The 57,671-nt window shown below is 40.7% G+C and carries 51 protein-coding genes (1 of these 51 running past the window's edge); 4 read left to right on the top strand and 47 right to left on the bottom strand.

Annotated elements, in window-relative coordinates; translation table 11 throughout:
- The 29 genes from HOD97_07730 to HOD97_07590 form a co-directional block, all read right to left on the bottom strand.
- On the bottom strand, positions 1–1,597 hold the 5' portion of the coding sequence (locus HOD97_07730) for a tandem-95 repeat protein (GenBank protein ID MBT4281485.1). The gene continues 4,304 nt to the left of window position 1, outside the view; the window shows 1,597 of its 5,901 coding nt (coding positions 1–1,597); the start codon lies at positions 1,595–1,597; its stop codon lies beyond the left edge, outside the window.
- Positions 1,598–2,106: 509 nt separating this feature from the next.
- The gene (gene smc / locus HOD97_07725; GenBank protein MBT4281484.1) at positions 2,107–5,631 is read right to left on the bottom strand and encodes a chromosome segregation protein SMC; all 3,525 of its coding nucleotides are present in this window, start codon (positions 5,629–5,631) and stop codon (positions 2,107–2,109) included.
- Positions 5,632–5,822: 191 nt separating this feature from the next.
- Positions 5,823–6,167 (bottom strand): histidine triad nucleotide-binding protein, encoded by a 345-nt coding sequence (locus tag HOD97_07720; protein ID MBT4281483.1) that lies wholly within the window; start codon positions 6,165–6,167, stop codon positions 5,823–5,825.
- Positions 6,168–6,180: 13 nt separating this feature from the next.
- Positions 6,181–6,894, bottom strand: coding sequence for a 16S rRNA (uracil(1498)-N(3))-methyltransferase (locus tag HOD97_07715; protein MBT4281482.1), 714 nt, complete (start codon positions 6,892–6,894; stop codon positions 6,181–6,183).
- Positions 6,894–7,484: a hypothetical protein gene (locus HOD97_07710; GenBank protein ID MBT4281481.1), complete on the bottom strand. Its 591-nt coding sequence runs from the start codon at positions 7,482–7,484 to the stop codon at positions 6,894–6,896. The genes HOD97_07715 and HOD97_07710 overlap by 1 nt, the downstream gene beginning before the upstream one ends.
- Positions 7,485–7,495: 11 nt before the next feature.
- Positions 7,496–8,518, bottom strand: a complete 1,023-nt coding sequence (locus HOD97_07705; GenBank protein MBT4281480.1) for a zinc-binding dehydrogenase — start codon at positions 8,516–8,518, stop codon at positions 7,496–7,498.
- A complete protein-coding gene (locus HOD97_07700) occupies positions 8,515–8,955 on the bottom strand; it encodes a DoxX family protein (GenBank protein ID MBT4281479.1) in 441 nt (146 codons plus the stop codon). The genes HOD97_07705 and HOD97_07700 overlap by 4 nt, the downstream gene beginning before the upstream one ends.
- A complete protein-coding gene (locus HOD97_07695; GenBank protein MBT4281478.1) occupies positions 8,948–9,130 on the bottom strand; it encodes a hypothetical protein in 183 nt (60 codons plus the stop codon). The genes HOD97_07700 and HOD97_07695 overlap by 8 nt, the downstream gene beginning before the upstream one ends.
- Positions 9,130–9,771, bottom strand: a complete 642-nt coding sequence (locus HOD97_07690; protein ID MBT4281477.1) for a deoxynucleoside kinase — start codon at positions 9,769–9,771, stop codon at positions 9,130–9,132. Before HOD97_07690 ends, HOD97_07695 begins: the two co-directional genes overlap by 1 nt.
- Complete coding sequence (gene folK / locus HOD97_07685) at positions 9,768–10,274, bottom strand: 2-amino-4-hydroxy-6-hydroxymethyldihydropteridine diphosphokinase (GenBank protein ID MBT4281476.1); 507 nt, start codon at positions 10,272–10,274, stop codon at positions 9,768–9,770. Before folK ends, HOD97_07690 begins: the two co-directional genes overlap by 4 nt.
- Entirely contained in the window at positions 10,274–10,621 is a 348-nt protein-coding gene (gene folB / locus HOD97_07680) for a dihydroneopterin aldolase (GenBank protein ID MBT4281475.1), read from the bottom strand. The genes folK and folB overlap by 1 nt, the downstream gene beginning before the upstream one ends.
- 112 nt (positions 10,622–10,733) lie before the next feature.
- Complete coding sequence (gene groL, locus HOD97_07675; protein ID MBT4281474.1) at positions 10,734–12,377, bottom strand: chaperonin GroEL; 1,644 nt, start codon at positions 12,375–12,377, stop codon at positions 10,734–10,736.
- Positions 12,378–12,389: 12 nt separating this feature from the next.
- Positions 12,390–12,680 carry a co-chaperone GroES gene (gene groES, locus HOD97_07670; protein MBT4281473.1) on the bottom strand — a complete coding sequence of 97 codons (291 nt, stop codon included), beginning with the start codon at positions 12,678–12,680 and terminating at the stop codon, positions 12,390–12,392.
- 202 nt (positions 12,681–12,882) lie between these two features.
- Entirely contained in the window at positions 12,883–13,056 is a 174-nt protein-coding gene (locus HOD97_07665; protein MBT4281472.1) for a hypothetical protein, read from the bottom strand.
- A gap of 202 nt (positions 13,057–13,258) precedes the next feature.
- Positions 13,259–17,776, bottom strand: coding sequence for a T9SS type A sorting domain-containing protein (locus tag HOD97_07660; GenBank protein ID MBT4281471.1), 4,518 nt, complete (start codon positions 17,774–17,776; stop codon positions 13,259–13,261).
- A complete protein-coding gene (locus HOD97_07655) occupies positions 17,776–18,522 on the bottom strand; it encodes a hypothetical protein (GenBank protein MBT4281470.1) in 747 nt (248 codons plus the stop codon). The genes HOD97_07660 and HOD97_07655 overlap by 1 nt, the downstream gene beginning before the upstream one ends.
- 253 nt (positions 18,523–18,775) lie before the next feature.
- Positions 18,776–19,213 (bottom strand): dUTP diphosphatase, encoded by a 438-nt coding sequence (locus tag HOD97_07650; protein MBT4281469.1) that lies wholly within the window; start codon positions 19,211–19,213, stop codon positions 18,776–18,778.
- A gap of 29 nt (positions 19,214–19,242) precedes the next feature.
- Entirely contained in the window at positions 19,243–20,052 is an 810-nt protein-coding gene (locus HOD97_07645; protein MBT4281468.1) for a homocysteine S-methyltransferase family protein, read from the bottom strand.
- Positions 20,053–20,125: 73 nt separating this feature from the next.
- A complete protein-coding gene (locus tag HOD97_07640) occupies positions 20,126–20,494 on the bottom strand; it encodes a DUF423 domain-containing protein (protein ID MBT4281467.1) in 369 nt (122 codons plus the stop codon).
- Positions 20,491–21,552 (bottom strand): mechanosensitive ion channel family protein, encoded by a 1,062-nt coding sequence (locus HOD97_07635; GenBank protein MBT4281466.1) that lies wholly within the window; start codon positions 21,550–21,552, stop codon positions 20,491–20,493. Before HOD97_07635 ends, HOD97_07640 begins: the two co-directional genes overlap by 4 nt.
- Before the next feature lie 33 nt (positions 21,553–21,585).
- The gene (locus tag HOD97_07630) at positions 21,586–23,448 is read right to left on the bottom strand and encodes a hypothetical protein (protein ID MBT4281465.1); all 1,863 of its coding nucleotides are present in this window, start codon (positions 23,446–23,448) and stop codon (positions 21,586–21,588) included.
- 115 nt (positions 23,449–23,563) lie between these two features.
- Positions 23,564–24,937, bottom strand: coding sequence for an NAD(P)(+) transhydrogenase (Re/Si-specific) subunit beta (locus tag HOD97_07625; GenBank protein MBT4281464.1), 1,374 nt, complete (start codon positions 24,935–24,937; stop codon positions 23,564–23,566).
- Between the two features lies 1 nt (position 24,938).
- On the bottom strand, positions 24,939–25,217 hold the full coding sequence (locus HOD97_07620; GenBank protein MBT4281463.1) for an NAD(P) transhydrogenase subunit alpha: 279 nt from the start codon (positions 25,215–25,217) through the stop codon (positions 24,939–24,941).
- Complete coding sequence (locus HOD97_07615) at positions 25,214–26,374, bottom strand: Re/Si-specific NAD(P)(+) transhydrogenase subunit alpha (protein ID MBT4281462.1); 1,161 nt, start codon at positions 26,372–26,374, stop codon at positions 25,214–25,216. Before HOD97_07615 ends, HOD97_07620 begins: the two co-directional genes overlap by 4 nt.
- Before the next feature lie 46 nt (positions 26,375–26,420).
- A complete protein-coding gene (locus HOD97_07610) occupies positions 26,421–27,491 on the bottom strand; it encodes an alanine--glyoxylate aminotransferase family protein (protein ID MBT4281461.1) in 1,071 nt (356 codons plus the stop codon).
- Between the two features lie 118 nt (positions 27,492–27,609).
- A complete protein-coding gene (locus HOD97_07605; GenBank protein ID MBT4281460.1) occupies positions 27,610–28,647 on the bottom strand; it encodes a hypothetical protein in 1,038 nt (345 codons plus the stop codon).
- A 19-nt stretch (positions 28,648–28,666) separates the two neighbouring features.
- Positions 28,667–29,164 (bottom strand): hypothetical protein, encoded by a 498-nt coding sequence (locus tag HOD97_07600; protein ID MBT4281459.1) that lies wholly within the window; start codon positions 29,162–29,164, stop codon positions 28,667–28,669.
- Positions 29,164–29,538 (bottom strand): hypothetical protein, encoded by a 375-nt coding sequence (locus HOD97_07595; GenBank protein ID MBT4281458.1) that lies wholly within the window; start codon positions 29,536–29,538, stop codon positions 29,164–29,166. The genes HOD97_07600 and HOD97_07595 overlap by 1 nt, the downstream gene beginning before the upstream one ends.
- A complete protein-coding gene (locus HOD97_07590; protein ID MBT4281457.1) occupies positions 29,531–30,064 on the bottom strand; it encodes a sigma-70 family RNA polymerase sigma factor in 534 nt (177 codons plus the stop codon). The genes HOD97_07595 and HOD97_07590 overlap by 8 nt, the downstream gene beginning before the upstream one ends.
- Positions 30,065–30,271: 207 nt before the next feature.
- On the opposite strand from HOD97_07590, the gene HOD97_07585 reads away from it, so the two are divergent.
- Positions 30,272–33,280 (top strand): ATP-dependent helicase, encoded by a 3,009-nt coding sequence (locus HOD97_07585; GenBank protein MBT4281456.1) that lies wholly within the window; start codon positions 30,272–30,274, stop codon positions 33,278–33,280.
- A gap of 1 nt (position 33,281) precedes the next feature.
- Here the strand turns inward: HOD97_07585 and HOD97_07580 are convergent, their stop codons facing one another.
- The 12 genes from HOD97_07580 to HOD97_07525 all read right to left on the bottom strand — a co-directional run bounded on the left by HOD97_07580 (position 33,282) and on the right by HOD97_07525 (position 47,301).
- Positions 33,282–35,468 carry a Na-K-Cl cotransporter gene (locus HOD97_07580; protein ID MBT4281455.1) on the bottom strand — a complete coding sequence of 729 codons (2,187 nt, stop codon included), beginning with the start codon at positions 35,466–35,468 and terminating at the stop codon, positions 33,282–33,284.
- 91 nt (positions 35,469–35,559) lie between these two features.
- Positions 35,560–36,009: a hypothetical protein gene (locus HOD97_07575; GenBank protein ID MBT4281454.1), complete on the bottom strand. Its 450-nt coding sequence runs from the start codon at positions 36,007–36,009 to the stop codon at positions 35,560–35,562.
- 75 nt (positions 36,010–36,084) lie between these two features.
- Complete coding sequence (locus HOD97_07570) at positions 36,085–37,188, bottom strand: DNA recombination protein RmuC (protein ID MBT4281453.1); 1,104 nt, start codon at positions 37,186–37,188, stop codon at positions 36,085–36,087.
- A 12-nt stretch (positions 37,189–37,200) separates the two neighbouring features.
- Positions 37,201–39,138 (bottom strand): acetate--CoA ligase, encoded by a 1,938-nt coding sequence (gene acs / locus HOD97_07565; protein MBT4281452.1) that lies wholly within the window; start codon positions 39,136–39,138, stop codon positions 37,201–37,203.
- 3 nt (positions 39,139–39,141) lie between these two features.
- Positions 39,142–40,611: a leucyl aminopeptidase gene (locus tag HOD97_07560; GenBank protein MBT4281451.1), complete on the bottom strand. Its 1,470-nt coding sequence runs from the start codon at positions 40,609–40,611 to the stop codon at positions 39,142–39,144.
- Positions 40,612–40,698: 87 nt separating this feature from the next.
- The gene (locus tag HOD97_07555; protein ID MBT4281450.1) at positions 40,699–41,178 is read right to left on the bottom strand and encodes a PEGA domain-containing protein; all 480 of its coding nucleotides are present in this window, start codon (positions 41,176–41,178) and stop codon (positions 40,699–40,701) included.
- Positions 41,175–41,528, bottom strand: a complete 354-nt coding sequence (locus HOD97_07550) for a hypothetical protein (protein ID MBT4281449.1) — start codon at positions 41,526–41,528, stop codon at positions 41,175–41,177. Before HOD97_07550 ends, HOD97_07555 begins: the two co-directional genes overlap by 4 nt.
- 64 nt (positions 41,529–41,592) lie before the next feature.
- Positions 41,593–41,988 carry an acyl-CoA thioesterase gene (locus HOD97_07545; protein MBT4281448.1) on the bottom strand — a complete coding sequence of 132 codons (396 nt, stop codon included), beginning with the start codon at positions 41,986–41,988 and terminating at the stop codon, positions 41,593–41,595.
- A 176-nt stretch (positions 41,989–42,164) separates the two neighbouring features.
- Positions 42,165–43,448: an MFS transporter gene (locus tag HOD97_07540; GenBank protein MBT4281447.1), complete on the bottom strand. Its 1,284-nt coding sequence runs from the start codon at positions 43,446–43,448 to the stop codon at positions 42,165–42,167.
- Between the two features lie 13 nt (positions 43,449–43,461).
- Positions 43,462–44,610, bottom strand: coding sequence for a hypothetical protein (locus tag HOD97_07535; protein MBT4281446.1), 1,149 nt, complete (start codon positions 44,608–44,610; stop codon positions 43,462–43,464).
- Positions 44,607–45,893, bottom strand: coding sequence for a DUF1343 domain-containing protein (locus HOD97_07530; protein MBT4281445.1), 1,287 nt, complete (start codon positions 45,891–45,893; stop codon positions 44,607–44,609). The genes HOD97_07535 and HOD97_07530 overlap by 4 nt, the downstream gene beginning before the upstream one ends.
- Positions 45,886–47,301 carry a sodium:solute symporter gene (locus HOD97_07525; GenBank protein MBT4281444.1) on the bottom strand — a complete coding sequence of 472 codons (1,416 nt, stop codon included), beginning with the start codon at positions 47,299–47,301 and terminating at the stop codon, positions 45,886–45,888. The genes HOD97_07530 and HOD97_07525 overlap by 8 nt, the downstream gene beginning before the upstream one ends.
- Positions 47,302–47,416: 115 nt before the next feature.
- On the opposite strand from HOD97_07525, the gene HOD97_07520 reads away from it, so the two are divergent.
- The 3 genes from HOD97_07520 (at position 47,417) to HOD97_07510 (ending at position 49,904) form a co-directional block, all read left to right on the top strand.
- A complete protein-coding gene (locus tag HOD97_07520) occupies positions 47,417–48,973 on the top strand; it encodes a DASS family sodium-coupled anion symporter (GenBank protein ID MBT4281443.1) in 1,557 nt (518 codons plus the stop codon).
- Positions 48,974–48,976: 3 nt separating this feature from the next.
- Positions 48,977–49,303, top strand: a complete 327-nt coding sequence (locus HOD97_07515; protein ID MBT4281442.1) for a hypothetical protein — start codon at positions 48,977–48,979, stop codon at positions 49,301–49,303.
- A 193-nt stretch (positions 49,304–49,496) separates the two neighbouring features.
- Positions 49,497–49,904: a GFA family protein gene (locus HOD97_07510; protein MBT4281441.1), complete on the top strand. Its 408-nt coding sequence runs from the start codon at positions 49,497–49,499 to the stop codon at positions 49,902–49,904.
- Between the two features lie 124 nt (positions 49,905–50,028).
- On the opposite strand, the gene HOD97_07505 is transcribed toward HOD97_07510, so the two are convergent.
- The 6 genes from HOD97_07505 to polA form a co-directional block, all read right to left on the bottom strand.
- On the bottom strand, positions 50,029–51,642 hold the full coding sequence (locus HOD97_07505; GenBank protein ID MBT4281440.1) for a DEAD/DEAH box helicase: 1,614 nt from the start codon (positions 51,640–51,642) through the stop codon (positions 50,029–50,031).
- Between the two features lie 19 nt (positions 51,643–51,661).
- The gene (gene alr, locus HOD97_07500) at positions 51,662–52,777 is read right to left on the bottom strand and encodes an alanine racemase (GenBank protein ID MBT4281439.1); all 1,116 of its coding nucleotides are present in this window, start codon (positions 52,775–52,777) and stop codon (positions 51,662–51,664) included.
- A 4-nt stretch (positions 52,778–52,781) separates the two neighbouring features.
- Positions 52,782–53,243 (bottom strand): hypothetical protein, encoded by a 462-nt coding sequence (locus HOD97_07495; protein MBT4281438.1) that lies wholly within the window; start codon positions 53,241–53,243, stop codon positions 52,782–52,784.
- Positions 53,240–53,989 carry a hypothetical protein gene (locus HOD97_07490; protein MBT4281437.1) on the bottom strand — a complete coding sequence of 250 codons (750 nt, stop codon included), beginning with the start codon at positions 53,987–53,989 and terminating at the stop codon, positions 53,240–53,242. The genes HOD97_07495 and HOD97_07490 overlap by 4 nt, the downstream gene beginning before the upstream one ends.
- Positions 53,986–54,912, bottom strand: a complete 927-nt coding sequence (locus HOD97_07485) for an ABC transporter ATP-binding protein (protein ID MBT4281436.1) — start codon at positions 54,910–54,912, stop codon at positions 53,986–53,988. The genes HOD97_07490 and HOD97_07485 overlap by 4 nt, the downstream gene beginning before the upstream one ends.
- 128 nt (positions 54,913–55,040) lie before the next feature.
- A partial coding sequence (gene polA, locus HOD97_07480; GenBank protein MBT4281435.1) for a DNA polymerase I occupies positions 55,041–57,671 on the bottom strand: 2,631 nt, incomplete at its 5' end.

Raw genomic sequence — 57,671 nt, 5'->3', positions numbered from 1 at the left:
TAGAAAAACTAAGATCCGATGCAACCGGTGCATCATTGGTATTTCGATTTCCGGAAACCAGAAAATCATCGGCAAACATATAATAATCATTCAAGGATACATTTTGAACGGCAAGAAAAATGGATTGGCCAATATAACTGCTCAAATCATAAGAATACTTCGTCCATGAAGATGATAAATTTGTAATGGATTCAAGCGTGACGGTGAAGCTGGAAGCAAGGCTGTCGGATGTGGAAAGCAGCACATTAAAATCTTCCAAATAACTGGCACTATGGGATCGAGCCCAAAAAGAAAAAGTCGCAGCCGAAAAATCGCTTGGGATACTTATTTGAGGTGTTACAAGATAATCATCATTCGCGCTTGAGTAATAAATATAGGCACCTTTATCTCCATAGTATGAGATGTCTAATGTGGAACTTGATCCTACTCCCCAAGTCGCTCCATTGCTGTTATTATCGATTGTTGTCCAATCATTCGGCATGCCGTCTTCAAAGCTGGTACTGAGCAAGGTTTTATCAGAAGAATCAGCAATGAGCCCCATATATTTATCTGAAATCCATCCGTGCATTCTTCCGGACTGCTGTGATGAAAATCCATCATTAGAAAGATCGTAGCAATCGTCATCGGCATAGCCCATAAAATTGTGAAAATCCGTTCCCGTAAAGGTGTTGCTTTGGCAGTCGGTCGTGCCTGGATCTCCGCAGGAATAATTAGTGGGAGTGGATTTTGTATCTGAACACATGTCTCCCACTACATCAGCGCTGTCTCCGGTAGCATAGGTATAACCATCTGCGCCTTCGTAACAGTCACCGCAATCGGTCACTTCACTTACGCCGTGATGTGTGTGCCAAAGTCCCATTCCGTGGCCAAGCTCGTGCGTGATGGTATGCTGAGGAATATTAGCAGAACCGCTAAACGTGCGCGGCCCGCCAAACCAATCTTTATCTAAGATTGTACCGCCGTAAGTGGTGAGCGCATCGCTGCCCCACGGAAACGTCGAAACACCAAGGATGCTCCAGCTGGCATCCGTATCGCACACATAGAGATTGTGATACTGCAGCGGATCGGCACCGTAGAGTTCTTTGAGGGCTCCGGTGGACCAATCTGAACTGGTAATAGTCTGATAAGTTGCATCATTGTGAATCTGGAATGTGGCGTCAAATTTGAGTGTATAGTCGGAAAACGCTTCATTGAGAGTGACCAATTGCGCTTCTGCGTCTGCAAGTGTTGCCGTTGGATTATTCCCGCTGTTATCCGCAAAGGCGTGGATGTATAGCCTGATAATAAGAGTGTCGGAACTTGTTCCGGGAATATAGGAATCTCTTACACCTGGATCATCAGTGGATCCGAAAAATGAACAAGATCTTTGTGTACCATTATTTTCAATCCATGCCGGCATGGTGCCACACCATTCGTCCACAGATTCACGTGTATCCAACATCGGTGGCGGACTGTAACCGGGTCGAATTCGCGGAATAACTTTGATAGGTGTAGAACTGTTGCTGAACAGTTTTTCCGTGGTGATTTCAGTTCGCTTTTCTTTTACCTGTGCGAACAATGTAGCAATGATGAAGAGACTCAGTAATCCTTTTTTCATGCTTCCTCCCACAATTGGTTCTGAATTATTCAGAATGAATATGAATAGAAATATACAAAATTTCCCGACAAAGTAAATGATAAAATGTCTTCGGTAACAGATTGTGTGAGGCGAATCACATAGACAGAAATATTACTCACCCCTGGGGTGAGTTAATTCATAAAAAGATTCAGCCTGATAAATATTTCCGTATAAAAACAAGAACGGTTTTTTAATTGCAGAAGAAACACTGTCTGAATTCCCGCGCCACACGGGAATGAGTTTGTTTCTTCTAAAAAACCGAACGCAGTTTTAGGGAATATTTATCCAGCTGTGATTTTTTGGTTCTTTTGTATCAGACAAAAGAACAGGAATAAACCACTGCTATCATTTGTATTCTAGATTCCGAATCAAGTTCGGAATGACATTTTTGCCTTGTGCACCCTGTTTGCCCCCAATAACACTCCGTCCACCAGCTGGCGAGCAACCCTCTCAAGAGGGAAATACAAATATATATGGGAAAATTTGAGTTACGCTTCGAACTGCACTGAAACCAGTTTAGAGACTCCTCTGTTTTCCATGGTGACTCCGTAAAGCTGGGTCGCAGCTTCCATAGTTAGTTTATTATGCGTGACTACTATAAACTGAGTTTCGTCGGAAAATTGTTGCAAAACACGTGTGAATTTTTTGATATTTACATCATCCAAAGGTGCATCCACTTCATCCAAAATACAATACGGACTTGGTTTTACCTGATAAATCGAAAACAACAGCGCAATTGCGGTAAGCGCCTTTTCACCGGCAGAAAGCATGCGAAGATTTTGGTTCCGTTTACCCGGTGGCTGAGCGTGGATAGAAATGTTGGCTTCCAAGGGATCTGGATCGCCTGTTAGAGACAATTCACCTTTTCCACCTTCAAAAAACATGGTAAACAGTTTTTCGAAATTAGTCTTTATCTCATCAAACGTTTCTTTAAACATTTTCCGAGCGATTTCATCAATTTTTTGAATGGTTTCCCGAAGATTCTCCTCCGCCTTCATCAAATCCAATTTCTGATGAGTCAGCATTTCAAGACGTTTGGATTCTTCATCGTGTTCATCTTTTACCGCCATATTAATAGGGCCTATATTTATGATAGAACTTTGAAACCGCGCAATCCTATCCCGAACATCCTCCAATGAATTAGGTGTTTCAACCTTATCCGGTATTTTCATATTATATTTTTCCATAATACGATCTTTTTGGGATAGAATTTTTTGCTCAAATTCGGCGATATCCACCTCGGCTTGTTTCAGTTCTTCTAAAATCATTTCACGTGATTGCTGCTCAGATTTTATCTTTGCTCGGATATCTTCAATATGCTTGTACGATTCTTCTGCTGCTGCCCGCTTAAGATCAAGAACGGATCGTTGTTTTTGAATCTTACCCATTGCGGTTTGAAGTTCCGCTTCACTCGATTCTGATTTTGCAGTTAATGATTCAATTTTAGTTTTTAATTCTGATATTTCGGTTTCAATTATTTTACCACGATCCGTCAATTCATTGATAAGATCTGAAGTTGTTTTTTTCTGAAACGTCAGATTATCTCGTGAATTTTCGAGATTCAATAGCTCAATTCTCATATCTTGGACCCGTTGGTGAAACCCATCGCGTTTCGTTTGCGATTCAGATACTTTCCCCTCTGCTGTGCTAACTCGTTTTTCATAATTCGTGAGTTTCGATTTAAGTGTCTGGATTTCAGGGTACATATTTTCAACTGCTTTTTCCATATCATTGACAGCAGTTTTGATTTCCTCAGTTCGTGAAGATATTTCAGATAATAAATCGACCGATTGGGCTTGACGAAAACTGCTACGCATTATGTCTGCGTCAATCTTTGCCTGTTCATCAATCAACTCCCGGATTTCGCCAGAAAGTGCTTCAAATTTCACATCATTTTTTGCCTTCAATTCTTCAAGTTCCGTAACGTCTTCCTGTTGTTGCTTTCCCTTGATCGAAAGAGAATCAATTTGTTTGAGGATTGATTCAATTTGTTTTTTTCGTCCCAAAAGGTTTGCTTCAGTTGACCGAGATCTATTTTTAAGGATAAAATGTCTCCCGGATAATGATCCTGAAAGATCTACGCAATTCCAACCAGACATGTCGGCATCATTAACCACTTTATGCAAATCGGACACAACCAATAGATTTCCCAAAAGCCTTTCAACAAGCGGTTGAAATTCTTTTTTACAAGAAACAAAATCGCTTGCTCTTCCCAGCACCTCTTTTGATTTTGGAATCGCTAAAAGTGATGATTTCATAGATGAAATTTCTTTGAGCGGAATAATGGAAGTTTCGCCTAAATCGTCTGTTTCCAACCGTTCAAGGATGGCAAATGCAGAGGATCGGTCTTTTGCGACCAAACATGACGCAAGATCGCCAAGCGCGGTTTCAATGGCAGATTCTTTTTCTGAATCAGCCGTAATAAGGTCAGCTAATGGTCCTAATATTCCCTTGAATTCGCCTTCATGATCCAACGCATATTTTGTCCCTTCCGGATACCCTTCGCCCTTGCTGACAAGTTCATTGTAAAATGCTTGTTGGTTCTGCAGACCTTCCTTTTGGGTTAGAGTGCTTTGATATTCCAAGGTTAGCGCGTGATGTTTTTCATGAAGAGAAAGAGATTGACCTTCGAGTTCCTTCAATTGGGTTTTAAAATCTTGAATTGCGGTTTCCGTTTTTCCTTTTTCTTTCTCTAAGGATCGGTGCAATTGTTCATCGGCATTTTTGGTTGCTATCAATTCCGTTTGTTTCGCACCTAAAACATCAGCTTGTTTTCCTTTTTCTAAGATTAAATCCCGTGTACGGTTTAATAGATGTTCTTTGTCTTTAATCGTTCGTTCAGATTCCCAACGCTTGGACAAAATTTCATTTAAATCGTTGCGAGAATTTTGATATCCTTTTTCGACCACATCAAATGCATCTTTTTCTTTTTTATAGAGAGATAATTTTTTATTTACAGTAGGTTCAATAGATTCGATTTCTTTGTCATAATCTGAAATTTGAAGGGTTAGTTTTTCGATCCGTGTAAATGCAGAATCTTTTTCAGTAGCCAACCTTTGGATTGTCGAAACGGATGCGTGATGTTGTTCCTTGGCTACTATAATTGTATTTGCTATTTCCTCTCTGAAAGCATTCAGTTCATTTAGGGTTACTCTCAACATTTCGACTTCCTTTTGTTGGTCTCGATAACCAGATTCATGCGATGTTAATTCAGTATCATAAATGGATTTTTCAGTAGCCTTTGAATCCTTTATATGTTTGAATTCTCTGATTTTTTTGCGAATTGGATTGGCTTCTTTCTCAGCAGATTTGATGGTTAAATACGCCAGCTCAATGTCAGAATCCTTAATCTGTTCGGTCAATTTTTCATGCCGTTTATACCGCTTTAGCTGAAGATCTAGGTTTCGGACTTTGGTTTCGACCTCTAAAACAATATCTTCTACTCGATCCAAATCGACATGCGTTTGTTCAAATTTTCGAAGCGCTTCTTTTCGTTGGCCTTTATATTTATTGACACCTGCTGCTTCCTCAAACATCCGCTTCCTGTCTTCCGCTGTATCAGATAATATCTGCTCAATCATTTTGAGTTCAATAACTGAATACGCATCCGATCCCATACCGGTATCGACAAATAAATCATAAATATCTTTTCGTCTGCATTTATTTCGGTTAATATAATATTCGCTGTCGCCGTTACGAAAAACACGTCGGCTGATTTCTACATCATTGTACTCAATCGGAAGTCTTCCTTTATTATTATGGACTGTCAGGGAAACTTCACATACGCCTAGAGGTTTTTGCTTTTCGGTGCCGTTAAATATAATGTCCTGCATTGATGTTCCTCGAAGAACACTGGTTTTTTGCTCGCCAAGTACCCAGCGAATTGCATCTACAATATTGGTTTTGCCACAACCATTAGGGCCAACGATGGCAGTAATGCCTTCGCCGAATTTGAGTTTATCCTTTTTTGCAAAAGATTTAAACCCATGTAATGTGAGGTCCGAGATATACACTTAATATTGGTTTGGGTCAAATTCTATCTGAGAAAGTTAGTGAATTTTAGAGGATAAAACACGACTCTTTTGCTCATGGCGGCATCCTGAATGAACCCGCATTCTGCGGAGGAATGAAGAATCTCAGACAAACGATTGTAGGTAAACTTATGTTTGAGATCTTTCGTCGTTCCTCCTCAGGATGACACACTTTACCCAGGCGGCCAGTTAAACTTCCGCCCACCCATTAAATGTAAATGCACATGCCAAACAGTTTGCCCCGCATCGGCATTGCAATTAAACCCTGTACGGTAACCTGATTCTGCAATTCCCTCCTGTTCGGCTAGATCTTTTGCCGCGAGAACCATTTCACCCATCAGTTCTGCATCATTTTCTTCTAAATCATTAAGTGTGGCAATATGTTTTCGCGGAATAATTAGAATATGCGTTGGTGCTTGGGGATTAATATCTCGAAAGGCTACCACATTCTCTCGATCGAGGATCAATTCGGAAGGAATAAAACCTGCAGCTATTTTACAAAAAAGACAATCATCCATTTTACTCTCCTAATCATGGTTTATTGAAATTAATCAAAAATGATGCAGCAGTTATGGCTGCGGTTTCAGATCTGAGTCTGCGTTCACCTAACGAAATAAAATCAATATCAGTTTTCTTTATTTTGGAAATTTCAACTTCATTGAAATCCCCTTCGGGTCCCACAATAAAATGAGCAGTTCCATTCTTTATACCAGCGGAAAATTCACGTATTGATCGTTTTCCATCCCAATGCAATACGGCCCTGTCGGATCCTGGATAAGCAGCTAACCACTCATTCAGTGGTACGGGTTGCAGTATTTTTGGGAATACACTTCGTCCACATTGTTTGGCGGCAGATTGAACAATATTTTCACATCGTTCCAAATTGATAGACTTTTTTATACAACGATCCAGAATGAGCGGCGAAATAGATTTCACACCAACTTCGGTTCCTTTTTCCAGCAATAGTTCAAATCGGTCTCGCTTAATAATTCCTACTGCAATGTGAACATCAACGTTAGGTTCTCCATATTTTTTGTGTGTTTCCTGAATGATTCCGGTCACAGATTCTCCAACCTGTTCAACACGTCCTTCATACGCCATTCCCGAACCATCCAGTAACCAAATCATTTCGCCGGAATTGATTCTTAGTACATGCGATAGATGATGAGATTCGGTCTCGTCCAATGTGAATTTGTCACCATCTACCTTGGAAGGATTCACATAAAAAAACCGTTTATCAGGCATTACTTCCGCCAGTTTAAAGTAAAACCGAGGACAAGACCACTGTAATTGGCTCTTTTGCCGGCGTTATTTTTCATCGGAAATATATCAAACCCCGCACTGGCAGTAAAAACTATCCTATTTATATAGCCAATATCCATCCCACCTCCAAAGTAACCGCCCGGAAGTGTTGCAATATCCGGGTGAGACCACCTTTTGAAAAATGATTCTTCATCTGTGGCTTCCATGACGAAAACTGGTCCTGCTTTTGTAGAGATAAATGGACGGATATTGTTCGCTATCTGACCTTCAAAGGGATAATACCGTGCCGTCAATAATACCGGAAGAATCACGAGGTGTGTAATATCTGATGGCTGCACAGGTTGCCCGTAATAATTATAGGTAACGATTGGAATTTCGTCTTCATCCTTGATATCATAAATTCGTGATTCAAGTCCAAATGCCCAGTCAAGAGACGGATTCCATGTATAATTAAAATTAATTCCGCTACCATACACGCCCATAGCTAAGCCAAACCCTCGCTGGTTTGGGTATGTACCGGCAAGAGCGAATCCGCACAGCAAACATAACATTATTGTATTGCGAAATCTCATCGGAAGGAAGTTTACGGAATTAGAACAATTTTTCCGAATGCTTCGCCATTCTCAAGCTTGCGATGTGCATCCGCGCTATTTCCCATTTCAAAAACTGAATCAATAACCGGTTTTATAACACCTGATTCTGCAAATTTGAGAACCTCATCCATACTGGAAACATTGCCCATCGTAGAACCAAGTATAGACTGCTGTTTGAAAAATAGATGTCTCAGATTTATTGAAACATCCGTTCCGGTCGTGGAACCGCAGGTGACCAATCTTCCGCCTTTTGCTAGACTCTTTAGGCTCGTTTTCCAAGTTGCCTCTCCAACATGTTCAACAATCACATCAGCACCGGTACCGTTTGTTAATTCTTTAACAACTGAGGCAACATCCTCATTCTTATAATGAATGACATGATCTGCGCCAAGTTTTTTTGCAAAAGCAACTTTTGCATCAGTTCCTGCAGTTGTAATCACGGTACAACCAAAATGTTTCGCAATTTGAATTGCGGTCATTCCAACACCTGAACTGGCACCCCAAACCAAAACCGTTTCGCCGGAATTTATTTTTGCTCGGCGCACCAACATTGCGTATGCAGTTTGACCTACTAGAGAAAATGCCGCTGCTTCTTTGAAATTCAAATTGGCAGGTTTTTTTTGAACATTTTTTTCCGGAACTGAAATCAATTCTGCCATCGTTCCATTTTCTGTTTCACCAAGGATTCCCATAGAAGTACAATAATTTTCTCGTCCTGTTTTACATAAACTGCATTTCCCACACCAGACGAGTGGCTGAATCACAACTTCATCACCTGGTGCGAATTGGGAAACAGATTCGCCAATACCATGCACTATTCCGGATCCATCACTTCCCATTATTATTGGAAGTGGTACGCCCGGAATTCCGGTTCGAACCCAAATATCCAAATGATTCATCGCTGCTGCTTTTATTTGGACAAGGACATCACCATTCTTTGGCTCAGGCACAGGAATAGCGTCCCACTGTAACACATCGGGGCCACCATGTTTATGAATGCGAATAGCGTTCATTTTTTAGATGCAAATAGGATCGAGTCTAAACTGAATTTGCCGGGACCAGTGAATGCGATCGCTATGAAAACAGAAAAATAGACCAATGCGCTTTCCGGGTTTCCTGTTGTCGTAATGTGGTGAAAAGCTGCAATCAACATGGTTGCCGCAACAAGCAAAGCAGCCGGACGTGTGAATAACCCAAGCAACACAAGAATAGCACAAATAGATTCTGAAAATGCAGCTATAAAACCAAAGGCCGGAGTTGCAAAATCAAGAATACCAAAAAAATATTTTGCAAACGTCGTTCCAAGCCAATTCCATTTCTCAGGATTGGTTATTTTACTCCATCCATGGTTCGAAACCAGAAAATATGCAGGAAGAGTTCGAAGCGCGAGCAATCCGAAATTCGACGAATTTTCACAACCAAATGAACACGTTTCCCGGAACTTATTCATCTTCATCCTTCACATCTGTGAATTCAGCATCACGAATTTCTGTTTCTTTGAAATATCCGTCTTTTTTGTCAGATACGGCATTTTTATTTTTTTTGCCAAAGAGCGCCTGTACAAATCGCCCAATTCGAATGGTTAAATAAATAACTATCGCATAAGCCAGTAGCTTGCCCAGCATTATATTGTTGCGGCAGGATTAAAAAATTTAGTTCCGGTGACCGGTTCACGGATATATTGAATGACTTCTTTGAGGTCTTCCTCGTTTTCAACAAAATCAATGTCGTTTGTATTGATAATAACAAGAGGAGTTTCTTGATAATTGAAGAAATATTCACTATACACTTGGTTGACCGCATCAAGATAATCGGCAGATAAATTCTTTTCAAAATCACGTCCTCGTTTAGCAACGTTTTTCATTAAAGTATCTGTATCAGCTTGAAGATAAATCACCAAGTCCGGATTTATGATATTTCTTTCAAGATGAGTAGCAACATTTTCATACAAACCAAAATCACGTTCACCCAAATTCAAGGATGCAAATAACCTATCCTTTATAAACATGTAATCAGAAATCAGTAAATTATGAAACATGTCCACTTGGCGAATGTTTTGCTGCTGTTGATATCGTTGAAGAAGGAAAAATAGTTGTACTTGAAAGGCAAAACGATCAGGATCTTTATAAAAATCCTTTAGAAAAGGGTTTTCTTCAAATTGCTCAAGGACCAGGCGTGCGCCAAGTTTTTCTGACATCAAATTGGCAAGACTTGTTTTACCTACCCCGATCGGTCCTTCTATTGCGAGATAATATAGATTTCTCATGCTGATTTTAGAATAGTGTGCTTTTCAATGATAGATTTATCCGGACAAATTGCAATTAATTCTACAGGATTTTGGTTCAATTTCGGAATAAGAAAATCAGGTGCAATTTCAGCCATTGGAATTAAAACAAATTTTCGTTCTGATAATTTTGAATGAGGAATTTGAAGTTTAGTTGTATTCAAAACATGGTTCCCAAAAATCAGAATGTCGATATCAATCGTTCGTGGATGATTTTTCTGACGGATTTCGGATCGTCCCAATTTCATCTCGATGGATTGAATTTCTTGAAGCAAGTTTTGAGGCTTGCCATTATACAGGCCTTCCACAACCGAATTGAGAAAAGATGGCTGGTTTGTGTTATATAATGGGGGTGACTCATAAAAAGATGCTGTTTTAACTAAGGATAACCCGGGAACCAATTTTAATAAATCCATCGCAGAATATACATTTTTTTCTCGATCGCCAAGATTGGATCCAAGTCCGAAATAAACCGTTTCCGTCATTATGAGCTCGACGGTCTTTCGATTTCGATTTCCACCGAATCCAAAACTCCGCTAACGGGTGCATTAGGTTTTCTAACTCGAACCTTAACATGGTATATTGGAAATTGTTTAAGAATAACGGTTGAAATTTCTTCTGCAAGAGATTCAATCAAATAATGTTTTTGACCTCGCACGCAAGATTCCACTGATTTGTACACGGATTCATAATCAACGGTATCTCCAAGTTGATCGGTTTTTCCTGCAACTTCGAGAGACCTATATAAATCTAGGTCCACTTCAAATTTCCCACCCAATTTTTTCTCGGTTTCACTCACGCCGTGGTATCCGTAAAAAACCATATTCTTCATGCGAATTATATCCATTAGGTCAGCAATTTACTTCTGCATTTCTTCGGTAGTCAAGGTGTACAAACAAAAAAGCCCTGCATCGCAGGGCTTTTTTTCAATCGATTCGAACGAATTACATCATTCCGCCCATACCACCCATACCACCCATGTCACCACCCGGTGGCATTGGAGGCATTTTTTCATCCTCAGGAATTTCCGTAACCGCAGCTTCCGTTGTCAGAAGAAGACCGGCAATGGATGCCGCATTTTCTACTGCCACTCGGGCAACTTTGGTTGGATCGATAATGCCGGCTTCAAACATTTTCACATAATCTTCATTCCGAGCATCAAATCCATAATCTAGTTTTCCCTCACGAACTTTCTGAACAACGATTGAAGCTTCAACGCCTGCATTGTTAACAATCTGTCGAATTGGTTCCTCTAAAGCGCGGCGCATGATGTTTACACCAACTTGAAGCTCGTCAGACACTTTCACTTTGTCCAGTGCGTCAACGGCACGAAGCAGTGCCACACCGCCACCGGGAATAATCCCTTCTTCGACGGCTGCGCGAGTTGCATGCAGAGCATCTTCTACGCGTGCTTTCTTTTCTTTCATTTCCACTTCGGTTGCAGCACCAACATTAATTACCGCTACACCACCAGATAGTTTTGCCAACCTTTCTTGTAGTTTTTCACGGTCATAATCAGATGTGGTTTTTTCAATCTGCACTTTAATTTCTTTAATCCGTGCGGAAATTGCATCTTTGGTTCCACCTCCATCTACGATGGTTGTATTATCCTTATCAGAGGAAATACGCTTGGCGGTTCCAAGATATTCGAGAGTCGCGTTTTCAAGTTTATAACCGGCATCTTCTGAGATAACAGTTGCACCAGTCAATACTGCGATATCTTCTAGCATTGCTTTTCTGCGATCGCCAAATCCCGGTGCCTTCACTGCCAAAACCTTGAATGTGCCTCGAAGTTTATTCACAACGAGAGTTGCCAACGCTTCGCCTTCCACATCTTCCGCAATGATCAGAATCTGCTTTCCTGTTTGTACGACTTTTTCCAAAACCGGCAACAAGTCTTTCATATTACTGAGTTTTTTATCGTGGATCAGGATGTACGCATCTTCCATTTCTGCATCCATGGATTCGGAATTGGTCACGAAATAAGGTGAAAGATATCCTCTGTCAAACTGCATTCCTTCTACAAATTCAAGAAAGGTTTCAGCCGTCTTGCTATCTTCAACCGTAATGACGCCATCTTTGCCGACTTTTTCCATTGCTTCTGCAATTTTTTCGCCGATTTCACGGTCATCATTAGCGGAAATAGTCGCCACATTCGCAATTTGAGTAGAATCAGGAAGATCCTTGCTTTGCTCGCGCAACGCATCTACCACTGCACGAGATGCAGCATCAATTCCACGTTTGATTGACATCGGGTTTGCTCCTGCAGCAACATTTTTTAGTCCTTCGGTAATAATTGCCTGTGCCAAAACTGTTGCGGTTGTGGTTCCGTCACCGGCAACATCAGATGTTTTGGATGCGACTTCCTTTACCATTTGTGCTCCAAGATTTTCAAGCCTGTTTTCCAGCTCAATTTCTTTCGCTACCGTTACGCCATCTTTGGTAATAGTCGGCGCACCGAATTTCTTTTCTATCACCACATTACGGCCTTTAGGACCGAGGGTGACTTTCACCGCGTTTGCCAAGCTGTCAACGCCGGCTTTTAGGGCGCCTCTGGCTTTAACATCGTATGAAATTTCTTTTGCCATTTTTGTCTCTCCTTACAATACTGCGAGAATATCACTCTCGCGCATGATCATATAATCGTTACCGTCAAATGTGACATCTGATCCGGAGTATTTTCCGTACAGAACTTTGTCACCCTTTTTCACAGTCATTTCTATTAAACTTCCGGCGTCGCTGACCTTACCTGGTCCAACTGCAACAACCGTCCCCTGCTGGGGTTTTTCCTGCGCCGTATCGGGAAGAATGATTCCGCCGGTTGATGTTTCTTCAGCGGCGGCCGCTTCCACTACGACACGGTCTGCCAGTGGTGTTATTTTGATACTCATATTAACCTATCTCCATTTATGTTATTGGTTCATTAAATTTGTTTTTCTACCCTATTGAGTAGCACGGAAGGTATTTATATAAATCATTATAAAACAATACAAATTGGCACTCTTTTTATTAGAGTGCTAACAGGTTCCTCATTTCCATTTTCTCAAAATTATTCATCGGTAAGCAAAACCCGTTTAGCGTATGTTTATAAAACTATTTATTCTTTTCTCTCAACTTCTTCACCGCCCACGCACCTCCTGCAGCCGCCAAAAACCCAAGCCCACCAATGGGCGCTTGGTTCGGATTAGACGGAAAACTCGGTTGAGCAGTGACAAGACTAATGAGTGGTAATGCAACTGCTATGATTTTAGCAATCTGGGTTTTCATGGTTTTCTCCTACTTTTGATCTTTGTACCATTCCACCATTTTCGTATGTTTTTTGTGTAATTCCTCGCTATTGTGGTGGAAAGTCGAAAGTCTGTATAGTCTATGTGTAACCTTGACAAGGCGGGAAAATTGATCATGTGTAAAACGTAATATTTATCATACCACCATTTCAAGGTGTGCTATTAATACAATTTGTAGATGATTATTTCAATAACATCAATTTCTTCACCTGCCGAAAATCCGCTGTCTCCAAGCTGTAGAAATAGATACCAGTCCCAACACTTTCTCCCCATTTATCCCTACCGTTCCATTGAACACTGTGGTGGCCCAAATTACGCCAATCATTGATTAGTGTAACTACGGACTGACCAAGAATATTGTATATCTTAACCTCAACGTTAGATGGTTTTGGTAATGAGAAAGAAATATGTGTCGAGGGGTTAAAGGGGTTGGGAAAGTTTTGATGGAGTGCAAACTTTTCTGGGATGGTAGATAATATATTTTTCGCTGCAGCTTCAACAAATGCCGGGACACCAACTATCATTGATATAGGATAACTAAATTCTTCCATTGCCTTTGTTATAACTATTTCCTGGTTTTTGGAAATATCATAAATCTGATGCTCAATATGATCAAGAAGTACTGCGACGTGCCCTTCGGGCAACGAACCAATTTGATCTGTTGAAACAGTGAATGGACCTTGCACATTTCCAATATCCAAATTCATGTCCCAAATTCCATTGATTATATCCATAGAACGGATATCTGTAGTCAACATTGATTTTACACCCCATTCTTTACGGGTCATATTCAGAGAAACATATTGATCCAAAGCTGGTGGTTCGGGATTATCCCAAATATCCAATTGTTCCGACGCTCCGGTTTTTCTTCCAATGGCATTGTATATGTCACCGTATTCACCATTGTCAATACTAATGACTATTTGCCAACCGGCATTAACATCAGCTTCCTTTAGTAAGGCCCCGCCTCCTCTTTCCAGAGGTTTGATATCCAATGCAACCTCATCAGCTGTGCGATTATAGATAGCATATCCCTGCCAAGGAGATAAAATATTGCTTTCTGCATCCCAGCTTTCTGTGCTTGTGCTTCCATATGTCAATGGTCCATAAACCTGTGCTTCATCAAAAGTGATCTCCAATTCAAATGGATACGGATTCCCGATCAGACTCCATCCTGACGGTATATTGATGGAAAAACCAAGCAGGTCAACAGACTGTCCTGAACCGGTCGAAAAATCAATATCGCTTTCCACACGCTGCTGTATCCAATATCCTTGTCCTAAAACAAATGATTCTGCTTCTATCCAAGTTGCATTACCAGAATCCTCATATAATCGCCAAGTGTCATCAGAAGAAGATTGACTCAGCTCATCTTGAATTGTATTAGCTACGGAAGAATTGTCTAAATTTGTTGGAACAGAAATCAATCGCCATTTTGAGGTTGGTATTCCTTCAGTGTAAGCGCTACCATTTATTTCTGTATTCAAAACATTCTCATTAAACTGCGTTATAATTGATACGGTATCGCTGATACTCGTATTCCCAAATTCATCGGATACTGCAACATAATAGGCAACTCCTGTCAATCCGATAGCGCTACTGTCAATTTCAGCTGAAAATGTTCCATCTCCATCCGAATCAGTCGCCAGGACCGCATACATGCTGGTATCTCCACCTACAAAATAATTCAATACGACTGTTGTTATACTATCATCATCTGTAACTGTTATATTGACTGTCACAGAATCACCTAACGAAACTGAATCAGGTTCATCTATTTCAACTATAATAGGAGGGCTGTTGTATCCTGTACCTGATAAGCTTATTTGAAATGAAGAACTATCAGGATCATTACTATAAATCACAAGTTCCTCACTATAACTAATAGTGTCCTGTGGATAAAATATTATTGAAAATATACTATCTTCTGCCGGGGCTATTGTCAATGGGTATAAGAATGATTCAATAGAAAATATACCGGATGTCATCGCTACCGAATCAATAACCAAATTCTCATTCCCTGCGTTGCCAACGGTTATTGTTTGGGTACTATCACTCAAAACAACAACACTATCAAAATCTATCGTTGTCGATAAAACAGATATTATCGGTTCGTAATCCAGATTGGTAACACTTATATCGTCAGGGTCCAGTCCTTGATAATTTCCATCTGTACTACTTGCGGCAGCTAAAATGATGGAATAAGATACATCACCATCTGCTTCATTATCATCCGCACCCGTCATTGTAACTGTTTGAGCTGAACTCCAATTTCCTGATGTAAAGGTAAGTGTAGAAACATCCACTGTTCCTTCAGTCTCATCACTGCTCGAAACTCCAATGGTCACATCTGCCGTTGGTTCACTACCCAGAACAACCGTAAAACTAGCAGTTTCTCCTACTTCTGACGTAATGGAATCAGAAACCACGACTGTAATCCCGGCGCTATCATCATCCGTATTTGTAATACTTTCATCTGAAGGATTACTTCCATTATAATTAATATCACTACTTGTTGCTGATCCAAATGTTATTGTATATATAATATCACCATCATCCACAAAATCATTCACTCCGGTGATGGTTACCGTTTGAGCTGCATTCCAGTTGGCGGCCGTAAATGTTAAGGTATCTGGTGAGACTGTGCCTTCGGTTAGATCAGAACTGGAAATTGGAATAACTACATCTCCGGTTGGCTCACTATCCAGAACAAGCGTTAAACTAGTAGTACCTCCTGCTTCTGACGTTATAAGTGAGTTTGAATATGATACAGTAAAACTCGCAGTATCATCATCTGTGTTTGTCATTGAAACATCATCCGCATCTACACCATTATAATTTCCATCAGAACTGGTAGCTGCTGACAATAAAATTGTATATGCAATATCGCCATCATCCACATCATCATTTACACCGGTGATTGTTACCGTTTGAACTGCATTCCAGTTGGCGGCCGTAAATGTTAACGTATCTGGTGAGACTGTGCCTTCGGTTAAATCAGAACTGGAAATTGGAAGAACTACATCTCCGGTTGGCTCACTGTTTAATACAACTGTAAATGTTCCTGTCTCGCCTGTTTCTGTTGTGGTGGAATCGGTTACTGCGACTGTAATCCCGGCGCTATCATCATCTGTGTTTGTCATTGAAACATCATCCGCATCTACACCATTATAATTTCCATCAGAACTGGTAGCTGCGGACAATACAATTGTATATGCAATATCGCCATCATCCACATCATCATTCACTCCGGTAATGGTTACCATTTGAGCTGCATTCCAGTTGGCGGCCGTAAATGTTAAGGTATCTGGTGAGACTGTGCCTTCGGTTAAATCAGAACTGGAAATCGGAATAGTTACATCCGCGGTTGGTTCACTATCCAGAACGACTGAAAAGCTAGCCGTATCTCCTACTTCTGACGTGATGGAATCAGAAATTGAAACGGTGATACCGGGGATTTCAAATGTAAAAACTCTCACATGTCCTGCTGAGCTTGCAGAACCACTATTATATGGAGCACTAAGAGCCACATGACTGCCATCAGAATCGATAGATACAGAAGAACCTGAATAGTCACTAGCAGATTCACCATAAATATCATCGCCTATTTGGACCCAACTACTGCCACTGTAGCTATATAATCTCACATGTCCTGCATTACCAGAGCCATCGTCATTTCCCTTCCCGCCTACAATTAAATTAATACCATCTGAATCGATTGAAACCGATGTACCAAAATAATCTCCAGCGGCAACGCCATCAATATCGCTACCTAATTGACTCCAACTACCTCCCGTATATTCAAAAACACGAACTTGACCCGTATTAGAATTTTTGTTTTCAGCACCAATAGCTACATGACTACCATCCGAATCGATGGAAATAGAACCGCCTGAATAATCTCCAGCAGCTTCTCCATCAATGTCACTTCCTATTTGACTCCAACTACTTCCACTATATTCAAAAACACGCACATGACCTGAATTACCTCCACCATCATCATTTTGGGTTGAACCAATTGCTACATGGCTTCCATCTGAATCTATAGAAACAGAAACGCCTGATTGATCTCCCGCTGTTTCACCATGAATATCGCTACCTACTTGACTCCAAGCGCTACCATCGTATTCAAAAATTCTCACATGGCCGGCATCCGAACCATTACCATCTTTGTAGATTGCGCCGACAGCAATATGGCTTCCGTCAGAATCGATAGAAACCGAAATACCCATATTATCACCGACCGCATCTCCGTCGATATCGCTTCCCAATTGACTCCAGCTACCGCTACTGTATTCATACACACGAGCATGACCGCTATTATAACCACCCGCACCATCATTTTCAGGTGCACCAATGATCACATGACTGCCATCTGAATCTAAAGAAACAGAATGGCCGGAATAATCAGTATTGGCCTCTCCATCAATATCAGCTCCCACTTGACTCCAACTACCACTGCTATATTCATATACACGAACATGACCTAGATTGGAACCTGGAATCCCGGCATCATTATATCTTGATCCGATAGCGACATGACTACCGTCTGAGTCCATAGATACTGACCAACCTGATCGATCGTTCGCCGTTTCGCCGTCAATGTCTTCACCAACTTGGGTTTGTCCTGTAAGCAAGGAAAAAGCCAAACCTAATTGTATGAATAAATATAGATTTTTAGGAATTGAGTAATATTGCATTATGGTGCTTCCGGATATTCCGGTGGTAATCCCATTCCAATTGATTGTTCACCACCTCCACCACTAACTATCGTATAAACACCATAACCACCAAATGAAGAAAGCATCACTAACAGAAAAATGACATAACCAATTCCGTAAGACATTTCGAGCCAAAAAAGGAAACTGTCCGTAAATATTTTAATTTTGTACCACAAATTTGTTAAAAATGAATCTTCAGGGAATCTTCCTTTTGGGGGAGTTGTTCCAAGAACTAACCAAGTAGATTTTCTTATTTTAAGTTTTAACTCTTCATTATTCTTTTTTACCGAAAAACGAAATCGCAACGCTCCCTTTAACCATTTTGCTCTCGAAATCGAACCACTGTTACTGGATATATTATAATGTTTAAAGTCGAAATGATATTTATTTTTCGATGTACGGATAGACCACGTCATTAAATGTGTCGCACCATTTATCAAACCAATTTCTTTAGCGATAGAATCTGATCTTACTCCATATCGATATGCATCATCAGAAATTGCAGTAATTTCTTTTTCTCTATCAACTAAATTTGCTCTTTCTGATTTGATTATTTCACCTCTGATTAAATCAGAAATATCTTTTTTCAATATTTCTCTTTCAATAGTTTCAGATAAATCATAGTCTAATGGAATAACTGAAATAACAGAGGTCTGTCCTGCCAAAAATGATGACAAAACAAATACATACAAACCACATGTAAATTTGAAGAAATTACTAATCATTCTTTTCTTGTTCGGAATATTCTATTTTGCTGAACAAATCTGTTGAAATTGCGGGTCCAATTTGTTTCTGTATTCATATAAATCCTGTGTACTTGTGTAATTACATCCATTTTACTACCAAATCAAATTAGATTTATTTTTATGATTAATCAAAAGATTTAGCACTTCCTTGTTATATGTTCGATTAAAGTGTTCAATGAAAGAATTTTGAGTTGGTTTCTCATATTGAATAAATCTAATACAATATTATAATTCACTTCCCTGTACTGCCAAATCCTCCACTACCGCGGGATGTATCTGATAATTCATCTACCAATTTAAAATGGATCGGCGAGCCGTCCATGGCAACTAACTGAAATAATCGCTGCCCTGGTTCAACTGTATAATCTTCAGTCTTAATATTATCCACAGCTGCCATGATTTCCCCGCGGTAACCGCCATCAATTAATCCGATGGAATTACTCAACCGTAAAGGCGTTTTAGCAATGCTGGAACGGGGCATCAGTAAATAAGGCTTATTTTCTGAATTTTCACATGAAATCTGCAAATGAATCAGGGTTGATTCGCCAGCCATTATCGATTGTTCATTTACGACAAATAAATCTATTCCTGCATCCCCATCGTGGAAATGGCCATGGTTTTCATAAACATTGCGAACGGCTGTGTTAAATGGTTTAATCTTTAAATGCATTAATTATCCTATTATAAAAGTGTAATTGATTAGTTAATCAAATTTTTTATCATTTTAATGTGTTTTGGATTTGACCCACAGCAAGCACCGATTACTGAAGGACTATGCTCTAAATACAATGAAATACTCTCTTTAAAGTTATAATCATTTATTGTATCAAAATAATCATTATCAAATTCAGTAACACCCAAATTAGAGTAAACACCCCATTTATCTGTCCAAAGGGATAAAAAAAGTTCAAGGGCACTTTGAGTTGTTTCAATTGTATTGCAATTAAGCATTAAACATGAAACTGAAAACTCTTTAATCAGATTGATTGTTTCTTCCAAGGAGTGTTCATCAAGAATATATTCGCCATCCTTTAATATTAAGCTAAACCAGCATTCTGATTCTATATTTCGGCTCGCTTCAAGAGCAATTTTTATTTCTTCATAATGGCCCATTGTTTCAAATAAAAGCAAATCAATTTCAGTTTCACTAAACCATTCTATCAATTCACCATACGTATCTTCAACTGGACCCTTCCCGGGGTATAATTCAGGCGAATAACAGTCATCGACAGCAGTAATTGAACCAACAACTTGTATATCTTCTCCCACCGCTTTTCTTGCCAAATCCACTGCATTCATTAAACTGGTTTTAGCTCTTTCTTGTGCACGTTTTGGAGTATACCCAGCTTTTCGATAACTGTATGTAGTCGTGCGGAATGTATTGGTTGTAATAATATCAGCACCTGCTGAAATATAATCTTGGTGTATGCTTAATACAATTTCTGGATCTGTAAAATTTGCTTCTGCAGACCAGAGAGGTAATGGCAGATTAACTCCACGATTGATCAATTCGGTGCCGATAGCTCCGTCAATAATTTGTGGATTATAAGTATTGATTCTGTAACGTCGCCCAGATTATAAATTATCCTAGACGGTACAAGTTATACGCCAGCAACAACCAACTTGAGATTAATGCCAACCCTCCAACGGGAGTTATAGCGCCAAGCCACCGGAATCCGGTTAGAACTAGAATGTACAAACTTCCGGAAAAGATTAGTATTCCTACACTCATTAATGTAGCAGGAGCGGACATTGATTTTTCAGGAAAATGAAAACCCAAGATTCCGATTAAAATCAAACCTAATGCATGATACATATGATATTTAACGCCCGTATCGAAAATAATGATATCTTCCGGCGATACTCTAGATTTAAGGCCATGCGCACCAAAAGCACCAAAAACTACCGCAAGTCCGGCAAGCACTGCGCCTGCCATGATCCATGTTTTCATTCAGGGGAGTTTTTGTGGACTAACGTTCGGATGGGGAAAGGAATTTCAATTCCTTCTGCATCAAACTTTTTATGAAGCCGTTTAATAAATTCATGTTTGACGGGATGATGATCGCCGTATTTTACTGCGCGCATATAAACGGTAAAGTTAATACTGGAATCACCAAACTCTTGGAAGCGAACCGCCGGCGTATGATCTTTTTTAGCAGTATCCAAATCCTTGATAACTGAATTAGCAACCTCTATAATCACCTGTTCTACGTGGTCTAAATCACTGTCATACGCTACCCCACCGGTGACTTTAACAGAATAACTGGTATCTATAACATCATAATTTTTCGTAATCGCATTGGATAATTTCGAGTTCGGAATTGTAATTAAATTATTGGTTCGCTCTTTTAGAGAAGTATTCCGCCATGTGATATTGGTTACATATCCCATTTGACCTGAATCAAGCTCAACAAAATCATCAATGCGGACTTTCTGAGACAAAAGAATGTGAAGTCCAGCAAAAAAATCAGACAATGTATCTTTCAATGCTAGCGAAACTGCAAGACCACCCACTCCAAAAGCAGTGAGAATAGGCGTAATAGAAAGACCAAAAGATTGTAAAATTATTAAGACACCAATCATTATGATTGTTATCCTTGCCAAGTTTGTAAAAATGGCTGTTGAAGGAAATGATGACCCTTTACTTTTCGACCATAAATCAAGCAAGCCAACAACAACTTTAGCAATGGACATGGTGATGGATAAAATCAATAGTGCTAAAGCGATCTTTGCTATATAACCAACATATTTGGAATAAGAAGCATAATCACCGCTGACATCGAGCCCGTTTACTGCCATGTAAACCGCACCCAAAAAGAACCAGAATAAAATGTAGGATTGGATTGATTCGAAAACTAGGTCGTCTCCTTTCCATGAAGTCTTGGTTGTAATTTTTTCAATACGGCTGTGAATAAATCGTTTGAAAATCCATCCGGCCATAATACCGATAACTATTGTGACCGCTGGCGGGCCCCAAAATTCATAAAGTCCTAGTAGTGTGTCTTTCATAAGAATGTAAAATTACGTTAAAAAATTAATTTATTAATCCTCTTCTTTATCCGGCGGAATAATCACTAATACCTGTTTTCCCTTTTTGTAAAGTGTATCTTTTGATAATTCTTTTTCCGTACCCCATTTCCGTGAAATGACTTTTTTACCCAGATCAAATATTTCCAAAGATATCAATTCCCTTCCCTGCCCAAACGTCCAGGAAATGCCGTGTTTTTTCTTTCTTTTATACCTGACTTGTTTTTGGACATTTCCATTAGGGTAGAGTTCTTCTTCGGTATAAGTCCCTTCAAGATTGTTAGCCAGGATTTTTTCTACACCCATCGAATTCCATTTGAATTCCATAACGATTTCTTCACCATCAAATATGTGGATAGATTTTAATCGGGAATTACCATGATATTCAAAACGGGAATGTGGAATACCTTTCAGCGTGAACTGTTCACGGATTAATGCGCCGGATGGACTATACACTCTAAAAACACCGTGCAATGTTCCGCCTAAAAAACCCGCATCGGATGACGGCATTCCCGTAGAATACCATCGGCGGATATTTCCTTCAGGCTGATCCTGAAAAAATGACCCTTCTTCTTCCATTTCTCCGCTGGGTCTCCACATAATATACGGACCGGTTCGTGCTCCGCGATCATAGGTCCAAATAGATTCCTTTTCGCCAGATAAGTAATAAGACTGCATCAATCCTTCTAATGTTGCCTGAACGTAATTCTGACTCAATGCTAGATTCCCGTTGGAATGATACACTTTATATGGACCGTTTAGAGTGCCATTTGAGAATGTTTTTAACGAATCTAGTAATCCTTTTTTAGAGAATATATTCGCAATCCCATCATCCAATCTTGATTTTGAATACCATTTCCACGTTCCATCTGCAAGACCATTTGTAAATTGACCTTCCATTGCAAGAATACCATTTTTATACCATTTTTTGATGGGACCATGTGGAATGTCATCTTGATATGTTACCAGCGAATCAACTTTCTTTTTTTCACCGTACCATTTCCATTCTCCCTGCCGATTATCCATATAATATTCACCAGAAAATGACAGCAATCCGTCGATTCTCCATATCGAAGCTTTTCCCGATTTAATTCCTTGTTCATAGGATACGAGCCTGAGTTTACTTCCATCATTATGCCACCACATCCATTTACCATCGGGTACATTATTTATGTATTGACCTTTGGTTTTTTTCGATCCGTCTTGATAGTAATCAAAATATTTACCATCTAACCGATATTTTTTATAGGATTTCTGCTCAATCAAAATACCATTTTCGTAATTTTTCCATTTCCCATCAAGCATATCATTCTGATACGTTCTTATTGAATCTATGTCACCTTTTTTAGAAAAGAATTTCCACTTCCCAACCCTCAAATTGTCTGAATATTTTCCGATGAAATAATCATTCCCATCCGGATAAAACTCAAGGTATTTCCCATCTCGTTTATGTTTTTTATAGGATTTCTGCGTTATCAGAAGTCCGTTGTTATAATTTTGCCATTGTCCATGAAGCAAACCATTTTTATATGTCCTTACAGAATCCAACCTGCCATTCTTCGAATAATATTGCCATTTCCCATGCATCATGTGGTCTGCATATTTCCCTACAATGCGATCTATACCATCCGGATAAAACTCAAGGTACTTCCCGTCTCGTTTGATTCCCTTCCTTTCCACTTCGAGTGAAACCTGTCCATTTTCATAATATTCAATTTCTTTCACTACTGCAGAAGAGTCGCTTCCTTTTTTAATCATGAGAATTTTTTTCTTTTGCCCCGATGAAGCATATTTCTCTTTAACAACAGGAATTGGGGCACAGGCTGAAAGCGCAAGGACCACAAGTATGGCAAATGAGATGTAGTAGCGGAAGTTCATGAACCTAAAACTACCTAATTCACAGTAAAAATTCGACCAAAAGACTCCATCATATTTAAAATAAAAAAGCCCCCGTATTGCGGAGGCTTTTAAAAATTTTGGAATTCTTTTTTCGTTAACGGAGTTCTGCAGTCAAGCGACCAACTGTCTCTTTGGCATCACCAAAAATCATAATGGTATTGTCGTTAAAAAATAGTTCATTCTCGATTCCGGCGTATCCCGGGTTCATACTACGTTTTAAAACGAAAACTGTTTGCGCCTTATCCACATCCAAAATAGGCATACCAAAAATCGGGCTGGCAGTATCGTGCCGTGCGGCAGGGTTTACAACATCGTTTGCGCCGATGACAAGAGCAATATCTGTTTCTTCAAATTCTGGGTTAATTGCATCAAGGTCGTAGAGATTGTCATAGGACACGTTCGCTTCTGCTAACAATACATTCATATGCCCCGGCATTCGTCCGGCTACAGGGTGAACTGCGTATTTTACGGTAACACCTTTCGCTTCTAGAGTTTTCTGGAATTCGTGCACAACATGCTGGGCTTGCGCGACCGCCATCCCGTATCCCGGCACAATCACCACTTGCTTTGCATTTTCAAAGATCACAACAGTATCTTCCGGTTCATAAGATTTTGCAGATTTTTGTGGACCAGTTGCCACTTCAGAAGCGGATGAACTTTCAATTCCTATAAAAAGCACATTCCAAAGTGTTCGGTTCATACCTTTACACATTATGTTTGTCAATATAATTCCACTTGCCCCAACCAAGGCTCCGCTGATTATTAGTGCATCATTCGCAATTACAAACCCAGTGGAAGCTGCAGCAATCCCGGAGAATGAATTGAGTAGTGAGATTACTACAGGCATATCCGCTCCACCAATTGGTACCACAAAATAATATCCCGATATCAGTGATAAAGCAATAATCCATAAGATATACGTAAACAACTCACTTGGATTCATAACAGTATAAACAGTCAGTAAAATCACCAAAAGAATTAATAATCCGTTAAAAATTCGAGCACCCTTAAAGACGAGCGGCATACCTCGCATTATTCCCTGGAGTTTAGCAAAAGCAACCAAACTCCCGGAAAATGTTATGGATCCAATTAAAATACTAAGGGAAACAGTTGATAAGGTAAACGTCCCAAGTTGATTCCCTGAATACACTTCCGAAGTTGCCACAAGCAATGAAGATAATCCGCCAAAGCCGTTAAACAATGCAACGAGCTGAGGCATTGATGTCATTTCCACACGTTTTGCCGCAAAAACACCAATGGCGGATCCAACCACAAGCCCAATAATGATGAATTGAAAATCTATTACTTCTGTTTTGAACAACGTTCCGATAATTGCAAGCAACATCCCAACGGCTGCAGTTGAGTTTCCTTTGGGTGCTGTGCGTGGATGTGAAAGTTGCTTAAGTCCAAGTATAAAGGACACAGCGGATGCCAGATAAATTAAGGGTATAATGACGGATTCAAGCATCTTATCGTTTAAACATTTTCAACATTCTTTGGGTTACCATAAATCCGCCTACAACATTAATTGTAGCACATATAATTGCGATAGTACCCAGAACAGTCGTGATTTGAGATCCTCCAGAACCGGCGGCAATCAGAGCACCGACAATGGTAATTCCAGATATGGCATTTGAGCCGGACATTAAAGGAGTGTGCAGAGTTGGTGGCACTTTAGCAATAACCTCAAAGCCGACAAATACTGCCAGAACTAATACATAAATTTCTACTAAAAGTTGGCCGCTCATTTATTTTCCTCTGCACGTTGCAATAAATTAATTACATGTTCGTTGAGAATTTTTCCATTTTGTGTCAAAATAGTTCCTGCTATAACCTCATCTTCCAAATCTATATTCACTTCTCCATCCTTAACCATTTCCATCAAAAGGGCGGTTACATTTCTGCTAAACATTTCGCTACTATGATACGAAAGGGTGCCGGGCAAATCTGTACTTCCATGGATTGTGACACCATATCGTTCTACTGATTTTCCGGCGATGGTCAATTCGCAATTCCCGCCTTGCTCTGCTGCCAAATCCACAATGGCAGAACCATACCGCATAGATTTCACCATTTCTTCTGTAATAAGTAACGGTGCACGTTTCCCAAAAATTTGTGCAGTCGTAATAACAACATCCGTATCAGAAATCTGCTCGCCAATCACGATTTGTTCATGGCGATAATAATCATCGGATAATTCTTCTGCATATCCACCTGCTGTTTCAGCTTCTTCTGATGCATCTAAAGACACAAATTCCGCGCCAAGACTTTCCACCTGTTCCTGAACAATAGGGCGCGTATCAAATGCTTTTACTTTTGCGCCAAGTCTTTTTGCAGTAGCAATCGCTTGCAACCCGGCTACACCGGCGCCGATGACCAATACTTTGGCTGGTGAAATAGTTCCTGCGGCTGTCATCATCATTGGAAAAAACTTATTGAGTGAACTTGCCGCGAGTACCACCGCTTTGTAACCGGCAGCTGAACTCATCGCACTAAGAGCATCCATTTTTTGTGCACGGGAAATTCTAGGTACAAGTTCCATTGAAAAAGTCGTTACCATTTTTTTGGCAAGCTCATCTACATTTTGGATATTTTTAAATGGATTGAAAAAACCTATTATAACAGAATTCTCATGAAAAGGGTCCACAATTTTCATCATTCCATCTTGAAGACAAACACATTGCACCTTTAAAAACACCTGTCCTTCGCTAAGCAATGTATCGTAATCGGTTACAATTTCTGCACCTGCCTTCTCATATTCGCTGGTGCGAAACCCCGCTGTTAATCCTGCGCCATCTTGCACAAGAATTCGAAAATCATTTTTAATAAGACGCGCAACACTTTCTGGAACTAGGGCGACCCTATTTTCGTGTTCAGCTGTTTCTTTGAGGACAGATATGGTAATCATATTAAGATATGGGTGTCTAAATGTGTTTATTGAGAGTGATAATTTAGGTCAATAAATCGATTTCATACAGATAATTTGACAAAGTTTCTGAATTTGTTTCACCCATATGTGGAATACGGAATGCTGTACCTTTGAGTTTTCCATATCCATTTGAAAAACGGAAACCCCGATCGAATAAATCGTCAGACAATTTTGTTAAATCCCAACCTTGATTATTTATCATGCACGAAACTGTATCAGAATAATATCCCTTTTCGCTGAACATTGATTGACCTTTTTCTTCAACCCAATTTCGTGTCATTTCTGCAAGAGAAGCATATCGATCAATTCTAGTTTCAAGCCCCTCGGTTTCAATACGTTTGATTTGTGCCTGCAATCCATACATATGAGCTATGGATGGTGTAACAACGGTTTGGTTTTTCAAATTAGATTTTTCCCATTCCATAAAATCAAAATAATAACCCTTATTTTTTGTTTCAGCCGATTTATTCAAAACTTTTTTGGATACTATGCAAATCGAAAACCCTGGAGGAAGCGCCCAGCATTTTTGAACAGAAGCAAGACAAATGTCTATTCCCCAATCTTCAATACTAATTTCCATACCCATCATGGAGCTGACTGCATCTACTGCAAATACTGTTTCGGGATATTTTTTTAGCACCTCGCCCACTTCTTTTAATGGGCTTGCCACTCCGGTGGATGTTTCATTATGAACGAAGGTAATGAGATCGTATGTGTTTTTTTTGATTGCTTCGGAAACCAAATCTGCTGTAATAGCTTTTCCCCATTCCACTTCAAGGACGTCTGCTTCAAATCCATTATCTATCACAGTTTTATGCCAACGGGAAGAAAAGGCGCCGTTTACACAGCAGAGTGTCCGCTTTGGTGCAACATTTCTCACGGTTGCTTCCCACAATCCGGTGGCGGAACTGGTACTAAGATAAACTGAATTATCAGTTTTCATGAGCCGACGGATTCCGTCTGTTACATCTTTATATAAAACAGAAAATTCAGGTGCACGATGACCCATCATCGGCTGGGTCATTGCTTCAAGGATTTCCGGCGCAACATCTACAGGACCGGGGATAAATAATTTGGCAGGTTTTATCGGCATTTTTACTATATACAAGGCTAGAAATTAGAGAGTTCAACCTATATAATAAAACGAGGAAATAAAAAAAATGCCGGATGAATTAATCCACCCGGCATTTTAACAAACCTTAAGTTAGAAATCAGTTGGATGTTACTTGATAAGGAAACGTCCAAATTGATGTATTATAGCCACCATCGCTCACAAACAATGTATTGTTGTCAACAGCGCTAAAAAACATTCTCGCAATCATGGAATGTGAACCAAATCGTATCCGATGAGGTCTCCATAAGCGTGTAAACACATTGTCACTTGCTGTTACATCGCCGAATGTTCCAGCGTCGCTCATTCCTCGTCGAGCTTTAAACCGGCGTGAAACACCATAATGCATTGAAACCTTTTCTCCGCTATCCTGATCGTTTAAGATTAGAATTGGATCCGCATTCGATACGGTGACCTCTACTCGGTAGGTCGTTTGAGACCCCCAATTGTAGGTAAACGATGGAAGAGAATCCCTACTAAAATAAATATCGCCAGCAGTATCAGCTGCATAAGATAAAACAGCTTCACCGGTGGAATCTGCATTGTTGTAAAATGCGATATTGGTGATACTTAGTTTGGTTCCGCTGCTTCCCATTCCCATCGTGAGTGCATCAATTTTCCAGTGGTAACCATCGGGATTATTGGCATCAGCAACTTGGATAAAGCGAACTTTACGATTGAACTCACTTGTAAAATCCTTGCTGAAGGTGTCAATATTTGTAATGGAATATCCGGAAGATGTCGTGCTGTCTTCACCCCATTCAATGGATTTGACATAAAAGGTTCCAACAAGTGACAACGCGACGGTTCCAACAGCAGTGTCGCCATTAACTTCAAAAGTCACATCCCGTGTACTTGCTTCCCTATCAATCTTTCTCCCAAAACGAAGCTTAACATTATCACCCGGTAAAAGGGTATCGCCCATCATGCGAAAGCCAGCATCTACTTCAATTCCTTCCGTATAATCACCTTCTTCATCGCCTTCGTCATCAAGACCATCAAACGTAAACGCTTCGTCAGCATTGATTAAGGCAAGCAATTCCTCCTCAGTGGAAGAACCAGTTTCATTGTTTCCAAATTGGTCACACCCTACGATGAACATGCCCAAACTTAAAAGTGTAATTGTAAACCGTTTCATTTTTGACTCCTTATTGTGATTAATATCTTCTGTCACGTCCTTGATTCATTCCGCGTTTCATTCCACGTTTCTTTCCGCGACCTTTTTGATCTTTCAAGTGACCTTTCATTTCTTTCATAAACTCGCCCCGAAATGTGAGAAGCTTGAGTTGCTGCTCGGGGGAAAGAATATCTTTCATTCCTTTAACAAAAGATTGTCTTGCTTCTAACATCTGTTTTTCAAGCCCAACCAATTGTTTCATAGCGGCATCAACATCTGACTGTGATATTTTATCTTTTTCTTTCAGCTGTTTATAAATCGCTACCTGTTGTTCGCGAATGTTCTTTTTCGTCGCATCTTGTTCGTTGAACCGAGGAAAAAATGTTTCTGCCTGTTTGCTAGTTAAATCCAAATGGTCTGTTAACTTCCATACGGCCATCATTTCCATTTTTTCTTGTTTTTTTGATTGGTGATCATCTTGTGCAATTCCTAATGACACTACACATAAGGACAATACCAATAGTTTCATTATCTTCATTATTGATTCTCCCATTTTTCGTTAAATAATTCTGAATCATTTAATAAGGCATAAGTATCCCAAATATCATCTGATTCTTCTAAATAATACACTGCCATTTCTCTAAGAAATTCTTCTTCGATCCGATCCTCTTCGCTCATGATTTCAAAGGAGTCATACACAATTAATTCTGCCGGATTGGTTCCAAGTTGAGAAACTGTGAACAAACCAAATGATAGGATGAGCATCCCGGCGACAATTCCGTTATAAAACTGCCTTCGGGCAGACTGTCGATTTTTCCGTTCTGAATGCAAATCACTGATAAACGCATCTGCATCGGGAACAGAGTTTTCTGTCTGCATGGCCTGTTTCAGTTTTGTTTCAAAATCATTCATTTTCTAACCAAATTTTTAATGTTTTTACCGCATAATGATAGCTGGTTTTCGCCGAACTTTCTGTTGTATTCAAGATAGCGGAAATTTCTTTGAATGGCAATTCTTGAGCAATCCGCATCATAACCACATTCCGCTGAAGTTTAGGAAGTTTTGCAACTGCATTCCAAAGTTCTTGTTTTCGCCAGTCCGTTTCGTGCGATGTGTCCCATTCGCCCTTTTCCGGTGTGTCCTCAAGATTAAGAAGCCCGCGCCACCATTTATTCCTGATGTAGGAATTGGCCATGTTTCTATTTGCACGAAAGAGATAGGTTGTAAAAGCTGACTCAAACCGGAACTTTTTGAGTGCGCGGTGCATTTTGAGGAAAACATCCTGTGCAAGATCTTCTGCATCCATTTCGTTTTGACAGATTTTAACGAAAAATCCGTAAGTATTTGATAGGTGTCTTTCAACAAGTGCATTAAACGATTCCTCGTTCCCATCTTGGAATTCTTGAATTAGTTCGATATCGGTTTTGTCTGTTTTCATTCATGGTTGCCGATTTAGACCTTGGAGTTTGCAAAAGGTTAAACTGTTTTCACAGAAATAATACAGCCTTTAAAGTTGTTATCGGATTTTTGTTTTTCTAACATTTTGCGAATTTAGACGTTGAGCTTTGTAGAAAAGTTAAATCTATCTTCAAATTCGCGGAAGTTCTAAACTTCCGCAAAGTTAATTCATTCCTTAACTTCTTTTATGATTTACCAATTCGAATCCTTTATTGCAACCGCCGGACAGAACAAGGCCATCACCCATCCGCCTGCACCGCTGATGATTCTCGCAGGCGCCGGAACGGGAAAAACATCCACACTTCTGCATCGAATTCGCCACCTTGTTGTATCCAAATCAATAGAAGCAAATCATGTGCTTTTGCTAACCTTTACCGAAAAGGCGACTGCAGAAGCCAAACACACCATTCGTGAAATTCTCGGTGATGAATCGGATGCTATTTTTGTTGGCACCTTTCACAGTTTTTGTCATTCCATCATGCGACGCTTTGGTCCGGAAAACAGAATGGATGATGTGCTCTGGCAGGAAAGCGATATACTTTATTTTCTCATCAATCATTTTGATGATATGGATTTTATCACGTCTCGTGTTTTTTCCGAAAATCCTGTGAAAGCTATTCGTGAATCCTTTATTCCTTTTTTCGGGCGCCTTAGCGATGAACTGCTTTCACCTGCTGAATTGAAATCTAAATTGCAAAATATGGAAAATTCGCCAGCATGGTTTGAAGAAAATTTTCCGGGCATTCATCCTGATGCCACGCGATTTGAAGATGCTACATTTCAGCTTCAGGATTTGGTGAATGCGTACGCATTTTTCCAAAAAGCAAAAGCAGATCAAAATGCGCTGGATTTTGGCGATATGATCCTCGGTTGTTATGAAGTTCTAAAAAATGATGAAGCTATTCTTACACAAGTCCGGGAAGAATTTCGGCACATTTTTATTGACGAATATCAAGACAACAATTATGCCCTGAATAAAATTGTAAATCTCATCGCTGAAAAAGATCCCAGCATTACGGTTGTCGGCGATGAAGATCAATGCATCTACTCATTCCGCGGGGCGAATTATTATAATATCGCAGATTTTAGAAATCGCTACGAGTCTCATTCAAATTATGCCGAAATCCCACTCGTGGAAAATCGCCGGTCCACCCAAGAAATTCTCGATCTTGCCAATGCAACCATCAGCCAAAATCCTGACAGAACACCCAAATTGTTAAAATGTCTTCCCGACGATCCTAAATCCGGACCGAAACCGCTTTGGATTCAAGCAAATAAAAAGGAAACACTCGAACGATTACCCGAGCTGATTCATTCGCTCATTAATAACGGTATGGCACTTTATGGGGATATCGCAGTTATTTGCCGTGGTTGGGGAAATGTAATTTCGGCAGCCGACGCAATGCAGAAATCCGCCATTCCCGTGGACATTCACATTGAAAAATTCTTTGACGTTCCTATTGTCAAAAACGTGCTGGCGTGGGGACACCTTATTGTACAGGATGATCAGGCGGATATTGCTTTATTTCGGATTCTAAGGGAACGTCTCGGCGAAGATTGGACTACCGCGTTTTTTCAATCGGCTAACAGAACAACCCTTGAGCAAAAACTTGATAAATTGGAAGCAATGCGAACCGAATCAGTTGATATTGCCGGCGTATTGGATTCTATAGGTGCGCTTCAGGATTCTCTCGGGAAAAAGCTGAAAGCAGACGAAATGGTCTGGGAAATTCTGACTATTCTGAAAACATCGCCATTAGTGACTGCTATCCGGACACAATACAGATATTCGCAGAGGCTCAACCTTGCCAATTCAGGCGAAATCCTAAATCTTGCAGAGCAGTTCGTAAATAAAGATCCCGAAGCGAGGTTGAACGATTGGCTGGAATTTATGGACGTGATGGCGCTTGCTTCGAATCAAAACGCCGCCCAGCCGAAAATCGAAAGCGGAAACATTGCAGTGCAGGTGATGACCATCCACCAGAGCAAAGGACTGCAGTTTCCCGTGGTGATGATGCCGTTTTTATACAGCGGAAGTTTTCCTTCGAGCTTGAAAAAACATCCCACCATCGACCGGCTTCCAAGCTCTTGGATGGCGTGGGAACAAGATGCAGACACCACATTTCGATCGCTACATGAGCGGGAAGAACGGCGCGTGTTTTATGTTGGAATCACTCGAGCGGAAAGAAATTTATTTATGTTTGGCCCGATAAAAAGACAGTCCATGTTTACCAAAGAATTAGCAGATATTAACCCCCAACCCATGGAGATTGAAACCATGCAAGAATATGAAGAAAAAACTGTGTCACTCAGCGAACAGCGCCAGAAACTTTTGGCCGATCTAAATCGCGAAATTGCCGCGAACCAAATGGAAAATGCTCGGAAAATCCTGAACGAAATGGAACAAGGCACTGAACCAGAAGCGGATGCATCCGGCGAACCTTCGGAATTGTTTTCCTTGCTTCACCTTTCCTCCACCAAAATTGGTACATACGATTCCTGTCCGCTGAAATACAGGCTCAAATATATTGATAAAGTTCCCGAGCGGAAAACCCGCGCTACCGGTGAATTCGGATCCATCATGCATACCATTTTAGAAGAGTTTCACGGACTCGATTCCGAAAACCAAACCAAGGACGCGCTGTTTGGACTGCTCGAAAAACACTGGCGGGAAGATTCTTTTGAATACCGCCAGCGAGGCGAGGAATTCAAAAAACAAGGCGAAGAAATTCTGACCGAATATTTTCGATTTGTGCAGGAAAATCCGCCAAACGTTGTTGGGCGGGAAAAGGCATTTTCCTATACAATGCCAGACATCAATGTAAAGATTTCCGGCAAAATTGATAGGATTGATGAAGAAGACGATGGACTTGCTATTGTGGATTACAAAACCAGCCGAAAGAAAGAAAAAGCAGAAAAGAATCTTCAGATGGCGCTGTACACAGAAGCGATTCTAAACGATGCAGTATCCGATATTAACGGAACGCCCGGAAAGGCAAGTCTTCACTTTTTACGCCACGGCGAAGATCCGCTATCTTCGCACACATTTTCTGAAGAGGAATTGGAAGAGAGTAGAGTAAAAATTCGGGATGTTGCTAGTGGAATTCGGGCGGGATCATTCGGTACGAAAAAAAGCGACTTCACCTGCCAATACTGCGATTATAAAGATTTCCTCTGCCCGGCGTGGGAGGAATAATTCAAGCCACCAAACTCTCTTCCCCGCTTTCGCGGATGAACAGGCTGGTCGTGTCGGCTAACTCGGCAGCGCGGCGCATGGTGTTTAAATCAAGCACTTCGGGAATTCCAAAAATATTAATGTCAGCTTCGCTTCCGGTAGGAATTTGGTCAAAAAATGTGCCGACATTCACCGTAATGCTTGTGTCCAGCGGAAGGCGTCCCACAGACGCAATTGCGTTCAAACGCTTTTTGGCACGCTGAACTTTTTCCACATCCTCAGCCGTGTGGACCAAATTCAAAAACCCTTTCCAGTTCCGCTCAAGCTGAAGTGCGGTAAGGACGGATAAATTCCTATTCGGGCTCTTCGTCCCCAACCAAAGATTAATTTTTTGCTTTTTGCCGAGCCCTTTTTCTGAGTGCATTTTGGCTACGACAATTCCCATGCCTTCCCGCGAGGCAATGGACATCAGTGCCTCCAGCCGCTCATTTTTCCCGGGTTCATCGCTCATACTTAAAAACATTATATTGGGAGGAAGCGGCATACCCCTCAGCGATTGGGTTGCGATGGAAATTCCTTCTAGGAATTCGTTTGCTTCGATTACGGTTTCCACGATCAAAATCCCATCATCACGCATTGGTTTCGAAACAGATGTAAGAGCCGCTTCAAGATCTTCGGACGATTGCTGAACGCCCACATCATTCCGTTTGAAATAATGTCCAACCCAAATTTTAACTTGTTCAGTAACGGATTGCTGTAAAACGCGGACACTGAAAAGCCTTGCACTTCCGCGCGGATATGTGATATCTCGAACAAGGTTCAAACGAGATTCCCATTGCTCCGGATTCTCAACGGGAATCATGAGATTTGGCTTCCAGCTTTTAGCGCTTTTGGGGACGTGGTAGCCCATTCGAATTGCCCATTCTGCCACAGCAGTGAAAAATCCCTGTCGGACATCTCCCCACGGAGCTTGATGCCCTAACCGCACCTGCCAGGCAAATACGAGGAAAATGATAAAAATAGATACCACCGCAAACACCGGATTAATGAGGAACATGGCAATCGCGCACCACACCGTCCCGATGAAAGGAATAATAATATGAATATCAAAACTTGGTCGATATGAGGAAATTCCGGTTTGTTTCTCAACAAGAACCGCCATATTGATCGTCCCATAAGTTATCAGGAAAAACATCGTTAAAAGAGGTGCAATCGTATTCAAATCGCCAAAAATCAACGCAACTTCCACAATGAGTCCGGTAAACAAAATGGCAATCTGCGGTTCACCGTTTTTACTGCGCTGCGCAAAATATTTCCCCAGCGGAACGACTTTATTCTGCCCCAACGCCAGCAGAGTTCTAGGACCGCCGACAACAGCGCCAAGAGCCGAAGATAAAGTTGCCCCAAGAATAGCGCCCAAAATCACCCATCGCCATTTTGAAATATCCAGCATCACCATATAATTGGAACGAAGTATTTCGCTGTCCACTGTTGCACTCAGCCAATACGCAATGCCGACATATACCACAAATGAAATTGCAATAGAAGACAAGATTCCATTTCGAAGACTTGTTTTCGGATCTTTAAGTTCTCCCGACATTGCCGCACCGGCTTCGATGCCTGTAACAGCCGGAAAAAATATCGCAAATACAGCCCAGAAAGGTGCATTTTCGAATCCACCCCACAAAAGAACAGGTTCTACTATTCCTTCATTTCCGGCAAATAGTGAAACCAACGAAAAGCCAATCAGAAACATAATTCCATATTGAAGTCTCATCGCGATTCTTGCTGAAATCAGCGATGTTGTAATCAATAAAGCAAGCACTAGAGATGAGACTATCAGCGGATCGTGATTCGGGAAAATGGCGATCCAGCCTTCAGTAAACCCGACGATATACATAGCAGCGCCAAGCGCTTGAGAAAGATAAAGTGGCAACCCAACCGCACCGCCAATTTCAATCCCGAGCGATCGCGAAATGATTGCATAACTTCCACCATCGCCAATTTTGATATTGGAACTCATAGAAGCAATGGCAAGTCCTGTGGTAACCGTCACAACCTTAGCCAGCAGAATAATAATCAAAGCACCGCCGAAACCGGCATTCCCCACAACCCATCCAAGGCGCAAATACATAATGACGCCGAGGATAGTGAGAATGGTCGGCGTAAATACGCCTTCGAATGTTCCGAACCGTCTGCGAGAACTCATGACGCTTTTCTAATAAAGACGAGAGTCAGAATTTGAAATCCCATAATAAGGGGAAACTAAAAGGGGAATCAAAATAAAGCAAATAAGACTATCAGTTTTTTGCCATTACAAATTCAAAAATTCCTTTAAATAAATTCCCGACTAGCACAATTTTTTTCGGAATCGTCGAATCCGTAACTGCCTGATTTGTTACAAAAGATGTATTTGCTGTAAATGTATAAGGAGTAACCACCGTATCTGAAGCGGTTAAAATAGTTGCCCAAACCGTATCACTTCCTGACCATTCTGTGATGGAAACTGTGGTAAAAATAACATCCGAAGAGTCAGTAGAAAGTGCTAAATCATAAGATTCTTCAAAGGAATATTTATTTCCTTTGAGGATGAATGAAAAAGTGGATTCTGTATTGATAATAAATGGAATGTCATCTACCAACCCTCCCTCGGGCTCTGCGGGTCCTACGCAAGCAAATGTGAATATCAAGATCGTTAGGAATGAAATTTTGAGACCTCGGTGTTTGGAAAGGGTAAAATTTTCAATCATTCAATGCAGCCACATCAAGAATTTGAGATTCTTCTCCCGGCACTTCGTGTACGGAATCAGAATGACAGATTAGTTTCATTCTTCCTCCTCCGGGAGTTCCTTCAATGCTGATTCATCGGTCAGTCCGATTTGAAGGTCTTCAATTTTTTCCATCGGTTTTTCCAATGCACGAAGACGCGGACCACTTAATTCATCATAGTGATTGGAAAGGGTTCCAAGTGTTTTTCCTAGCTTTGAAACCTGATCGGCAAATTTCCCCCATTGATCCCGAAATGTATTGACCAATTTTTGCATTTCTCCAGCCCGCTGTTCCATATGGAAATTTGAAACTGCCTGACGAATCAGGGATAGAAATGCGTATAAAGTAACCGGCGAACAAAGCAGAATTTTCTTACCCAAAGAGAAATCAATTAATTCGCCATCTTCCTGATTCAGAAATGAATAAATACTTTCATTTGGAATGAACATCAGCACATAATCCACAGTCCCGGCGTTCGGATCAATGTAGGACCTTCCGGAAATTTCCTTTACATGATTTCGAACATCTTTCAGGAATGCTTTCTTTTCATCATCCCTTTCAGATTCAACATCGGTAGCCAAATAATTCTCATAATGCGTCAGCGGAAATTTCACATCCATGTTAATGTGTTTACCATCAGGTAGATTGAATTTGAAATCCGGGCGATCTTTCCCTTCTTGAGATTGTTTTTCGTAATTAATCCCTTCTATCAGTCCGATAAAAGAAAGAATATCTTCCACCATTCTTTCGCCCCACTGCCCACGAGCCTGAGAACTCGATAAAATCTGCCGCAACCGTGAAGTCGTATCAGACAGACTATCAATTCCTTTTTTGGATTCTTCCATCTGGCCTTTTAGTTCCGATGTAGATTTCGTAAGGCCATCAAGATTTTTTCCCATTTCCATCAATGTGGAATCTATCAGTTTCTTTTTTTCATCCAGTTGCGTTTCAGAAGATTTCATTAATTCCGCAAATTTGTTTTCTGCCAATTCAAAAAAGGATTTTTGATTTTCAGTAAGTGCTTCTTTAGACAAGTTTCCAAAGACATCCTTGAGCTGATCTAATCCCGTCTGTGCAGAGTCAATTTCTTTTTGGCGAACAAACCAAATGATGCCTCCACCAAGCAGAAGTCCTGCGAGAAAAAATAAAATGCTTGTCATTCCCGACACGAACTAAACTCGTTCTTTGACTAAGTTTTCGACAACGGACGGATCTGCTAAGGTAGTAATATCTCCAAGATCATCCACATCGCCTTCGGCAATTTTTCTTAAGATTCGTCGCATAATTTTCCCGGATCGCGTTTTGGGAAGCGCCGGAGTAAACTGAATTTTATCCGGTTTTGAATGAGGACCAATATCGATGGTCACAGATTGTCGAATTTTATCCGATAAAGCATCATCGCCATTCACACCAGTCATGGGTGTTACGAATGCGTAAATACCTTGTCCTTTAATGTCATGTGGAAACCCTACGACTGCTGCTTCTGCAACACCTTCTGCCTTCCCGATTGCGCCTTCAACTTCCGCCGTTCCGATTCGGTGTCCTGATACATTCAGCACATCATCTACTCGTCCGGTGATGTAGTAATATCCTTCCTCATCTCTTCGTGCACCGTCTCCTGTAAAATAATATCCGGGGAATTGCGAAAAATATGTTTCGATAAAACGATCATGATCTCCATACACCGTTCGCAAAATTCCCGGCCAACCATGTTTAATGGCAAGTAATCCTGCTACATCGTTTCCTTCAATTTCCTTGCCGTCTTCTGTCATGAGAACCGGTTCAATCCCGAAAAAAGGGAATGCTGCTGATCCGGGTTTTAACGGTGTTGCCCCCGGCAGCGGAGTAATAAGAATTCCTCCGGTTTCAGTCTGCCACCACGTATCTACAATAGGACAGTTTCCTTTTCCGACCACATCCAAATACCATTTCCATTCCGGTTCTTTGATGGGTTCACCAACCGTTCCCAATAATCTGAGCGATGAAAGATTTCGTGAAGTAACCGGATCATTTCCCTCTTTCATTAGCGCCCGTAAGGCAGTCGGCGCGGTATAAAAAAGATTGACATTGTGTTTGTCAACCACATCCCAAAACCGTCCAAAGTCCGGATAATTTGGAACACCCTCAAACATGAGTGTTGTAGCGTTATTTGCTAGCGGACCATACACAATGTAGGAATGTCCCGTAATCCATCCGATATCGGCAGTGCACCAATACACATCCTCAGGGTGATAATCAAAAACCATTTCGTGCGTGTACGATGCATAAACAAGGTAGCCTCCCGTTGTGTGCAAAACACCTTTGGGCTTTCCGGTAGAACCGGATGTATAAAGAATAAACAGTGGATCTTCGGAATCCATTGGTTCGGGTGCACACACTGAATCTGCCTCATTCATTTTTTCATGCCACCAAAGATCGCGACCATCTTCCATGTGTATTGATTCACCTGTCCGTTTTACCACCAAGACATTTTGAATGGATGGTGTTTGAGCTACCGCTTTATCTGCGTTGGTTTTCATCGGGATATTTTGTTTTGTTCCACGGACACCGGTATCCTGCGTAATTAACACTTTACATTCTGAATCATTGATTCTATCCCGAAGCGAATCTGCACTAAATGCTCCAAATACTACTGAATGCACAGCACCAATCCGAGCACAGGCGAGCATTGCGATTGCCAACTGCGGAACCATTTGCATATAGAGACAAACTCTATCGCCCTTTTGGATTCCGGTTCCTTTTAAAACATTTGCACATTTTTGAACCTCAGTCAGCAATTCATCAAATGTAAAGGATTGATCCTCTTCAGGATTATTCCCTTCCCAGATAATGGCAGTTCTATCGCCTTTCCCGGCTAGAATATGGCGATCTAAACAATTTACACTGACGTTTAATTTCCCATGCTTAAACCATGCAATATTTCCATTCACAAAATCTTCTTCCTTTACAATATCCCACGGTTGAATCCATTCAAGCCGATTTGCAATATCAGCCCAAAATGCTTCCGGTTTTTTTATAGATTTTTCATAAAGTTCACGGTATTGATCGTGACTCTTAATATGGGAATTTTCTGACCATTCAGACGATGGTGAAAAAATTGGTTTGGTCATGGTTTATGCTCCAATCACATTTAATGCAGTACGGATGATTTCTCCGGTTGCACCTTGTTTGTAAAAATAAGAACGTTTGCGGTCTCCCCATGCTGTTCCGGCAATGTCAAAATGCACCCATGGAATATCTTCACCAACAAATTCTTTTAGAAATGCTGCGGCAGAAATAGTTCCAGCTTGCATCGGTTTCCCGATATTTTTTACATCGGCAATGTCAGATTTCACATGCTCTGAGAATACATCCCAAAGTGGAAGTTCCCACACCTTTTCACCCGTTTTTTCTGATGATTTTTTAATACGTTCAATTAATGTTTTGTTTGTACCCATAATCCCGGTTGCTTCGTGACCTAATGCAACCAAAACTGCACCAGTTAGCGTTGCAAAATCTAAAATAAATGCGGGATTGTAATGCTTACTTGCATAAGATAATCCGTCGGCAAGTACATTTCGTCCTTCGGCATCGGTGTTAAGAACTTCGATTGTTTTTCCGTTGTATGCAGTGAGGACGTCCCCGGGTTTATATGCCATCCCTCCGCTTAAATTTTCTGTTGCGGCAATAATGCCAACAACATTTATTTTAGGTTTCAATCCAGCGAGTGTTTTCATGACTCCCAAAACGGTTCCGGCGCCACACATATCAAATTTCATTTCATCCATTTTCCCGGCAGGCTTAATTGAAATTCCGCCTGAATCAAAGGTGATTCCTTTGCCAACCAAAATTTTCGGTTTCTGGGATTTCTTCCCTTTTAAGTATTCAAGTAAAATAAATTTGGGTGGTTCGTCCGTTCCTGCAGACACGCCGGCAAGTCCACCCATTCCCATCTCAGTAAATTCTTTCCGATCAAATACTGTAATTTTCATTTTGCCTTCTTTGGCAATTTCAGCTGCAGTCTCTGCTAACTTGGTCGGCGTTGTAATATTCCCGGGATGATTTCCCAAATCACGGGCAAGACAAACCCCATTCGCAACTCCTACTCCCTTTTCTATTCCGCCTTTATTCCCTCCAATTACCGACAATTCTGCCAATTCAAATTGATCTTTATCATTCGTGTGAAAATCTAAATATTGATAGCTCCCCAAGATCAACCCTTCAGCAAGTGCTTGTCCCGCATACATAGTTTTATCTTCGCCAAAAGACTCAACCAAAACATGTTTCAATTTCTTTTCGATTGCAATTTTGGCAACAGAACCGGCAGCACTACGGACAATTTCCGCACTGAAATCTTTTTTCTTCCCCAGGCCAACCACCAGCACTCTGGAATCATCCCCGTAAAACACAGTCAATTCGCCAGCTTTTCCTTTGAGATCACCGCTTTTCATAGCGTTTGAAATTTGCCCCCCAACGGATTCATTAGCTGATTTTCCTCTGGCAGTAAGCGTACCGGCCTCAAACAATCCCAATGCGAAAAGGTCCGGTTTAATTTCCTGCCAGTCACCTGTAATTAATTTTATTGCTTTTACATGGGCCATCATATTACTCCTTCATTAAAAGTGATTCATTTTCGGGCTGAAAAGTTAGGATAAATTTGTCTTATTTCTTAACGTAAATGTTTGAATTTTCTAGTGATCAACATAGGTTGAATCTATGGAAAGACGATATCCAATCGTTTGCGGGCGGGTAATTTTTATTCTTTGTTTATCCACCAATTCTCTGTTACGAAATACTTTTAAGACATGGGTACCTTCTTGCATATCAAACGATATTTTCTTGTGTGTCCATTTGTAAGACTCGTCCCACTCAAAAACGAGTCCTTCATCCTCTGCCATAAATAAAACCGAATGTAGCGGAACGAGGCGGACTTGAATGTCCAACAGTTTTGAAGGTGCAATCATTATTTCGGTTGAAGAAGTTACAAATCTCTTTTTTTCAAATCGCAAACTATGTTTTCCCGTGTCTATAATCGTCGTATTAATGGGAGAATCGCCCAATTCAATATCGTCCAAAAAGACGGTTACTTCACGTGGAATAGTATTGATATTTACTATGGTTTGCGAAATTGCAATGGACAATAATCCTACAATAGAAAAAACATGTTTCATGGAATCGAAATCATTGGAAATTCATAAATGGAATCGATTGGTGCATTAAAAAAGTGGTGGATTGGATTATAACCACCGCCTAATGGCTGAACGGTTAACAGATTTTCCAAAGAATCTTCGCTGAATGCGTTATACGGTAGAATCACATGGAAAGAATCGCCAGCAAAAACTGTGGAGTGGAAAATGGGCGACGCCGGATTATTTCGGTGTAAAACTAAAATATCTGCTGCATGCGGTCCAATCTGCCATTTGAAAGGCGCAAGTAATTCAACTTCCGAATACGTATATCTCAGCGCCACCACCGGATTGGTATCTAAAAGGATTGGCTCAGGAAAAGATTTTGTTCCCAAAAAAGAACACCCCCAAAATTGGAGGTGTAATATAATAAAAACGAAAAAATATTTCTTAGGAGATTTACTCAACCGTTTTTCCATGTTTCAATTTATGGTATTTCCCATCGGCGTCCTTCTTGACTGCCACCATAGTAATGATAGCAGAACTTGCCAATCTCCTCCCTCTTTCTCTGCCTTCCGCATGCGCTTCAACCTTTATCGTGAAGGACGATGTTCCTGCTTTTACGACAGTGCTAATAAAATTAACCCATTCGCCTAAATATACAGGTTCAGCAAACTCAACTTTTTCGATAACAACCGTCACAGCTCCCGACGATCCGCTTCCTTCCAAAAACCGATAGGATACTTTGGCTGCGGCAAGGTCCATCCAGGAAACCATTTTTCCACCGAATAGCGTTCCAATAACATTGATGTGATCCGGCATAACAAGCTGAGAATAGGTTGCTGTACATTTCATAATTTACTTTATATGATTTTTATATGTTTCATAATAACTAAATTTAAATTAAAAAGCCCCGCCAAGTCACCCTCGAGAAAATTTTTTTCCCTGAAGAGCACGCCACACCAGCGGGGCTTCGCTTGAAGTTTATAGGGAGAAAAAGATACCGATCAACTGTTTTTTGAAAGATCATATTATTCAACCGGATATGCATCTGCCATCCGCTTGCCTTCCTCTACATCCACTTTTGTGAGTAATACAAATCCGATGATAAACAGGATTAAAACACCCAAAATTCCGAGCCTTGGATTACCGGTAAGCACCGTAATGCCTCCCATAAGAACCGGTCCGAGTACGGCAGCGAATTTGCCAAGCATATTGTAAAACCCAAAAAACTGGGCAGCTTTTCTCTTCGGGATAAGCCGTGTGTACAAACTTCTGCTGAGCGCCTGAATGCCTCCTTGAAAAAGTCCAATGGAAATCGCCAATACATAAAAATGCCATTCTTCCTGCATAAGCGCGCCGCCGATTGTGATCAATGCATACGCCGCAATCGAAGTCAATATCGCTGTTTTAGCGCCTATTTTACCCGCAAGCCACCCATAAACGAGTGCGGATGGAAAGGCTACAAACTGAACAATCAGCAGTGCGGTGATGAGTGATTCGCTATTAAATCCTATTCCCATCCCATAATCCACCGCCATTTTGACGATGGTGTCCACGCCGTCAATGTAAAACCAGTACGCCAACAAGAATAGGCCAACGACTTTTAAATGATGAATATGGTTCAGCGTTTCCCTTAATTGCGTCCAACCTTGAATTACGGCTTTTCTTAACGACACCGATGCGTGAATTTGCGGTTCTTTGACATTCAGAAATAGTGGAATGGAAAACAGTGCCCACCAAACTCCGACGGACACAAAGGATATTTTTATCGCTTCTGCTTTGTCAGCGATTCCAAATAGCTCTGGATTGAGGAACATCATAACATTCACGGCGAACAGCAATCCGCCGCCGATATATCCCAGTCCAAAGCCAAGTGACGATACTTTATCCACATTTTCTTCCGTTGTAATAGAGGGAAGCAGAGAATCATAAAAAATATTTCCACCGGCAAAGCCAAGTGATCCTCCCACAAAAAACACGGCAGCCAATTGCCAATTTCCTAAATCAACCAAATACAATCCGGATGTCATGAAAACGCCAATGCATAAAAAGAAAAGCAGAAATCTCTTTTTAGCAGTTCCCCTATCTGCGATGGATCCAAGAAACGGCGCCAAAACCGCAATCATGATAGAGGCAATTGAATTTGCGAGTCCGAGATAAAATGTGCTCATCGCCGGCTGACTTGAATCTGCCCAATATTCTTTAAAAAACAGCGGAAAAAATCCGGCGAGCACCGTTGTGGCAAAAGCGCTGTTTGCCCAGTCATACAATGCCCAGCTGAAAATACTCTTTTTGGATTGAGGAAGGTTCATTCGGCTTTCAAATCTACCACATCTGCGTATAGCTTGTAATGCCAACCCACAAAGCTGTCGTATTAAATTCGTTTCTGACGAGAAGCGGCATGGGAAATATCAGACCAACTTCCAATTCAAAAGGAATCGGACCAATTTTTTTTATAGGATTTACATTTTGATAACGGACAGTCACGAATTGTCGAATCCTAGTTCGCCTTGTACTGTGGATGAGGCTTCCCTTCACCTGTCTGTATTCCATCCAACTATCCCAGGTCGAACTGTTAGACTTGAAAAAATCACGTCCGGTGAATTTCCAATCCATTCCCGCTTCTACAATTATCATTTCCTTTAACACTTCGAATCGCCCCGAAAAATTCCCTGAAAATGTATTTCCACGTCTGTATAGATGTTTTGATCCAATCATGGTAGCCAAACTATCCGGATTTGATTCGTCAAATCCGACAAAAGACAGCGACGAATTCACCTGTTCCTGGGAAAATGCTGCATAATGCATATTCCAACGAAGCGTGGACATCCTTCCAAGAATCTTCCGATAAAATTCACCGCCCAGCGATAGTGTATACTCCGTAAGCCCGTGTCCAATGGGAAGCTCGTAAAATTGCATCGGAATTCCGCTCGTATCCACCGAGCCCGGTTCGTACGGACCTAATCGTTCCGCTGTCGGAAGAGTTACCGAAACGCCTCCATAAACAGAAACAGCGCCTTTCCCCGACCACGTTGGTATTCCAACCAAATTAACTTGCAGCCCAAGAGAAACATCGCCGACGCCGGAATTTGACCGTGATGATGGGTGAAATCGACTAATAATGGAATCTGGCGACAGACCCGCAGTATCCGATGGGCTAACGGAAATCGTCATTTTTTCCTCAAACCTGGAAATATACGGAACTGAAATGGATATATTCATTTTATCAGATAAACCGTAATCAATCTGCGTTGTAGTTTTATTTCCGCTGCGCGACCGCATTTCATTGATCTTCCAAATTTGGTTGTTCCATAAGGATTGCATTCCGTTGATTCCATCTTCTCCATCCGGGCCCTTCCAATTCCCATTAAACATATCATTTATCACACGAATTCGCCACACACTTTGCGGAACTGACAAATGGGTTTGCGCCATCAATGCAGAAAAATAAAACAGGATCAGCCCAACTTTCATTCGTAGAGCAAAAACCTTTCTCTAAACTGGTTAAAACGAAATACATCATGATTCCACTGAGGGGGTAAATATTCAGGTGGTTTTTCTTGGGCTGTAAACGTTCGCAATAAACTAGTTCCGAATAATTTATCAATATAACCGTCCCCTGTCCACTGGAATTCTCTAGGATATAATCTGCTGGTCAGAATAATGAGTGAAGTCGCCGTTCGAAGTGGATCGAACTTATTTCGGTCTGTGATGGAAATATCAACGCCGCTGCAATACGTACCTCCGTGGCGAGGAAGGATCTTTTTTCCCGTACCGTCATCCGGCTTGTAGCGCACTGAGCTTACCTTTATTCCCGGCAAATTCTGCGCAATCAATTTATCCTTCAAATGTTTTCCCGATAACCATGGCGCGCCAAATCTGAAATACGGTTTATCTGTTCCAAATCCGATATTCAAATTGGTTCCACGTGCTAAAGAAAAACCAATGTATCCTACTACAGTTTCGAGAGAATCAAGATTTGGTTGTGGCGGAACCCAAGGTAATTCTGTATTGTCAAACCACATATTTCGTTTCCAGTTTCTGAGGGGAATAATAACCAGATTGGCACGTGCAAGATCTTTCACCCAGCCCATTTCGTTTACCATAAGTGCAAATTCGCCAACCGTAAGACCGTGCCTAATCGGAACCAAATGATAGCTTTCGAAAGATTGGTACGCCGTTCGAACCACGGGACCATCTACACGATCACCGCGAATCGGATTGGGTCTGTCCAATAACAAAATGGGAACATCAAAATCGCTGCAGGATTCCATGATTTTCGAAATAGTTGTGATGTAAGTTGTATAACGAACGCCTGTGTCTTGAATATCAATCAAAACTATGTCCACATCGTCCAACACCCAGCGAGGTGGTTTAATATATCTACCCCACAAATCCACAATTCTTGCACCGGTTACAGGATCAAATGATTTATCCCCGATCATCCGTAACCTATCGTCATCGGTTCCGAACAACCCATGCTCCGGCAGAAAAATATATTTAACATCAACATCCTCGATATCATTCAAAATTTCAAGAATGTGTCGACCGTTTCTATCGACGCTCGCCTGATTGCATAATACTGCAATACTGCGTCCTTTTAGCGGACGGTAATCCATTTGCGCAAGAATATCCAATCCGGTATAGACGCGGTTCGTAAAGGATAAATCCGGAACTTTGACAACTCGAGTATGTTCGAATTCCTGAGCATTTAAACTCATTACTGTTAAAGCAAGACTGACAATGAGTTTACGCATGATAATTTTTGTTGAGATTCATTTTTTTAATGATGAAATGCGAAAGGAAAGCTAATACAAGATTAGTGATGACAGCAAAACCGATAAACCATGTCCATCCAATGCCGGTTGTTTTTAAATACAGAACAATGGCGAGGCTTCCAATGAGTCCAATGATTGCGCTAGCAGGATGGATTTTCGTATTGAATTTGGAAAGAAGAAATAACCCAAGCAATCCTCCATAAGTAAAGGATGCTACCTGCAATCCAAGTTCAACCAAAGCTGTATCGCTTTCATCAAAAAGGACTGCCATTCCTACCAAGACTATCGCCCATCCAAAAGATACCTGTTTCGCAAGATTTAGGGATTGTTTTTTTAACCAGTCTGTCATGGTGGAAGATGCAAGCGAATTGATTGAAGAACTGAGTGTGGACATTGCAGCAGAAAGAACTCCGGCAAGCAGAATTCCTTTTAATCCTATGGGTAGATGCTGGGTGATAAAAACAGCGAATTCCCGATCTTTTGTGAGCTCTATCCCTTCTAGATATTGAAACAGCATCGAACCGACAAGAAGAAAAAGTGAAAATTGAAAGAACACAAAAAATCCGCTGCCAATCATAGCTTTTCTTGCATCCTGAAGCGACCGGCATCCGAGCACCCGCTGGACCATCATATAATCCGAACCATGGGACGCAAATGATAAGAGTGTGCCTCCGAAAAATGCACTTGGGAAAGCCCATGCATTCATGAACGGATTGCCTTCTCCCCACCGCAGAATATTCATTTTTCCGGCAGAAAATAAATCTGAAATCATCTGTCCAAATCCAATTTCCATTGCATTTAATATGAAAACAATGGATATCATGGCGCCGGCCAAATACAAAAAGAATTGAAAAGTGTCAAGCCATACAATCGTTCGAATTCCACCTAAAAGTGTGTATGAAAGAGTAATGATTCCAATAATCAGCACAGCTGTTGTAATTGACCAACCTGTTATTGCTTGAACAATGACTGCTGTCGCAAGAAACCTGACACCATCCGCAAGCACCCGAGTAAATAGAAACACTCCTGATGCTATTTTTTGTAACCCGGAGCCAAATCGGTCACCAATTATTTCATAAATAGATTGAACCCCTTTTTCAAAAAATGATGGGAGTAGAATAAAACTAACTAAAATCCTGCCTACTATGAAACCAAAAGCTAACTGAAGAAAAAACCAATTGTCGCGATACGCAAACCCTGGAATACTCACAAAAGTTAATACAGATGTTTCGGTAGCAACGATTGATCCCATTGCTACAACCCAGGGAATGGTTTTGCTGGCAAGGAAATAATCTTCTGTCGTCCGGTTCAATCTGGCTTGCCATAGGCCAAATCCTGTCATCGCTGACAAAAAGAGAATGATTATAGTTGTGTCTAATGGATGAATGTGCGACTCCTAATGCTTCATCTAATTTACACAATCTGCTTGGAGGTTTTCCGACCTTTTTATCGGGTAAACTCTTGCAGAATTCCTGATTTATAGGCAGTTTTACCATATCAGCATGGATTCTGTACTCCCTAATAGTAATTCTGGCGGTTTCGCAAAAACCACCGATTTCAAATGGCTCGGTGTCGGCATTATCATTTTTTCCTTATTGTCGCTCATGCCAACTCCAGATTCTATGCTCGTTACTGCCCGTGAGCTATTCGGTGCAGACCTCAATGCGGAATTCCTTATACAAAGGGCTCAGAATATGAAAATTATTCTCGCTCTCTTGGGTGCATGTACTATCTTTTTTGCAACCGAAGCAATTCCGATGCCGGCTGTAGCGCTTTTAATCGGGCTCGTTCAACTCTTCTTCGGCATAACAGACCCATCGCATATTGTTGGAACCTACGCACATGATGCGGTTTGGTTTATTGCAGGATCACTGGCGATTGGTGCAACCTTGGTGAAATACGGATTGGATAAACGAATTGGGATGTTAGTGGTTAAACTATCCGGAACTAAAACTCGAAACATCGTTTTTGGGCTTTTGCTTGGCACCGCAATTCCATCTGCTTTTATCAACGAAGCATCGATAGCTCCCATGTTCGTTCCGATCGCACTTGCTCTATACACCATGACGAATAAAACTATTCCTGCACCACGTTTGGGAAAATTGCTCATGATGTCGATCGCTATCGGCTGCATGGTTGGTGCACCGATGAGTCCCACAGGCGGAGCACGAAATGCTATCATGATTGGATTTCTCGAGGATTTCGTCAGCCCGAATATTACATTTTTTGAGTGGATGAGAATGGGTGTTTTCTATACTGCCATCATGTCAGTAATTATGGCATTTCTACTTCCCATACTCTTTAAACCAGAAGTGAACGATCTTTCGGATGCTGTAAATGTCTTGAAAAAAGACCTCGAAAAACATGGTAAAATGACTCGAAAACAATGGCTGGTTGGCGGGATTATGATGCTGTTGATATTTATGTGGATCACAGATAAATCGGTCACCGCTTCCATTCTTGGATTTCCATTAGGTCTTGGTGGTGTGGCAATTTCCGGGGCAGTTTTATTTATGCTTCTTGGGCTGACATCGTGGAAAGATTATGAGGAAAATGTCAGTTGGGGAGTCATCATTTTGTATGCAGGAGCAATCAGTCTTGGGTCTGTATTTAAGGCAACCGGCGCTGCAAGATGGCTTGCCGATAGCCTCATTGATATCATGGCGATATTTGGTATCAGTTCAGGGTTGCCTCTTATATTAGTGGTGATTTTAATCGGAGCATTACTTACAAACTTAATGAGTGCCGGAGCTACCGTAGCAGTCATTGGACCTGTAGTTCTCGAGATGGCACAAAGTTCCGGAACCAATCCAATTTTAGTGGGCGTCGGGCTCGCTATTTCTACTTCGCTTGCCTATTGGCTCGTAATCGGAACACCAGCAAGTTCTATCGTATATGCCAGCGGACAACTGGATGCAAAAGACTTTATTCGAATGGCAACCTTTGCATGGCCGGTGGCTATCATGGTGATGATCGCTATGGTAATTTTTTGGTGGGCCGGTGTCCTGCCATATGATTTTGGAATCGATGTGGTGCGAGTTCCCGCTTTAGGAGGCTAAAATATGTATCCATTAATTATCGTAGTTATCGTAATAGTTTTGATTGTTTCCTTTCTCATAAGCAACCAAGAACAAACTAAAGTTGTAGAAGAAGAAAAAGAAATAGTTCAATCAGAAAAAAAAGGATGGGCACAGGAAGAAATTATAGAATTAGGCGAAATAGATTCCCGAAAAAATTCAATGCTTAATATGATTGAAACTGCTTTTCCTAATGACCCGAAAAAAACTAATACAATGAAGGAATTAATTCAAGATTGGGCGAAAATGAAAAAAAAGATTTTCAACGATAGACGTTCTTGGGTTAGGAAACCGGATGAGGATGCGGATTAAAGATTTTTCACCACCGAGACATAGAGATTAATATTTTTACATTTTGTTTCCAATTGTTTCTTCATCCCAAGTATATAGACTTGGATCTAGTTCCTTTTTTTTCCAATGTGGATAAATCCAAAGGGGATTAAGTTGAATGGAAACTTTGCGTCCCGCAAAATACAAGTACAAAGAAATTTATAGGAATTAGATTATGCTAACAGGAAAATGCTATTGCGGTAAAATCAAGTACGAAATATCTGGTGATCCCATGACAGTTGTTCACTGCCATTGCGGCAACTGCAAACGATCAGTTGGCGGGCCGTTCACCACGTGGGTAGTTGTTAAAAAATCTTCATTTTTTATTATTTCTGGAAATTTGAAAACTCACAATACAAATGAAAAAGTGGATCGCGGATTTTGTGATAACTGCGGATCTTCCATTACCTACAATCCCCTGAAATCAGATACCATAGATATTAGCGCCGGAACGCTGGACGATCCCGATTCAGTCTCACCCAAAAAGCATATCTGGGATCGGAAACGGATAAAGTGGATTTCGATGGATGACGATCTTCCTCATTTTTCTGAGTGGAGTCAGAATGCGGAGCCAATCGAATAAACCAGTAAATCGGTTACTCATCGTTTGGTTTTGATTAATCCCGGGCAAAAGCCCGCATTGTAAATGCTGGGAAAAAGGTAACCGTTTTAACGATTAAATTCAGAGGATCAAATCCTTATAAAATTCATCTCTTCTTCTTTCTCTTCTTTTTCTTTGATTTTTTAACATGAGAAATAAGCGGTCTTCCTCTTTTCTTTTTAAAACTGACAACGATTTTTTCGGCCATTTCAAACGGGACGGTCATAAACGAAAATGAATCCATAATTTGAATATCGCTTATATCCTTCGCTTTCATGGACACTTTACTCAATACCAAATCCACCAGCTTTTTTGCGTTAATTTTATCTTTCTTTCCCATGGCGACAAAAAGTCTGGTTTTTCCCTGCTGATCCAGATTTTTTCTTTTCGTATTCAAATCTGCAATATCACCATATGATTTAGGGTTTAATGATTCTTCAAAACTATAATTCAAAACAGCGGCTAAAATTTCTGTATGGTTATTTTCGCCGAGTAGCTCTTTTGCCCAATTGTAATAATCTGCATGAATGGTTTCTTTATTAATAGAAGCCAAATTTTCATCAATCTTTTTCCTTTTGGCATTGATGATATCTTCAACTCCAGGAATGGCAGATTTTTTGATATCCGAACCAGCCTTCCGCTGGATAAACATCAGCCTTGAATATTCATTCGGTGTAATAAATGTAATGGCAGTGCCTTCTTTTCCGGCTCTCCCTGTCCGGCCGATTCGATGGACATAAGCCTCCGGATCCTGCGGAAGCGAATAATTAATAACATGCGTTAAATCGTTTACATCAATTCCTCTTGCGGCAACATCGGTGGCAACAAGAATATTGATTTTTTTGCTCTTAAATTTGTTCAATGTTCGCTCCCGCTGCGGCTGGGAAATATCTCCGTGAATGGCTTCAGAATCATATCCTCTATCCGCTAAATGGGTTGCGATTTTATCCACATTTATTTTGGTCCTACAAAATACAAGTCCATAAAAATTATCTTCAATATCAATAATTCTGCATAGTGCGCCAAATTTATCGGCCACTCTTACTTCAAAATAAATTTGCTCGGTGAGATCGGTTGTCAGCTGCACTTTTTTTGCAGTTAACAATTCATAACCATCCATATATTTTTTGGCAAGACTCTTAATTCTATTCGGCATAGTTGCAGAAAATAATAATGTCTTTTTGTCAGGATTTGTGTATTCAAATATTTCTTCCATATCGTCAATAAACCCCATATTCAACATTTCATCCGCCTCATCCAAAATGAGATGCTCGATTTTGTCCAACTTAAGCGTTCTCCTCTTAAGATGGTCTATCACTCTCCCCGGCGAACCGACAACAATATGGACACCTTTCTTTAACCTCCGTAATTGTTGATCAATGGATTGTCCACCGTAAATAGGCACCGTTTTGATATCCTTTTCGCCTTTTAGCGAAGATATTTCTTCCGAAACCTGGATGGCCAATTCTCGTGTCGGCACCAATATCAGAGCCTGCACATCCTTGATATCCGCACGTATCATTTCAATTAAAGGAAGACCAAACGCTGCTGTTTTTCCCGTTCCTGTTTGAGCCTGCGCAATGATATTTGAATCATTCTTCAGCATAAGGGGAATGGTGAGCGCCTGAATTTCTGTCGGCTCTTCAAAACCCTTTTTATTTACTGCTGACAGTATTTTGCCAGACAAGCCAAGGTCATTAAATGTTATATTTTTTTTCATTTTAATCTCTTTAATTTATTTAATTTGATCGGGAGTAATTCCGTTCTGTCCTGCCCTGTATGGCAGTGAGCAGTACATAGGGCGTTGACTCAATCGCCGTTGCGATCTCTTCCACGCGAATTGAATCTGTTTTATTCTCTCCAAAAAATAGGACATCTTCTCCAACTTTCACATCATCATTTTCAAAATCCACCATAAGTTGATCCATGCAAATACGCCCTGCGATTGGATATCGTTTTCCATGATACGAAACACTGCCGCCATCGTACCACGGACGCGGGAATCCGTCGGCAAAACCGGTTTGAATAACACCGATATTCGTATCCTTTTCCGCAGACCATACGCCGCCGTAAGACACTTGTGTTCCGGCGGACACGCAGCGTACCTGCACAATCGACCCGCGAAATTCCATGACGGGTTTAATGTCAATATCAGCCGGCACTTCATCCGAAGGAAATGCGCCGTACAGAAGCATCCCGACGCGGACTAGGTCAAAACCGGATTTCGGAAGATTCAGTACCGAACCGCTGTTGGAAAAATGTTTTATCTTGAATTTTAGTCCAAGCTTTTCCGCCATCCCCAAAATAGAATTGAATTGGTGTAACTGATCCTTAGCATACCCAAGGTCGCCTTCATCGGCAGTAGCATAATGACTGTAAATTCCCTCACATTGAATCCCGTTTGCTTTCTTCATTTTTTTCAGAATAGGTTCCGCTTCCTCCATCGCGATTCCAAGGCGCGTCATTCCGGTATCCACTTTGAGATGCACTTTCGGCGATTCGCCATTTTCGGCGTGGAAGCCAATTACAGTATCCAAATCATCGGAGTGCGATATATTTAAGGTGATTTTTCTATCAACCGCTTCTGCTAGAAAATCCGAATGCAATCGGCTGAATACGAAAATATCATCCGTAATTTTTGCATCCCGAAGTTCAATCGCTTCCTCGAATGTGAAGACGGCAAAAGAATCACAGCCATCACTTGCCAGCGCCTTGGCGCATTCCACCGCACCATGCCCATACGCGTTTGCTTTTACTACCGCCATAATTCTGCGCCCGCCTATGTATTCTTTCACAATTTGGTAATTATGGACCAGTCGATCGAGGTGAATAATTGCTTTGGGTCCGATGGTCATTTTCTCAATGGTAGGTTTTTTCAAGGTGGATTTTTAGTGCATCAAATGAGTTGAAAACTTCGGTACTGCAGGAAAAGATCCAGCCGCTCAAATCTTCCATCGGAATTGTATTGATGAGATAAACCGGAATGCCAAAATGATACGCAAGTGTCACTTCACCGTGCGTGCCACCGCCTTTCATCACAGATTCATCCCAAAGGCAAATGACATAATCTGACTCCTCAATGACTCCACGAATATCTCTCGCGATCAATTTGCGGATGAAGTGTTTATATTTTTTCGAGTCGGAAATTTTCCAATCCCTATAATCTTCTGCATCATGTTCCGTCACTATTTTCGCGGACTCCACCACAGGGTCCACGACATCGTGCCCCAAATTTTCCGCGAGCCATTTCGTCATATCTCTTCGCCAGTCCGCACCATCGTCGACAGCATGCTCCATCCCGCCTGAAAGGTATGCCTTCATTGGTTTAATGTTCGTTTGAGAATGAACCCGTTGAGCAAAGTCCAAAATCCTGCTACAATAATTGGGCCGAATAGAAGTAGCCAATCAATATGATGTAAAAATAAAATGGAATGAAAACATTGGACAATCACTGAAGTCGGAATGAATTTCAAAATTTGACCCACGGAATCAGGATAAAATCCTAATTCGAACAAGAGCCCAGATCCGAATGTAATTAAAATAAAAAGCGCTAAAATAGATAACATGAATAATGACGTTCGATTAATAAGCAAAGATAGTGTAACGATTGAATTAGCCAATACAAAATTGAACACACATGAAAACGCAATCATTATGAGATAATCCATCAAACCAAACGAAGTTTGCAACAATGTCAATAAAACGCCTACCGCTACGACGGAAAAAAGAATTGATTCTGCAAGACTCGTAAGGATGAGGCCTGTCACCAATCCTGTTTTGGAACTGGGTGATAATGTCAAATTCAATAGGACTCTGCCATGAATGCGTAGGTCAAAGAAATCTCGAAATAATATCGGCATAATCACGAAGGAACCACTCAGTACTACAAATCCCGGAAAAACCCACTCGCCGTACGGAACGTGGTTTCCACTTTCCCGGATAATTGTATTGAGCACCATAAAAATCATAACATATAATAATATGGGAAACATCAGGGAAAAACCGATGGTCGAAAAAAGACGATTTTGAATTAGCCACCATCTTCGTTTGAAAAGTGCAACAATCATTCTATTTCATCGCGGGTGAATTGAAAATCAAGTAAATCCCGTAACCCAAGTTTTTTAATGGTTACATCCGTCATAACATTTTCTGCCGCAAGTCGAATAATATCAAAAAATACGCTCCTTGATCGACCATAAAACTGAAATACATTTTCGGTTCTACTTGGGTTAATAACTTTAGATTCGGTTGAAAGAAGAATGTATAATTGATCTGTTAATTGTTCAAATTCGATACCAAACTGGTGGTATTCAAACGTACTCTCAAGCAGTTTTTCTAAGCTACCATCCAAAAGAACCCGTCCGTTCTCTAACATAATAATCCGATCATGAGCCGCTTCAACTTCTTCCAAAGATTGACTAACATATAAAACAGTTTTCTTTTTTCGAAATTCTCGAAGCAGGTTCCAAGTTTCCCGCTTTCCGCGTGTATCCATAAATGTTGTAGGTTCATCAAGGATTAATACAGTTGGATCATGAGCAAGTGCTCGAACTAACATCGTTTTTTTCTGAATTCCTGGCGATACTTTTGACGCCGGATTGTGTAGAAAATCAGTAAGATTCAATGCTCGGGAATACACGGAAATTTGATGGGTAATTTTGTCATTATCTGCACCAAATAAGAGACCGGAAAATCGGATATTCTCTTCTAAAGTGAGCCAAGGATCCAAATCAATTTCGTGCGGAACAAAACCCAGCATCATGCGCGTTTCTTCACGGCGATTTTTTGCGTCCAACCCGTGAATAAAAACCGACCCAAATTCGGGATTATCTAAACCTGATAAAATTTTCAATAATGTACTTTTACCGGATTCATTGTCACCAATAATTGCAACTATGGTTCCTTTTTCTATTCCAAAGGTTAGCCCGGCTAATACGGTTCTGTCACCGATAGTTTTTCCAACTTTTTTGAGTGATATACTTGCTTCCATTTTTTAAGCCACGGAGTGAACAGAGTTGATACTATTTTTTTCTTCAATCATTTTATGTGTTGGAAATTTTTAGTAATACAATATAACTAAACAATTTTTCCGATTCCGATTTCTAATTCCTAATCCAATTAATGTGCTTCAAACCACGAGTCTCCCACTCCTGAATCTACTACAATTGGAATATCCAAAAGGAGCGCATTCACCATTTCTTCCACAACCATACCAATCAAATCATCCACTTCTGCTTTGGGAGCTTCAAACATGAGTTCATCATGAATCTGGATAACCATTTTTGACTCCATCTTCTTTTCTTTGAGTTTATGATGAATTGCAATCATCGCCAGTTTAATCATTTCCGCGTTGGTTCCTTGAATCGGCATATTAATTGCCATTCGTTTTGCCGCCTCTCGATGCATATGATTATTGCTATCAATGTCCCAAACCGGGCGACGTCTTCCAAGCATCGTTTCTACATATTTATTTTCTCGCGCATAATCCAACGTTGATTCAATATAATTTTTTATTCCAGCGTACTGGGTGAAATATGCATCAATGATCGCCTGCGCTTCGTTCCTCGGCACACCGAGTTCTTGGCTCATTCTAAAAGGTCCTGCTCCGTAAATCAAACCAAAATTTACGATTTTAGCTGACCGCCTCATTTCCGGAAGAACATCATCAATTTTTACACCAAAAATATCAGATGCAGTTCTGGAATGAATGTCTTCCCCTTTTTGAAAACCATCGATAAGCGAAGGATCTTTACTGAGGTGTGCCAAAATCCTGAGTTCGATTTGGGAATAATCGCAGGAAACGATTCGCCACCCTTTTTTTTCTGCTCGAAATGCTTTGCGAATTTCTCGGCCTTCTTCTGTCCGAATGGGGATGTTTTGAAAATTTGGATCACGGCTCGATAATCGTCCTGTGGCAGCAACTGTTTGGCTAAAAGTACTGTGAATTCTTCCTGTTTTTTCATGAATCAATTCCGGAAGAGCATCTATATAGGTGCTTCGCAATTTATTCAGTTTACGATATTCAAGAACCAAACCGGGAAGAGGATGATCTTGTTTAAGGTGTTCCAAAACTCGCTCGGCCGTTGACCGTTTTTGAATTTGTTTGAGTCCCAAGATATCAAACAGAATTTGCCCCAACTGTTGCGTGGAATTCACGTTGAATTCGGTTCCGGCTTCTTTTTGAATATCGGCAACAAGATTATCAATTTTCTTGCCCATTTCCTTTGACATAGATTTCAAATGTTTCCCATCCACAAATACACCGTCGTATTCCATTTGCGTGAGCACCGGAATGAGTGGTAATTCTACAGAATGAAAAAAGTTTTCTAATTTCACCTCTTTTAATTTTTTCTGAAATATTTCGGTAAGCCGGAATACGATTTCTGCATCTTCTGCGGCATAAAATGATGTTTTTTCCAATGCTACCTCAAACATAGAAATCTGCTTTCTGCCCGTTCCAATTAAATCTTCAATAGGCACCATTCTATAATTCAGATATTCCAGACTGAGGTTATCAAGTTTGTAAGATCGAAGTTCGGGTTTTATAAGATGGGCGGCAATCATTGTATCGAATTGGATGCCTTGAACTTGCACGCCATGATTGCGAAGAATTAATGTATCAAATTTGATATTTTGTCCCGTTTTTGCAATGGAACCATCTTCTAAAACAGGAGTAAGCACTTTCAAAACTTCTTCGAGATCATCATTGCCAAAATTCGACTTTTCCTTTTCTTTATAGCCAATAGGAATGTACCAACCGGAATCCGCTTTAATTGAAAAACTGAGTCCAACAATTTCAGCTTTCATGGGGATAAGAGAATTTGTTTCGAGATCAATCGAAATTAATTTCGCCGACCGAAGTTTTTTTCCCAATGCTTCAAGTTGTTCATTGGTTAAAATTGTTGCATAAGATTTATTTGACTCTTCAGCAGTGGGTGCTGTTGCTTCCTTTATTCCTTGCACCTGATTCAACAATGCGTGGAATTCGAGTTCCTTAAAAAGATTTTTTACTGCCTCGCCATCCGGTTGTTTACGTTTAAATAAATCCATGTTCGAATCAATATCCATATCCGTAACAATGGTGACGAGATCTTTGCTTAAAATTGCATTTTCACGCCCTTCTAGAAGCCCGTTTCGGACGCGTTTGTTAGAAACATTTTCTGCATTCTCGAGTGCAGCTTCTAGTGATCCATATTCCATTAATAATTTTTGAGCTGATTTTTTTCCCACGCCTGAAACACCGGGAACATTGTCCGAAGAGTCGCCCATTAGACCGAGCATATCAATCATTTTTTCTGGCGGAATACCCCATTTCTCTTCGACGCTCTGTGGATCGTAAATCTTGATTTCACCGCGACGGCCAGAAGGAGCATACAAAAAAACATGTTCATTGATGAGCTGCATAAAATCTTTATCACCGCTAACGATATACACATCGAGTCCTGCTTCTTCCCCTTTTTTTGTAAGAGTGCCAATAATATCATCCGCCTCAAAACCCGGTTTTACGATACGCGGGATATTTAACACGTCGAGTAATTCCCATAGGTACTCCAATTGGGATTGTATTTCGTCGGGCATTTTTTCCCGAGTTGCTTTGTATTCAGGGTATTTTTTATGACGAAACGTTTTTTCTTTCGCATCAAAAGCTGCTACGAGGTAGTCCGGATTCTCAACTTTAAGCAAACGGAATACTTGATTTAAAAAACCGAATAATGCACTGGTATGTTGCCCTTTGCTGTTGATGAGCGG

The organism is Candidatus Neomarinimicrobiota bacterium (assembly GCA_018651745.1).
Lineage (GTDB): Bacteria > Fidelibacterota > Marinisomatia > Marinisomatales > TCS55 > JAAZYX01.
This window is presented reverse-complemented; position numbering and strand designations above follow the sequence as displayed.

Bases quoted from the DNA above. Each gene is read 5' to 3' on its own strand.
- HOD97_07605 (MBT4281460.1), bottom strand. From the start codon at position 28,647: ATGAAACGGTTTACAATTACACTTTTAAGTTTGGGCATGTTCATCGTA.
- HOD97_07655 (MBT4281470.1), bottom strand. From the start codon at position 18,522: ATGATTAGTAATTTCTTCAAATTTACATGTGGTTTGTATGTATTTGTT.
- folK (MBT4281476.1), bottom strand. From the start codon at position 10,274: ATGACGGAAACGGTTTATTTCGGACTTGGATCCAATCTTGGCGATCGA.
- HOD97_07530 (MBT4281445.1), bottom strand. From the start codon at position 45,893: ATGCGTAAACTCATTGTCAGTCTTGCTTTAACAGTAATGAGTTTAAAT.
- HOD97_07520 (MBT4281443.1), top strand. From the start codon at position 47,417: ATGGATTCTGTACTCCCTAATAGTAATTCTGGCGGTTTCGCAAAAACC.
- folB (MBT4281475.1), bottom strand. From the start codon at position 10,621: ATGAAGAATATGGTTTTTTACGGATACCACGGCGTGAGTGAAACCGAG.
- HOD97_07485 (MBT4281436.1), bottom strand. From the start codon at position 54,912: ATGGAAGCAAGTATATCACTCAAAAAAGTTGGAAAAACTATCGGTGAC.
- HOD97_07495 (MBT4281438.1), bottom strand. From the start codon at position 53,243: ATGAAGGCATACCTTTCAGGCGGGATGGAGCATGCTGTCGACGATGGT.
- HOD97_07575 (MBT4281454.1), bottom strand. From the start codon at position 36,009: ATGATTGAAAATTTTACCCTTTCCAAACACCGAGGTCTCAAAATTTCA.
- HOD97_07555 (MBT4281450.1), bottom strand. From the start codon at position 41,178: ATGAAACATGTTTTTTCTATTGTAGGATTATTGTCCATTGCAATTTCG.
- alr (MBT4281439.1), bottom strand. From the start codon at position 52,777: ATGACCATCGGACCCAAAGCAATTATTCACCTCGATCGACTGGTCCAT.
- HOD97_07625 (MBT4281464.1), bottom strand. From the start codon at position 24,937: ATGCTTGAATCCGTCATTATACCCTTAATTTATCTGGCATCCGCTGTG.
- HOD97_07585 (MBT4281456.1), top strand. From the start codon at position 30,272: ATGATTTACCAATTCGAATCCTTTATTGCAACCGCCGGACAGAACAAG.
- HOD97_07510 (MBT4281441.1), top strand. From the start codon at position 49,497: ATGCTAACAGGAAAATGCTATTGCGGTAAAATCAAGTACGAAATATCT.
- HOD97_07640 (MBT4281467.1), bottom strand. From the start codon at position 20,494: ATGAAAACATGGATCATGGCAGGCGCAGTGCTTGCCGGACTTGCGGTA.
- HOD97_07635 (MBT4281466.1), bottom strand. From the start codon at position 21,552: ATGAAAGACACACTACTAGGACTTTATGAATTTTGGGGCCCGCCAGCG.
- HOD97_07610 (MBT4281461.1), bottom strand. From the start codon at position 27,491: ATGCCGATAAAACCTGCCAAATTATTTATCCCCGGTCCTGTAGATGTT.
- HOD97_07665 (MBT4281472.1), bottom strand. From the start codon at position 13,056: ATGAAAACCCAGATTGCTAAAATCATAGCAGTTGCATTACCACTCATT.
- HOD97_07595 (MBT4281458.1), bottom strand. From the start codon at position 29,538: ATGAATGATTTTGAAACAAAACTGAAACAGGCCATGCAGACAGAAAAC.
- groES (MBT4281473.1), bottom strand. From the start codon at position 12,680: ATGAGTATCAAAATAACACCACTGGCAGACCGTGTCGTAGTGGAAGCG.
- HOD97_07580 (MBT4281455.1), bottom strand. From the start codon at position 35,468: ATGAGTTCTCGCAGACGGTTCGGAACATTCGAAGGCGTATTTACGCCG.
- groL (MBT4281474.1), bottom strand. From the start codon at position 12,377: ATGGCAAAAGAAATTTCATACGATGTTAAAGCCAGAGGCGCCCTAAAA.
- HOD97_07570 (MBT4281453.1), bottom strand. From the start codon at position 37,188: ATGACAAGCATTTTATTTTTTCTCGCAGGACTTCTGCTTGGTGGAGGC.
- HOD97_07715 (MBT4281482.1), bottom strand. From the start codon at position 6,894: ATGCCTGATAAACGGTTTTTTTATGTGAATCCTTCCAAGGTAGATGGT.
- HOD97_07650 (MBT4281469.1), bottom strand. From the start codon at position 19,213: ATGCATTTAAAGATTAAACCATTTAACACAGCCGTTCGCAATGTTTAT.
- HOD97_07700 (MBT4281479.1), bottom strand. From the start codon at position 8,955: ATGAATAAGTTCCGGGAAACGTGTTCATTTGGTTGTGAAAATTCGTCG.
- HOD97_07705 (MBT4281480.1), bottom strand. From the start codon at position 8,518: ATGAACGCTATTCGCATTCATAAACATGGTGGCCCCGATGTGTTACAG.
- HOD97_07630 (MBT4281465.1), bottom strand. From the start codon at position 23,448: ATGAACTTCCGCTACTACATCTCATTTGCCATACTTGTGGTCCTTGCG.
- HOD97_07710 (MBT4281481.1), bottom strand. From the start codon at position 7,484: ATGAGATTTCGCAATACAATAATGTTATGTTTGCTGTGCGGATTCGCT.
- HOD97_07490 (MBT4281437.1), bottom strand. From the start codon at position 53,989: ATGATTGTTGCACTTTTCAAACGAAGATGGTGGCTAATTCAAAATCGT.
- HOD97_07660 (MBT4281471.1), bottom strand. From the start codon at position 17,776: ATGCAATATTACTCAATTCCTAAAAATCTATATTTATTCATACAATTA.
- HOD97_07560 (MBT4281451.1), bottom strand. From the start codon at position 40,611: ATGATGGCCCATGTAAAAGCAATAAAATTAATTACAGGTGACTGGCAG.
- HOD97_07535 (MBT4281446.1), bottom strand. From the start codon at position 44,610: ATGAAAGTTGGGCTGATCCTGTTTTATTTTTCTGCATTGATGGCGCAA.
- HOD97_07690 (MBT4281477.1), bottom strand. From the start codon at position 9,771: ATGAGAAATCTATATTATCTCGCAATAGAAGGACCGATCGGGGTAGGT.
- HOD97_07545 (MBT4281448.1), bottom strand. From the start codon at position 41,988: ATGAAATGTACAGCAACCTATTCTCAGCTTGTTATGCCGGATCACATC.
- HOD97_07600 (MBT4281459.1), bottom strand. From the start codon at position 29,164: ATGAAGATAATGAAACTATTGGTATTGTCCTTATGTGTAGTGTCATTA.
- acs (MBT4281452.1), bottom strand. From the start codon at position 39,138: ATGACCAAACCAATTTTTTCACCATCGTCTGAATGGTCAGAAAATTCC.
- HOD97_07515 (MBT4281442.1), top strand. From the start codon at position 48,977: ATGTATCCATTAATTATCGTAGTTATCGTAATAGTTTTGATTGTTTCC.
- HOD97_07720 (MBT4281483.1), bottom strand. From the start codon at position 6,167: ATGGATGATTGTCTTTTTTGTAAAATAGCTGCAGGTTTTATTCCTTCC.
- HOD97_07695 (MBT4281478.1), bottom strand. From the start codon at position 9,130: ATGCTGGGCAAGCTACTGGCTTATGCGATAGTTATTTATTTAACCATT.
- HOD97_07540 (MBT4281447.1), bottom strand. From the start codon at position 43,448: ATGAACCTTCCTCAATCCAAAAAGAGTATTTTCAGCTGGGCATTGTAT.
- HOD97_07505 (MBT4281440.1), bottom strand. From the start codon at position 51,642: ATGAAAAAAAATATAACATTTAATGACCTTGGCTTGTCTGGCAAAATA.
- HOD97_07620 (MBT4281463.1), bottom strand. From the start codon at position 25,217: ATGAGCGGCCAACTTTTAGTAGAAATTTATGTATTAGTTCTGGCAGTA.
- HOD97_07590 (MBT4281457.1), bottom strand. From the start codon at position 30,064: ATGAAAACAGACAAAACCGATATCGAACTAATTCAAGAATTCCAAGAT.